Below are 57671 nucleotides of genomic sequence, written 5' to 3'. Positions count from 1 at the left end.
CTTGTTCGTCACCTAAACGCATTGCCATAATAATTACCTTGCTTTGCTATTTGCCAGATCAAGATCACGCCCCAGTAACAATGCGGACTGAGCAGCGACATCTCCTACTTGACCACGATAGTTGTTGATCATACGAGCAAAAATATTATAAATCACAACCGCAGGGATAGCGGCAATAAGACCGATTGCTGTTGCTAATAATGCTTCTGCAATACCTGGCGCAACAACAGCAAGGTTAGTCGTTTGTGAGTGGGCAATCCCGATAAAGCTATTCATGATCCCCCAGACAGTTCCAAATAAACCGACGAATGGAGAAATCGCACCAATAGTAGCCAAATAACCATTGCCACGCCCCATATAACGGCTAATAGCAGCAACAGCCCTTTCTAGGCGGAATGATGTGCGCTCTTTTGTACCTGATAAATCAGAGCTATTCGCTGATAAAGCTCGCTCAGTAACAGCTTCATTTAATAACATACGAGTAATGCTATTTGCTTTGAAGCCTTCTGCAATACTGACCGCCTCATCAAGTGATTTTACCTCAGCAATCGCTTTCGCTTCTGCTTTTAAGCGACGGCGAGCAACTAAAATCTCCAAACCTTTTGAGAAAAATAGCGCCCATGTAATAACAGAAGCAATCACCAAACCAATCATAACGGTTTTAACCACGTTATCTGCATTTTGGTACATTCCCCAAACAGATAAGTCTTGATCAAAACCTCCTGTTGGTGCTTCTGTTGCAATTTCAATGTTTTCATTAACAACTGTTGTGTTCACAGCTTCGCCTTGTACAGGCTCAGCGGGTACTGATGCAACTTCAGCACTTGGTGTTGTTGGTGGTGCAGCCGGGTTTACTGCCGGTTGTGTTGATGGTGTATTTTGAGACGCAGCTGGTGTTGTTGCAGGTGTGGTTTCAGCGACTGCCGTACCCATCAAGCCGAACGCCAATAGAATAGAAGCTGTTAGTTTACGCATCAGTTGGCCTTTACTCTCTTTTTAGTGTTGTATAATAAAATTCATATCGATGATTGTGCCATTCATCGACTAACCTTTAAAAGCGAAATTTGACTCGCGCTGTCCGTCTCTTTTCAAAAAGACGGTGCTGATGATATCAAACACAGCGCGAATTGATAGTAATTATCATTAGTATTCGCGATTTTTTTTATATTTTTTTGCGTTTAGACAAACATGCCCTTCTCTATTATGCGGTTATTTTCCTTAATAATTCATAGCTCAATTAAGTGTTCATACGCAACCTGAGAAAATGAGACTTACCTATGAATTGAAAGTTGAAGAATACTCAGGTTACATTTCTATCAGAATCATTTAACGTCTTAGTATAAATCACCTTTGAGTTTAACTAGTTCACATCCTGTGTAGGGAAAAATCATGGCAGACATAAAACCTGAAACACAATTAGTTCATATTGGGCGAAACCCTAAATACACACAAAAAGGAGTAAACCCCGTTATTCAACGAGCTTCTTCTATTATTTTTGATACGCTTGAAGAAAAACGACATGCAACTCGCCATCGTGCAAATAACGTACTATTTTATGGACGCCGTGGTACGCAAACACATTTTGCTTTCCAAGAAGCCATGACAGAATTAGAAGCAGGTGCAGGTTGTGTCCTTTACCCTTCAGGTGCTGCCGCAATTACCAATGCCATTTTGTCCTTTATCTCTGCAGGCGAACATATCCTTGTTACCGGTTCAGCTTATGACCCAACCCAAAATTTTTGCGACAATATTCTCACTAAGTTAAATGTTCAAACCACGTATTTTGATCCCTTAATCGGAACGGGGATTGCTGATTTAATACAATCCAATACACGTATTGTATTCTTAGAATCCCCCGGCTCTATCACCATGGAAGTTCATGACTTACCTGCAATCGTAAAAGCTATACGTGCTAAATCGCCTGAAATTGTCATTATGATTGATAACACTTGGGCTGCGGGCGTCTTACTTAAACCATTATTATTTGATGTTGACGTTTCAATCCAATCAGCAACTAAATATATCAATGGCCATTCCGACGGAATGCTCGGCCTTGCTGTGGCAAACCAACGCTGTATTGAAACATTACGTGAAAATTCTTATCTCTTAGGTCAAACAGCTGACCCAGACACTGTTTATATGGCTAATCGTGGCCTGCATACATTACCGACTCGATTAAAACAGCATCAAATTAATAGCTTACAAGTTGCTAATTGGTTACAGCAACGTCCTGAAGTTGAACAGGTTTTTCACCCGGCACTTGAGAATTCTCCGGGTCATGAATTCTTTATTCGTGATTTTACAGGCTCTAATGGTCTGTTCTCTTTCCAACTAAAATCACGCTTAACCACGGAGCAATTTACCGCTTTTCTTGATAATTTTAATCATTTTAAAATGGGTTATTCATGGGGGGGTTTTGAATCGCTGATTTTGGGATACCAAAAAGAAGATTTGCTCAGTATGCGGCAGTATGATTTTTCACCAAAAGAAGGCACCTTCTTCCGAGTGCATATCGGTTTAGAGCATACCGATGATTTAATTCACGACTTACAATTAGCTTTTGAGCGAATTTAATTTGTAGCTTAAATCAAGATGTTAATTGCAGGATAATCATTAAATATTTCCTGCAATTTATCCACTCAATGATTAATTCATCAAACAAATCAAACTTGAACCCTTTTTTTCCTGTAATATAGATGATAAAGAAATTCGCTTTTACGCAGATACAGGAATGATTATGGAAGTCCTACGCGAAATCGTACTGGCACTTTGGCACCACGATTTCCTTAAACTCTCCAACCCTGAAGTGCTTTGGGTTATTTATACCGTACTTTTTGTTGTCATTGTTTTAGAAAATGGCGTTCTTCCCGCCGCTTTCCTACCCGGTGATACCTTGTTGATCCTTTCAGGTGCATTAATTGCCAAAGGGGTCTTACACTTTATTCCCACAATACTATTGCTAACAACAGCAGCCAGTTTAGGTTGCTGGTTAGGTTTTCTACAAGGCCGATGGTTAAGTGAAACCAAGGTTGTGAAACGCTGGTTAGCGCAAATTCCTGAGGAATATCACACCAAAGCAAATAATATGTTTAATAAGCAAGGATTATACGCCCTACTTATCGGCCGCTTCCTTGCATTTGTCAGAACAATATTACCTTTGCTCGCTGGGTTATCTGAATTAAGTCACCGCCGTTTCCAATTTTTTAACTGGCTAAGTGGCTTGTTATGGGTTGGCTTGATTGTCACCTTGGGGTATGCCTTAAACCAAATTCCTTTTGTGAAAGAACATGAGCAAATTGTTATTAGTGCGCTAATGATTATCCCTGTCATCCTACTAATTAGTGGGCTAATTGGTTCAATTGTAATGTATTGGAAACACCGAAAGGCACTCTCTGGTAGCAAAGAAAAATCATAGTATAACCGAGTAATGGCCGCTAATTAGCGGCCATTTGGTTTTATTGATCCATCAAACTTATTGATCCATCAAACTAATAGCAGAAAATAAGTACTGGCCAATTTCTGCTGTCATCCATGTTCCTTGCGAAGTCTTGGGTTCCTCACGATAAATTACCCGAATTCTCTCTTGTAGCTCAGGATCTCCCCCCGTAAACTGGTTGAACATCGCTAACCATGTTTTCGCTAATTGTTGTACTTCGGGTGAGTCTGGGGATTTATGTGCTTTTAATGCATTATATAAACCTGCGATTAATTCGGGCCACGCCTCACCTGAGGAAAAATAATGCTGCTGAACAAAAGCAAATTGCTCCGCGGTTAAATGAGGTTTAAACAGTGATAATTGGTACTCACTAAAACCCTCTGCTACATATTGGATCATTGCAACAGAAATACCTGATGAATAGGCTAACGTGTTATCCGATAAATGAATTCGATTCAATCGTGCAAAGAAATCCGGGTTGCCTCCGGTATCTCTTTCTAATGCCGTCATCCATTCATGTGCAATTTGTTGCACCTCGATAGATTGAGGTGTTGCACCTTGTTCCATCAGCTTGTTTACCGTTGCTACACGCTGTTGCCACTCTTGGTTTTTCAGCGTGTGCGCCGTATAGAGTGGCAATTGTTCCAATTCTTGAGGGGTAAAATATTTATCAAACATCGACATCATCTCCAATACAGAAAACCAATCAGCCTGAGTTAAAGTATTCCCCGTTTGCATTTGCCTGTGTAATTGCTCTAATCGATAACGTAATGTCGCCATTTGCTCCATTTGTTCCGTTAATAATGCAATTCGCTCTTGCAGCAAACTCGTCATATCTCCACTCTGGCCATCCAGTAATTCACCGATGTTTTTCAGTTTGACTCCAACCTGCCGTAGCAATTGAATTTGCGTTAAACGCTCTATGCATTGCATGTTGTAAAGCCGATAACCCGCATCGGTTCTTGCAGTTGGTACCAATAAGCCAATTTCTTCATAATGATGCAGTGTACGGATGGTTAATCCTGTTTTTTCCGCAATCTCACCAACTTGAAATAGCATAGGTTCCTCCTGTAATTGCGACCAAGGTTAGTGCCTCACGTTACGTGAGAGTCAATCTCAATTTTGCATTTTTTATTGGAATTATATTTTACCCACAATATCACCAGACAATTATTTTCTCGCTAGCGATAGTTTAAAAGTAGCCATAAAAAAGCCCCAGTAAATTGAATACTGAGGCTTACATAGGTGACTTATTAAATAATTACTTAATTAATGCATGCATTTCTTGTACAGAGATTACTGTATCTGTTGGATCTGCACTGAGCGACATCGTGGTGGCAAAGCCGCCATTTAACGTCGTGTCATAGTGAACTTTGTAACGCAATGCACTGCGACGAATTAATTTTGAGTCTTCAATAGCTTGACGACCTGCAGTGGTATTCACAATGTAATCATATTCACCATTCTTAATTCTATCTTGAATATGTGGACGACCTTCATGAACTTTGTTAACGAGGCGCGGATTAATCCCAGCCTCTCCTAACACAATCGCCGTACCGTGAGTAGCATCTAACTCAAAGCCGTGTTTTAACAGCTTAGCGGCTAAATCAACCACACGTGTTTTATCCCCTTCACGAACGGATAACAGTGCACGGCCTGATTTTTTCATCGTCGAGCTACTGCCTAACATCGCTTTAGCAAATGCTTCTGCAAATGTCCGGCCGACACCCATTACTTCACCTGTTGAGCGCATTTCAGGCCCAAGAATTGGGTCAACCCCAGGGAATTTATTAAATGGCAATACGACCTCTTTTACAGAGTAGTATGGTGGAATAACTTCTTCCGTTACTCCTTGCTGTGCCAAGGTTTGCCCTACCATCACTCGCGCTGCAACTTTCGCTAATGGCACACCTGTTGCTTTAGAGACAAAAGGCACAGTTCTTGCGGCACGTGGATTGACTTCAATTAAATAAACTTCGTTATTTTTGACGGCAAACTGCACGTTCATCAAGCCACGTACACGTAATTCGAAGGCAAGATTGCGGACTTGCTCGCGCATCACATCTTGAATTTCTTGGCTAAGTGTATATGCAGGTAGTGAACATGCAGAGTCACCAGAGTGCACACCAGCTTGCTCAATGTGCTCCATGATACCGCCAATCAGCACCATCTCACCGTCACAAATCGCATCTACGTCAACTTCAACTGCGTCGTCTAAGAAGCGATCAAGTAGCACTGGCGCATCGTTAGAAACGCTCACCGCCGTTTGGAAATAGCGACGTAAATCGATTTCATCATATACGATTTCCATTGCACGGCCACCTAACACATAGGATGGGCGAACAACCAGTGGATAACCAATAACAGCTGCTTTTTCAACTGCTTGCTCAATAGCAGTGACAGTTGCATTCTGTGGCTGCTTTAAGTTCAAGCGATTAACGGCCTGCTGGAAACGTTCACGGTCTTCTGCGCGGTCAATGGCATCTGGGCTCGTACCAATAACAGGAACACCCGCAGCTTCCAACGCTCTAGCTAATTTTAATGGTGTTTGACCACCATACTGCACAATCACACCTTTTGGCTGCTCGATGCGTACAATTTCCAGCACATCTTCAAGAGTGACAGGTTCGAAATAGAGACGGTCTGACGTGTCGTAATCGGTTGAAACAGTTTCTGGGTTACAATTCACCATAATGGTTTCATAGCCGTCTTCACGTAACGCTAGAGATGCATGTACACAGCAATAGTCAAATTCAATCCCTTGCCCAATTCGGTTTGGCCCACCGCCTAATACCATCACCTTCGGTTTAGCATTATTTGGGTTTGACTCACACTCATCTTCGTATGTGGAATACATATAAGCCGTGTCTGTTGCAAACTCTGCCGCACAGGTATCAACACGTTTATAAACGGGATGTAAATCATAGCCTTGACGTAGTTTGCGTAGTTCTGCTTCAGAAACACCGACTAAACTTGCCAGACGTGCATCTGCAAATCCTTTACGCTTAAGTACACGTAAGAAGTCCTTAGTTAGGCCATTGATGCCTAATTCAGCCACTTCTTCTTCTAAACGCACCAATTCTTCGATTTGCACTAAGAACCAGCGGTCAATATTGGTTAAATTGAAAACACCATCAACAGAAAGACCGGCACGGAACGCATCCGCGATAAACCAGATACGTTCTCCACCTGCATCTTTTAACTCACGACGGATGCGAGTTAGTGCTTCAGGGTCTTCTTGAGCCACTTTCGGGTCGAAGCCTGTTGCGCCTACTTCTAAGCCACGTAATGCTTTTTGCATTGATTCTTGGAATGTGCGACCAATAGCCATTACTTCGCCGACAGATTTCATTTGCGTTGTTAGTCGATCATTCGTGCCCGCAAATTTTTCAAAGTTAAAACGTGGAATTTTTGTCACAACATAGTCAATGGAAGGCTCAAATGATGCCGGAGTACGGCCACCAGTGATGTCATTCATTAACTCATCAAGGGTATAACCCACTGCTAATTTTGCCGCAATTTTTGCAATTGGGAAGCCCGTCGCTTTAGAAGCAAGCGCAGATGAACGCGAAACCCGTGGGTTCATTTCAATAACAATTAAGCGCCCATCTTTAGGGTTTACCGCAAATTGAACGTTAGAGCCGCCCGTTTCAACGCCGATTTCACGCAATACTGCCATCGATGCATCACGCATGATTTGGTATTCTTTATCGGTCAATGTCTGAGCCGGAGCTACGGTGATAGAATCCCCTGTGTGGATCCCCATGGCATCGAAGTTTTCAATGGAACAAACGATAATACAGTTGTCTTTTTTATCGCGGACAACTTCCATTTCGTATTCTTTCCAGCCAATTAACGATTCATCAATCAATAATTCGTTAGTAGGGGACAAATCTAAACCGCGAGTACAGATTTCTTCAAACTCTTCACGGTTATAGGCAATACCGCCACCGGTGCCTCCCATCGTAAATGATGGGCGAATAATACAGGGAAAGCCGACCGCATCTGCAACGGCATATGCCTCTTCCATATTATGTGCAATACCTGAGCGTGCAGTGCCCAAGCCGATTTTTTTCATTGCTTTATCAAAACGTTGGCGATCTTCAGCTTTATCGATTGCATCTGCCGTTGCCCCAATCATAGTGACGCCGAACTCGGCTAAAACGCCTTTACGCTCTAATTCAAGCGCACAGTTCAGTGCGGTTTGGCCACCCATGGTTGGTAATACTGCATCTGGGCGCTCTTTTTCGATGATTTTACGCACAACTTCCCAGTGAATCGGCTCGATGTAAGTTGCATCTGCCATTTCTGGGTCAGTCATTATTGTCGCAGGGTTCGAGTTAACTAAGATTACGCGGTAGCCTTCTTCACGCAGTGCTTTACATGCTTGAGCACCTGAGTAGTCAAATTCACATGCTTGGCCAATCACAATCGGGCCGGCACCTAAAATCAGAATGCTTTTTATATCAGTACGTTTTGCCATTTCTTTTGCTCCCGATTATTGTGCGTTTTGACGAGGTGTGTTCTGACGGTATTCATTAATTAATTCAATGAAATGGTCGAATAAATTTGCCGCATCATGTGGCCCTGAACTTGCTTCTGGGTGGCCTTGAAAACTGAATGCTGGTTTATCCGTACGGTGAATACCTTGCAATGTTCCATCAAACAGCGACTTGTGAGTCACTCGCAGTGTGTCGGGAAGTGTCGATTCATCCACAGCAAAACCATGGTTTTGCGCCGTGATCATCACCACATCTTTATCTAAATCTTTAACTGGATGGTTAGCACCATGATGGCCAAACTTCATTTTCATGGTATTAGCGCCACTCGCCAGGGCAAGTAACTGGTGCCCTAAACAGATACCAAATACTGGAATTTCTGTGGTTAAAAATGTTTCAATGGCCTTGATGGCGTAATCGCATGGGGCTGGGTCACCAGGGCCATTCGATAAGAAAATACCATCGGGGTTCATCGCTAATACAGTTTCTGCGGGTGTTGTTGCTGGTACCACCGTTAAACGGCAGCCACGGTCAACTAACATACGTAAAATATTGCGCTTCGCACCGAAGTCATAAGCGACAACATGTAAAGGGAGTTCATCCGCAGTTTTTGCGCCTTGCTGGCCATTTTCCAGCGTCCATGAACCTTGGGACCAGTTATAAATCTCTTTAGTGCAGACTTCTTTTGCTAAATCCAACCCATTCAAACCTGAAAAACTACGCGCTTTTTCCAATGCCAGTGCAACATCTGGGTTATCACCCGCAATGATACAACCGTTTTGAGCGCCTTTTTCTCTCAGTAAACGTGTCAATTTACGTGTATCGATATCTGCAATCGCCACCACATTATGGCGTTTTAGATATTCAGATAACCCTTCTTGCCCGCGGAAGTTACTGTATACCAATGGTAAGTCACGAATGATTAAGCCTTGAGCATGAACATTTGGAGATTCTTCGTCATCAGCATTAGTGCCGACATTACCAATATGGGGATAAGTGAGAGTAACAATTTGGCGGGAATAGGAAGGGTCTGTAATTATTTCTTGATATCCGGTCATCGACGTGTTGAAAACGACTTCTCCAACAGCAGCGCCTTCTACACCGATAGCACGCCCGTGGAATTGGGTTCCGTCTTCCAGAACCAATATAGCTGACTTAATCAAAACACCCTCCGGAGAATAATAAATCACGTTTTTTGCATATTAATTCAGATTTTGCGATCTAAATCAATGCCAAAATGAGTTTTTAAGCAAATTTTTGGCAAATTGCGCGCATTCTAATGATGAGATAGGGTCTTGTCTAGAAAAAAATGCATTTTTTTCACTTTTATCTTACTTTTTTACTCAACTACCTCACTTTTAGTTGGATGAGTAGTATAAATCATAGTAAAAATGAATTAGTAAACGGTTGCAAAGTAAGATAACTAGTTTATTGATAATAACTCAGCTAAAAGAAGGAGGGAAGGATAATTAACGAGCAAAACCGAAGATAAAAACAATGAAAAGATAAGATTATGTTGATTTGAATGCAAATAATTCAAATCAACATAAAATAAACACTTATTAATTATAATTAACTGATATATAAACAAAAAAATAAATAATAAATACTATAAATTATCAAGATTTAACACATCTTTCATATCATATAACCCACTATTTCTAGCGCAAACCCAACCTGATGCCTTAATTGCACCATTTGCAAAGGTCATGCGGCTAGAGGCTTTGTGAGTAATTTCAATTCGTTCCCCGATATCTGCAAACATGGCGGTATGTTCACCCACAATATCCCCAGCTCGGATAGTTGCAAAACCAATGGTTCCAGGTTCTCGCTCTCCGGTGTAGCCTTCACGGGTGTATACGGCACACTCTTTTAAATTTTTACCCAGCGCGCTAGCAATAGATTCCCCCATGGCTAAAGCAGTACCTGATGGCGCATCCACTTTATGGCGGTGATGAGCTTCAACAATTTCAATATCCGTGTAATTTCCCATTACTTTTGCTGCTTTTCCCAGTAATTTCAGTACCACATTGACGCCAACACTGAAATTTGCTGCAAAGACAATAGGAATAGATTTCGCAGCTTCGGCAATGGCTTGCTTCCCTTGCTCATCAAACCCTGTCGTACCAATGACCATGGCTTTTTGGTTGGCTTTACAAAATGCTAAGTAATGCAATGTGCCTTCTGGACGCGTAAAATCAATAACCACATCAAAATCATTAACAACCTGGTCAAGTGAATCAACAATGGAAATACCTAACTTACCGATACCTGCGAGTTCACCTGCATCAGTTCCGATAAATGATGATCCTTCACGCTCAATCGCTGCCCCCAATTGAATTCCATCTTGTTGTTGTGCGGCTTGGATTAGCTGGCGTCCCATACGTCCACCTGCACCAACTATTGCGACACGTACCACTGAATTTGCCATGGTTTATCCTTTTTTAATTAATGCAAATATATAAATTTGAACTGTTGTTTAGGATAAAAAGGCTATTTTTACCCACAGTTTAGAAATGATTGTGATACAGATTAACTATCCTGACTGTATTCTGCTAGCAAAAATGCAGAGTTATTAACAAAAGCGTAGAAAGCATAGAGATTATCAGTAAAAGTTTTAATTGAGAGAAAACGCGAAGGGAACAACTTGAATAAAAAGGTTAAAACAGCCGCAAAGATAGGAATGGTAAAGCGGCTGTTCCTGTAATTAAAACCAAATGATTAATTAATCTCTTTAACCTCAACTCTTAATTCTTTAGGGACTTCAAAGACGATATTTTCTTCACGCCCTTGCAACTCAACAACCGAGTCGGCTCCTAACTCTTTAAGTCGATCAATGACTTGCCTAACCAAGATGTCTGGTGCTGATGCCCCCGCAGTTAAGCCGATAATATTTTTATCTGCTAACCATTCCGTTTTAATATCTTCTGCACCATCAATTAAAAATGCAGGTTTTTGCATGCGCGAAGCTAATTCCGCTAGACGATTTGAGTTTGATGAGTTTTTAGAACCGACGACTAAAACAATATCAGCGCGTTCTGCAAGTTCTCTCGCTGCCTCTTGGCGGTTAGTCGTTGCATAGCAAATATCGTCTTTACGAGGTCCTACAATGCTTGGAAAGCGAGAAGTCAGTGCATCAATAACATCAGAGGTATCATCAACAGAAAGTGTTGTTTGTGTCATGAAAGAGAGATTATTTTCATCTTTCACTTTTAATTTCCAAACATCTTCTGGGCTCTCAACAAGATACATCCCGCCTTCAGGGTTACTATATTGGCCCATCGTGCCTTCGACTTCTGGATGCCCGGCATGCCCAATTAAAATGGCTTCTTTGCCTTTACGACTCGCTCGTGCAACTTCCATATGGACTTTCGTCACCAAAGGACAAGTGGCATCAAATAACATCGTTAGATCGCGAGAACGCGCTTCTTGGCGAATGGCTTGAGAAACGCCATGCGCAGAAAAAATCAAGATTGACCCATCCGGTACTTCTGAGATTTCTTCAATAAAGATAGCACCACGTTGACGTAAATCATCAACAACATAACGGTTATGAACCACTTCGTGACGAACGTAAATCGGAGCACCATATATTTCTAATGCCCTTTCTACGATGCTAATTGCGCGGTCTACGCCAGCACAAAATCCACGAGGGTTAGCCATTAATATTTGCATTGTGATTCTCCAATTGCGGGTCTACTTCAAGCACTTCGATATCAAAACTAATCTGCTGCTCAGCGAGAGGGTGGTTAAAATCAATAGTAATCGACTCACCTTCAATTGATTTTACTACACCTGGCATTTCACTGCCATTCATCGCGGTAAATAGCATTATCGTACCAATTTCAGGAATGCCTGTTTCTATAAAGTCACGCAATGAAAAATATTGAACTAAATCAGGATTATGTTTCCCAAAAACAGTGTCTCCGGGCAGCGAAAAACTTTTCTTTTCACCTTCATTAAGGCCAATCAATTGAGCTTCAAGTTCTGGCGATAAGGAGTCATTCCCTAAAACAAACAACGCAGGCTTTCCTTGTGCATGCGAGGAATCAGCCGTAGAGCCATCTTCCAATTTCAGTGTGAAATGCAGTAAAACAGAGCTCTGCGCCTGTATTTGAGTAGACATAAACCAAACCTATTTATCATAAAATTCAGCCCAGAAAATCTGGGCTGTGAGTTATTACATTCTAACCTAGTGCACTACCATTTTATTTGGCTTTTTCTTGCTTTGATTTATCTGGTAGGAAACCTTCTAAAATCACAAGAGCTGCACCAATACATATGGCCATATCCGCTAGGTTAAATGTCGGCCAATGCCAATTACCGACGTAAAAATCAAGGTAATCGATAACGAAGCCATGGACTAAACGGTCGCTTAAATTACCGATAGCACCACCAATAATCAATGCATATGCAATGTTAGATAGGCGTTTTTGTGCACTTTGGCGATACATCATAACCATTAAGATAACGGAGATCCCAATTGCAATACCTGCAAAGAACCAACGTTGCCATCCGCCTTCATCAGCCAAGAAACTAAATGCCGCGCCAAAATTTTGTGCATACATTATGTTAAAAAATGGCATTATCGGATGCGGTTCGTACAAATTTAGGTCACTAAGCACTAATTGCTTAATGCCTAAATCCGCAACGATGATCACAATGGTTAACCATAACCAACGCAAACCGGTAGAACAAACTGGCGTCTTCATTAAGCAAACTTACGTGTTTCGCCGTTACCGGCTACGTTAGTGACACAGCGACCACAGATTTCTGGTTGCTCGCTTGAAGAACCGATATCACTTGCATAATGCCAGCAACGTGGGCATTTTTCACCCGCTGCTTTACTGAAAGCAATTTTCAGGCCTTTCAATTCACTTTCTTGTGCATCTGCTGGAGCTGTTGCGATATCAGCGACATGGGCTTGTGATGTCAGTAAAACAAAGCGTAATTCATCACCCAAGCTTTGCAGTTTTTCGGCCAGAGCTTTATCCGCATACAATGTCACCGCAGCTTCTAATGAGCCCCCGATAAGCTTATCAGTACGCGCTTGTTCTAAGACCTTATTCACTTCACCACGAACAGCCAATAGCTCGGTCCAGAAGCTGTTGTTCATTTCATTTGATTCATCTAAACCAAACAAACCGTCATACCACTCTTCGGTAAGAACAAATTGAGCGCGTTTTCCTGGTAACTCATTCCAAATTTCATCGGAAGTGAAGGACAGAACTGGGGCCATCCAACGCACTAATGCTTCAACAATATGGAATAACGCAGTTTGGCAGCTACGACGCGCTAAACTATCACTTTTCGCCGTATACTGACGGTCTTTGATGATATCCAGATAGAATGACCCCATTTCAATGGAGCAGAAATGCATTAATCTCTGGATAACAGACAAGAAGTCATATTCATCATAGGCTTTAGCAATTTCTTGCTGAGCTTCTAACGCACGGCTCACCGCCCAACGATCTAAAACCACCATATCTTCTGGTTTCACCATGTCGGTTTCAGGATTGAAGCCACTCAGGTTAGCCAGTAAGAAACGTGCAGTATTACGAATACGGCGATATGAATCAGCAGCACGTTTTAAAATTTCATCTGAAACCGCGATTTCGCCAGTATAATCCGTTGATGCAACCCATAAACGTAAAATATCTGCACCCAGTTTATTCATTACATCTTGTGGGCTTACTGTGTTGCCTAAAGATTTAGACATTTTGCGGCCTTGGCCATCAACAGTAAAACCATGTGTCAACACTTGGCGATAAGGTGCTTTCCCTTTCATTGCTGTTGATAACATCAATGATGACATAAACCAGCCACGGTGTTGATCCGACCCTTCAAGGTACATATCCGCTGAATTACCATGGAATTCAGGACGTGCATCAACAACCGCAAAATGTGTTGAGCCTGAATCAAACCACACGTCTAAGGTATCAGGTACTTTACGATATATTTCAGCTTCATCACCCAGAAGCTCGGCAGGGTCAAGATCCCACCATGCTTGGATGCCATCCACTTCAACACGCTTAGCCACTTCTTCCATTAATTCTAATGTGCGAGGATGTAGCTCTTCAGTGTCTTTATGAACAAACAACGACATTGGGGTACCCCAAGTACGCTGACGAGAAATACACCAGTCAGGGCGGTTTTCAACCATAGACTCAATTCGTGCACGTCCCCAACCCGGGATCCATTGAACAATATCAATTTCTTTCAGAGATTGTTCACGTAAACCGTTTTTATCCATGCCGATAAACCACTGTGGCGTAGCACGGAAGATAACTGGAGTCTTATGGCGCCAGCAACATGGGTAGCTGTGTTGAATCGCTTGTTTGTACAGTAACGCACCTTTTTCGTTCAATAATTCAACGATAAGGTCATTAGCTTTAAAAATAAATACACCATCTAATGTTGGGTAAGTATTTGGTAAGAAGCAGCCATCTGGGCCCACAGGATTAGCCGTTTCTAAGCCATATTTCTGCCCGACAACATAGTCTTCAGGGCCGTGGCCTGGTGCGGTATGAACAGCCCCCGTACCTGCGTCTAATGTCACGTGATCGCCCAAAATAGCAGGAACATCAAAGCCCATAAATGGGTGCTGGAAGCGCAACAATTCTAATGCTGAACCTTCGCATTCACCAAGAACTTCCCATGCGGTGATACCCGCAGTTTTCATCACGTCTTCAACAAGGTCAGCAGCTAAAATGACTAACTCGCCATTTGCATCGACCAAGTTATATTTGAATTCAGGATTTAATGAAATTGCGCGGTTTGCTGGCAATGTCCAAGGTGTCGTTGTCCAAATAACCAGCGACGGAGTTTTGTCACTTGCCACACCAAATTTTTCGCACACGGTTTTGCCATCTGCCGCAGGGAATCGAACATAGATAGATGGCGAGGTTTTATCATAATATTCGACTTCAGCTTCCGCTAATGAAGAACCGCAAGCTGTACACCAGTGAACAGGTTTTGCCCCTTTCACTAAATGGCCGTTTGCAATAGTTTTCGCCAATGCTCGAATAATGTGAGCCTCGGTTTTAAAATCCATTGTTAGATAAGGTTTATCCCACTCACCTAAAACACCAAGACGCATGAAATCAGCTTTTTGGCCTTCAATTTGCTCTTTAGCGTATTGACGGCATTGTGCACGAAATTCAGCGGCAGAAACTTTTTCCCCTGGCTTACCGACGATTTGTTCAACTTTATGTTCAATCGGTAATCCATGGCAGTCCCAACCTGGGATGTATGGGGAATCATAACCCGCCAACCCTTTGGACTTAATAATAATATCTTTGAGAATTTTGTTAACTGAGTGACCAATATGAATACTGCCGTTAGCATACGGAGGACCATCGTGCAGAATAAAGGTTTTCTTGCCCGATTTTGCTTTACGGATTGCCTGATACAAACCTTCTTTGTACCAGCGCTCTAACATCTGTGGTTCGCGTTTAGCGAGATCGCCACGCATTGGGAACCCTGTTTCTGGTAGATTCAGGGTATTTTTATAGTCACTCATCGATTCTCAGTTCCAATTTTCCGCTAAATTATCTGATTCCTATTGCAGTAAGATACTCTCTCGCTGCAATTACATCATTAGCAATTTGCTCCTTAAGCGCTTCCAACGAAGCAAACCGCTGCTCATCACGTAATTTCTTACGTAACACTACATCGATATGACGCCCATATAAATCCATATTTGCATCAATCAGATGAACTTCTAACTGTGTTCCTTTTCCAGATACAGTCGGACGTGTGCCAATATTTGCCACACCAGGTAGAGGCTTATCACCTAAACCGTAAACTTCTACAGCATACACACCAGTAACTGGTGTGACTAAACGTTTTAACGGTAGGTTTGCTGTTGGAAAACCTATTGTTCTGCCAAGTTGATTGCCATGAACCACTCGCCCGCTAATACGATAAGAATGCCCTAATAGGCTTTCAGCTAATTCAAGATTGTTTTCTTGAATCGCTTTTCGTATCGCTGTACTGCTAATACGAAGCCCTGAATCACAGAAGCTTTCTGTATCTGCAACTTCAAAACCAAATTTATCGCCCGCTTGTTGTAAAAAAGTAAAGTCCCCCATGCGATTTTTCCCAAAGCGGAAATCATCACCTATAGCGAGATACTTTACCCCAAGCTTACTGACAAGTAAGTCAGCAACAAACTCAGCGGGTGTTAATGATGCAAAGTGCTGGTTAAATTCAACACATAAGAGGTAATCAATACCACTGTCTGCAAGATATTTAACTTTGTCTCGCAAGCGTGTCAAACGCGCAGGCGCTTTGTCACCAATAAAAAATTCAAGGGGCTGTGGCTCAAATATCATCACGACAGTTGGTAACCCTAACTGCGCTCCCTTAAGTTTCAAATTTTGAAGCAAAACCTGATGCCCACGATGGACACCATCAAAATTACCGATAGTCAGCACGCAACCATGATGGCACGCCCGGATATTCTGTATACCGCGAATTAGCTCCATAACAGGCTCAATACCGAGGAAATTGCAGGATTATACCTTGTACGACGCATAAGGTTAACCTTAGTTCGCAAAAGGTTTCATTAAACCCTATTTTTTTGATCTCTACACGATTTATTAACCACTATTTTTATGCAATTAGTGGGTTATTACGCTCCTCAAACAGAGCAATTAGATTCGAACATCAAAAACTTTGGGGTAACCAATGGATTATCAATACAACAAATTTGTTCCAAGGTCTCTAAAAATATTATATTTTTATGTTTTATACTTCAATGGTTATAACCTCGTGGTCAAAAAGAACAGAAAACAACCAGAACATGCTTGATTTTCATACTACCTACTGATTGATAAACTAAAAAATATTTTTCGCCTTAATTCTTTTTAAATTTCTGCCATCAATTACGCATTTTTTCACGCTAAGATCTGTATTCTTCTTATATTTGCTGATAGAATCTTGCACCATTCACAGCGCATGAGCATCGAAGTACACGATGTTTATTTGCACAAATCCATTGACAAATGAAGGGCGAAAGGGCATATTCCTCGACCTTTGAATTGTCCTCAATAGAATACATTTGGGAGTTGGACCTTGGCTAATATCAAATCAGCTAAGAAACGTGCCGTTCAGTCAGAGAAACGTCGCCAGCATAATGCTAGCCGTCGCTCTATGGTACGTACTTTTATCAAGAAAGTTTACCTTGCTATCGCTGCAGGCGATAAAGAAGCTGCTCAGAAAGCATTCAATGACATGCAACCTATTGTTGATCGCCATGCTACTAAAGGCCTGATCCACAAAAATAAAGCAGCACGTCATAAAGCTAACTTAGTTGCTCAAATCAAAGCAATGTAATTTTGCTTCTTGATTAGCTTAAAAAACCGGCTTATGCCGGTTTTTTATTTATCGCTATTTTTTATCTAAGCTATCAAGCGGAACTGAAAATAAATCTGAAAAATCTTTATTACACACTCGCTGTACTGCTGGGTGCTGGATCATTCTCTCTGCAAAAATAACGTAGTATTCTTCTTTTACGCTCTCTAAACGGCCTAACTCTACAATGTCTTCACCACCTAGAAGATCAGGTGTATACTGCGATGGAGCAACAAAAATCGCATTATAATGCATACCAAATGCTTTCATAAGCGCTGCATCATCAAACTCACCTAACACTTCAACTTGCAGATTTTTATTTCGTATCCAAGCTAAGATATGCCTACCTAACAAATATCGCCGCCCAGGAATTAATAAACGACGTTCCTCTAAACATTCAGGGAATGGTTTTTTAGGGATTGGCTGACGACAAAAGAAACTCATATTACACTCGCCCAATTTCACCGAAAACAAGCCTTCTTGCTGCGATGAGTCAACTGGGCAGTCAGACAAAATCATGTCCAATTTATGTTGGCTGAGCTGCTCTAATAGCAATTCATGTGTTGATTCAAAACAACGCAAATGAATTTGTTCATGCTCTACAACTGTAGTTTCTAATATTTTACTAACTAACTGTTTTGATAGCGTATCCGCAACCCCGACGTCAAACAGTAAATTAGATTCGCGGCTGTAATTAACGATATCTAGCATTTCTTGGCTAAGCATAAACATTTTATCTGCATAGCGAAAAATTAATTGCCCAAGCTCAGATGGCACCAAACCTCGCCCCTGCCTTTTGAATAATTTTCCACCTAATCGTTCTTCCAATGCTTTTATTTGCCCTGTAATTGTCTGAGGAGTCAGGTAAAGCGCTTCTGCTGCTCCGACGACAGAGCCTTCTTTACATACATGCCAGAAGTAGTAAAGATGGTTAAAATTAAGATGTGAAACCCGCATATCGATTCCTTTTGTACCGTCACTAGCTAGAAAAACCACTATTGACCATACACATTTACCCGCAGCTCATATTTCTCAGAGCCTTTAAAATGAATACCGTAGTGTATTTATAAACACACTACGGTATATCATAGATTATTAGTTCGGAAATTCTTACTAATAATTTGCAAAATTAAATATTGAGCTGGTACTAAGTTAGTCTTTTTGTTTCGGTAACACGACTCTTAACATAAAGTAACCTAAAAATGCAGCTAACGTAGAACCAAGCAAAATACCTAGACGTGAATAGGTACTATACACCTCATCAAGCCCATCAAATGCGAGGCCGGTTATAAAAATAGACATAGTAAAACCGATCCCACACAATACAGAAACGGCAAAAACCTGTTTTAAGTTAATCGACTCAGGCAACTTTGCAAACCCAAGTTTTACCGAAACCCAACTAAATAGAAAAATTCCGATAGGCTTACCAAAAATTAGCCCTGCAGCGACACCTAATGGCAGTGGGCTTAATAAACCTTCTAATGTTACACCTTGAAACTGTACACCCGAATTAGCAAACGCAAAAATAGGTAGAATTAAGTAAACAACCCATGGGTGTAAGACGTGTTCCAATTCTTCTGAAGGCTTGGTCTGGTTAGTACCATGTAAAGGAATCAAGAAGCCAACAATGACCCCTGCTAGTGTGGCATGAACCCCAGATTTCAAAATACACACCCATAATATTAACCCAATAACTAAGTAAGCCGCTGTATTCTCTACTCTACGCCAATTCATCATACAGAGAATGGCGATGCACAGTGCTGAAAGCCCCAATGCAACCAAAGAAACAGAACTTGTGTAGAAAAAAGCAATAATTACGATAACACCAAGGTCATCAATAATAGCCAATGCTAATAAGAATACCTTAAGTTCTGTTGGAACCCGCTTACCTAATAGAGCCATCACCCCCAAAGCAAACGCAATATCTGTCGCTGCAGGTATCGCCCAACCTTGCTGAGTAACTGCATCTCCCCCATTAAATAACAGGTAAATTAGTGCAGGGGCAATCATTCCCCCTAATGCTGCAATTGCTGGAAATATCGCTTTATCACGCCCGGCAAGAGATCCTTCTAATAATTCACGTTTTACTTCAAGGCCGACCACCAAAAAGAAAATCGCCATTAAGAAGTCATTAATCCATAATATCAGAGGTTTATCTAAACCAAACTCTGATATTTTAATTGATACAGGAATATCTAAAAATTGCTGATAAGCCCCTTGTAATGGCGAATTAGCCATCATTAAAGCGACTATGGCAGCAATAATCAGGAGTAAGCCCCCTGCTGCTTCTAACCTTAGAAATTTACGAATAATTGCTGTCATATAGTTAACCCCAATATATTTTTGAATGTTAATACTATGCTAATCATTAATTCGTAAAAAGTCGTTTATTCATCACCAACAAATCGAAATTACCGATCAATTTAAGTTAAGCATCACAGTGAATGATAAAGAAACGTTAATTTCACTATAGACAACTTTTATAAAAACAAATAACAAATTTTGTTAAAAATGGGCTTTATAATTTCAATTTTTTATTACAATACCCAAGCTATATTTTTCAACTATCACAAAATAATTTTTTAACTTCTGCTTTCGATATCTTTCGTGAAGATTTTAAATGTGGGAGACTACTTGCAAGATATTTGCAAAGCGCTTCGCAAATAAAATGCGATTAGATTGCCAATAAAAAACTCAAGATTACAATTTACTAATGACAACTCACGTACTATGTGCCGTGCTTTTTGCTGCTTTTTGCCATGCAAGCTGGAACGCCATTGTTAAATTTGGCAATGACCGCTTTTTCGGTCTAGTCATGATTTCTGTTTTTTCTGGCATCTTAACGCTACCAGCAATATTCTGGTTAGGCCTACCATCACCAGAAGCTATCCATTGGCTAGCTTTATCGGTATTATTTCATATTGGCTATACCTTTTTTTTAAGTCAGGCTTATACACATGGCGATTTAAGCCAGATATACCCCATATCACGTGGGTCTGCACCATTAATGACTGCACTACTCGGCGCTTTGCTATTTAGTGAGCTAATTCCATTAATGGGCCTTATTGGTGTTTTATTTATCATTAGTGGCGTAGTGCTCATTGCCTTTGCAGGAAAAAAATTCACCTTAAATATCAAAGGAAAAGCACTGGCTTTTGCCATATCAACTGCCTTTTTTACTGCCTGTTATACCTTATCTGATGGCTATGGTGCTAGAGCAAGTGAAGACCCCGTAGTTTATACACTTTGGTTATTTCTATTGAATGGGATTGTGTTAGCTGTACCTGGCTTTATCAAATATCGTGGTACCCTAATTGTTGGAATTCAACAATACTGGCGCTCTGGGTTACTAGGTGGGTTAATGCAACTCATTAGCTATGGTATTGCTATATGGGCGATGAGCCAAGCCCCCATTGTCATGGTCGCTGCAATTAGAGAAACTAGTGTACTATTCGCTATGTTCCTATCCATTGCTTTTCTTAAAGAAAAATTCAACGTCATGCGAGTCGTTGCCTGTGTTGTTATTGTTTTTGGTGTTTTATTAGCAAAATTAAGTCATTAATAAAATTATTATTATTTGAATGTTCGGTTACCAAGCAATAAATTTAGTTTTATTAAAAACAGTATTATTTCTTTTTATTTACCTATAGTTTTTATATTTTCTCACCAGATATGAGGCCAAAATGTCACTTTTAAAATCTTTACTGGCTATTTCCATTATTAGTACTTCTTTTTCTAGCTTTGCTGCTACACCTGCTGACATCATAATTGTAGATGGCACTATCTTAACAATGGATTCTCAAAAGCAGGTTATTGACCATGGTACGGTTGTCATCAAAGGCAATAAAATTATTGCTGTTGGTGGTCCTGAGCTTGCTCAACGTTATCAAGCACCTAATGTACTAAATGTTGATGGTGATATTGTCATGCCAGGGCTAATTAACACGCATACACATGCATCTATGACCGTATTTCGTTCCTTAGCCGATGATGTTCCAGACCGTTTACATCGTTATATCTTCCCATTAGAAAATAAAATGGTCTCCCGTGAAATGGTACGAGTTGGGGCAAACCTTGCTAATGTTGAAATGATTAAAGGGGGTGTCACAACTTACGTTGATATGTATTATTTTGAAGATGAAGTGGCTAAAACCGTTGATAAGATTGGGTTAAGGGCAGTTCTTGGCGAATCTGTGATTCAATTTCCTGTCGCTGATGCGAAAAATGCGGATGAAGGCATCAATTATGCTGTAAACTTTATCAATCAATACAAAGATCATCCACGTATTACCCCCGCTTTTGCTCCTCATGCACCTTACACTAATACAACAGAACATTTGCAGAAAATAGCAAAATTATCTCAAGAACTTGATGTTCCCGTGATGATCCATCTTGCAGAAACAGATCGTGAGCAAGAAGAAATCGCCAAACGCACTGGTGGCAAAAGCCCGGTACAATATATGGCAGACATAGGTGCACTGAACAATAAAGTAATAGCTGCCCATGCCATTATGGTTGATGAAAAAGATATAGATTTGCTCAAACAATATGATGTCGGTGTTGCACATAATATCAGTGCGAATACTAAGTCCGCTAAGGGTGTTGCCCCTGTGACAACCATGCTTGAAAAAGGGATCCGTGTTGGCTTGGGAACTGATGGACCAATGTCGAGTAATACGTTGACGACGTTAAATGAGTTGAATTTAGTGGGTAAGATTCACAAACTAGCAAATAAAGATAGAGCAGCGATGCCACCAATCACTGTTGTTGATATGGCAACAATGGGCTCTGCTCGTGTATTACACATGGAAGATAAACTGGGCTCTCTCGAACCAGGGAAATTAGCTGATATTATTGTTATTGATACTAAATCACCTAATATGGTTCCTATGTATAGCCCATATGCTGCGCTGGTATATGGGGCTAATGGAGCCAATGTTCGTCATACCATAGTTGATGGCAACGTATTGATGAAAGACCGTAAAATACTGACTGCGGATGAAAATTCAATCATCAAAGAAGCTCAAGATTTTGCCAATAAAGTCCGAGAAACTGTGGTTGCTAGCGGTGAAGTTGTAAAATAAGATAAAAAAATGGCTGACTTGGCAATATGCTCAGTCAGCCATTCTAACTTTACCAACTATTAACTAATTATTTATTAGTTAAATCATCAAAGAATTTCTTCACACCATCTAAAAAGCTTTTAGAGCGCGGGCTGTTCTTCTCACCGCTCTTTCCACCTAATGATTCACCAAATTCTTTGAGTAACTCTTTTTGTTTCTCATTGAGTTTAACAGGGGTTTCAACAACGATGTGGCACATTAAATCACCTTGCAGGCCACCACGTACCGATTTCACACCTTTTCCTTTCATACGGAAAATTTTACCGGTTTGAGTTTCTGCTGGGATTTTCAGTTTTACACGCCCATCAAGGGTTGGCACTTCAATTTCGCCACCCAGTGCTGCATCAGCAAAGTTAATCGGCACCTCACAGTGCAGGTTATTACCATCACGCTCAAAAATATTATGAGGCAATACATGAACCTGAACAAATAAGTCTCCTGCTGGTGCTCCGTTTTCTCCGGCTTCACCTTCCCCTGACAAACGAACACGGTCACCCGTATCGACACCCGCTGGAATTTTAACTGACAGTGTTTTATATCTTTCAACACGGCCATGACCATGACATTTGTTGCATGGATCTTTGATAACTTTACCGCGACCATGGCAAGTTGGACAAGGTTGCTGTACAGAGAAAAAGCCTTGGCGCATATGGACTTGGCCCATACCGTGACAGGTTGAGCACGTATCCGCACTGGTTCCCGGTTTCGCACCATTACCATGACAAACGTCACAGGTTTCTAAGGTCGGAATACGGATTTCTTTGGTCACTCCACGGACAGCCTCTTCAAGAGTCAGTTCCATGTTGTACTGTAGGTCAGAACCACGGCTTGGGCGCTGCTGTCTGCGGCCACCTCCAAAAATATCACCGAAGACGTCACCAAAGATATCACTAAAGTCAGCGCCACCACCAAAGCCGCCGCCTCCGCCCATTCCGCCTTGCTCAAACGCTGCATGACCATATTGGTCATAAGCGGCGCGTTTTTGCTCGTCAGAAAGAACTTCGTAAGCTTCTTTAATTTCTTTAAATTTACCTTCTGATTCTTTATCCCCCTGATTACGGTCGGGGTGATGCTTCATCGCTAAGCGCTTATAAGCTCGCTTAATATCTTTATCTGAAGCATTTCTTTCGAGGCCTAGCACCTCATAAAAATCTCTTTTCGCCATTCTATTTACCCTTAACATGCGGAACGGGCGTAGAGTTCCCTCGACGCCCGTATCCGGTATCAGTAACCATTAACTAGCATTTGCTACAGCTACTGCGCCCGCTAAGGGCATTATTTTTTATCTTTGTCGTTAACTTCTTCGAATTCAGCATCAACAACGTCATCATCTTTCTTCGCTTCTGCGCCAGCAGCACCACCCGCTTGCGCTTGAGCTTGTTGCTGTGCGATTTCCAAAAGTTTTGCAGATGCAGTGACTAAAGCTTGGATTTTCGCTTCAATATCCGCTTTATCTTCACCTTTTGCTGCCGCTTCTAATTCAGAAGTTGCTTTTTCAATATTCGCTTTATCTTCAGCTGGTAATTTATCACCGGCTTCTTCAATTTGTTTACGAGTACCGTGAACTAATTGGTCAGCTTGGTTACGAACCTGAACTAACTCTTCAAATTTACGGTCAGCTTCAGCGTTTGCTTCTGCGTCACGTACCATTTTTTCGATTTCCTCGTCATTCAGACCTGAAGAAGCCTTAATGGTGATGTTTTGCTCACGTCCGCTATTTTTATCTTTCGCAGAAACATGCAAGATACCATCAGCATCGATATCAAAAGTCACTTCAATTTGTGGCATACCGCGTGGGGCAGGTTGAATACCATCTAAGTTAAACTGACCCAGTGATTTGTTATCACTTGCACGTTTACGCTCACCTTGCAGAACATGGATAGTTACCGCTGCTTGGTTATCTTCCGCTGTTGAGAATACTTGGCTATGTTTCGTTGGGATAGTGGTGTTCTTCGAGATTAACGAAGTCATCACACCACCCATGGTTTCGATACCTAAAGACAGAGGCGTTACGTCAAGTAACAGAACGTCTTTAACATCACCCGCTAAAACACCACCTTGTACTGCCGCACCCATTGCAACTGCTTCGTCAGGGTTCACGTCTTTACGTGGTTCTTTACCAAAGAAATCAGCAACAACTTTTTGAACCATTGGCATACGTGTTTGGCCACCAACTAAAATAACGTCGTTGATTTCGCTCACGCTTAAGCCCGCGTCTTGCAGAGCAACTTTAACTGGCTCCATAGAACGCTTAACTAAATCTTCTACCAGTGACTCTAATTTCGCACGAGTCACTTTAATATTCATATGTTTAGGACCTGTTGCATCCGCTGTAATGTACGGCAGGTTAACGTCTGTTTGTTGTGCAGAAGACAGCTCAATTTTTGCTTTTTCTGCAGCTTCTTTCAGACGTTGCATCGCTAACGGGTCGTTACGTAGGTCAACACCTTGTTCTTTCTTAAACTCTTCAACTAAGTAGTTGATTAAACGAGTATCGAAGTCTTCACCACCTAAGTGAGTATCACCATTGGTTGCCAAAACTTCATAGGTTTTTTCGCCATCAACTTCATCAATTTCGATGATTGATAAGTCAAATGTACCACCACCTAAGTCATAAACCGCAATAGTACGGTTACCCACTTCTCTATCTAAACCATATGCTAATGCCGCAGCTGTTGGTTCGTTAATGATACGTTTTACTTCTAAACCAGCGATACGACCAGCATCTTTAGTCGCTTGACGCTGAGCATCGTTAAAGTAAGCAGGTACAGTAATAACTGCTTCTGTTACAGGCTCACCTAAATAGTCTTCAGCTGTTTTCTTCATTTTTTTCAGAACTTCAGCTGAAACTTGTGGCGGAGCCATTTTTTGGCCTTTCACATCTAACCAAGCATCGCCGTTATCAGCCGCAATGATTTTATATGGCATGATAGAAACGTCGCGCTGAACTTCTTCGTCTTGGAAACGACGACCAATTAAACGCTTGATTGCAAATAAAGTATTTTCTGGGTTAGTCACAGCCTGACGTTTTGCTGGCTGACCAACTAAAATTTCACCATCTTGAGTGTACGCAATGATGGAAGGAGTCGTTCTATCACCTTCGCTGTTCTCCAGAACACGAGCTGTAGTACCATCCATAATTGCAACGCATGAGTTAGTTGTACCCAAGTCGATACCAATGATTTTACCCATCTAAAACGCCTCCAAAGGAATTCTTTTCACTATGATTTGATATCAATCTATATGAGGCTCAATATTTCATTTTCAAGGGAGTTTTCACTCTGAGCCTAAATTATTTTTCAATACGCAATAATTTGGATTGATATCAGTTGATGCTTTTAAGATGGGGTCACAAATTCATTCATCAAGGGGGAGAATCAAAAAAATTTGCATTTATTGCAAAAAAACCTGTCTTGTGATCATGGTTTAAACAATTAAAACTGCGTATGATGCGCCGCCGCTGTCACTTTGGCAAAACTTTTTGTTTTTTTATCTATTTGAATTTTTTATATTTTACCAGAGGTTATATGCAGTCTAGCTCTCTTGCAAATCCAGGCCCACTTGGTTTACTAGGCTTTGGTATGACAACCATCCTGCTAAACATTCATAACGCAGGTTTTTTCCCTCTTTCATCCGTTATTTTAAGTATGGGCATTTTTTATGGTGGTATTGCTCAATTTATTGCGGGCCTGATTGAATACAAAAAAGGCAATACATTCGGTGCAACCGCATTTACTTCTTACGGGATGTTTTGGATTGCATTAGTTGGTCTATTATTTTTACCTTCAATGGGATTAGCTGAAGCAACTTCACCTGAGTTTTTAGGTGTTTTCCTCGCTATTTGGGGAATTTTTACCTTTTTCATGTTCTTGGGAACATTCAAAGCTAATTTTGTTTTGCAATTTGTCTTTGGTAGCTTAACTGTATTATTCGCTTTATTAGCGATTGGTAATATTACGGGAAATTCGGCATTACTAAAATTTGCAGGTTTTGAAGGAATTATCTGCGGTGCTAGCGCATTTTATTTAGCGGTTGCGGAAATATTAAATGAGCAATATGGCAAAACGGTATTACCGATTGGTCAACGCAGTTAAGTTTGACTAACGTATGTGATTTTATGCATTAAATATTATTAATCAGGTGAGTCAATGCTCACCTGATGATATTGAAATACTACTCAGAACGAATTGCTGATTTAGGTCTAAATGCCTTCACAACCGTAGAGTCTGTTTCCACATATGGGCCATCAAGCAATTGAATACAATAAGGAACACTGGCGAAAATACCAGAAACGACTACATTCCCTTCTTTGTCCTTTAAGCCTTCCAAAGTTTCCGCAATTGCTTTAGGCTGCCCTGGTAAATTTAAAATCAGAGCCTGATTGCGTATTACTCCAACTTGGCGTGATAATATCGCAGTAGGCACGAACTTTAGGCTAATTTGCCGCATTTGTTCGCCAAACCCTGGCATCTCACGGTCTGCAATCGCGAGAGTTGCGTCAGGAGTGACATCGCGACGAGCGGGTCCTGTGCCCCCGGTAGTTAGGACTAAATGGCAAGCAAATTCATCCACCAGCTCACATAATGTTTGCTCTATCATGATTTGCTCATCAGGGATCAGACGAGTTTCGATGCGAAAAGGTGTTGTCAGCGTTTTCGCTAACCACTCCTCTAATGCAGGAATGCCTTTATCTTCATAAATACCGCTCGAAGCACGATCAGAAACAGAAACCAGACCTATGCGCAATTCATCCATACAAACCTCAAAGAAATTATTCAACCAAAAACTGTTCACTTAAGAATAAACAGGAGCGATATCATACCATGATGAACGACTGCATACAGTTCCAAGGTATTTTTATCTTCAAATTGAGAACTAACTCAATGAAAAATGGATATAAAAAAACCCAACCAACCGGCTGGGTTTTAAAGAAAAAACGAAATAAATTACAGTAAATCTGCAATCATTTTTTCCAGTTTCTCTTGGTCTACTGCAAACTTACGAATACCGTCAGACAGTTTATCAACCGCCATTGGGTCTTGATTGTGCTGCCAGTAGAACTCTGCTTCCGTCAATTTAGCGCCTGGCTCTTGAGTTTTACCTGAATCTGTCAGTTTACGTACTAATTCACCTTGTGATTCTGACAGCTCTTTCAATAATCCTGGAGAGATAGTTAAGCGGTCACAACCGGCTAATTCAATGATTTCACCCACATTACGGAAGCTTGCGCCCATTACCACAGTTTTATAACCGTGAGCTTTGTAGTAGTTGTAGATTTCAGTAACAGAAACCACACCTGGATCTTCATGTGGCGCGAATTCTTTCTTATCTGTATTCGCTTTGTACCAGTCAAGAATACGACCCACAAATGGAGAGATCAGGTATACACCCGCTTCCGCACAAGCACGTGCTTGAGCAAAAGAGAATAATAAAGTCAGGTTACAGTTAATGCCTTCTTTTTCCAGTTTCTCTGCAGCACGGATACCCTGCCAAGTCGAAGCCAGTTTAATCAGAATACGGTCATTACTGATGCCTGCATCGTTGTACATTTTGATTAAGTGACGCGCTTTAGCAATACAAGCTTCTTCATCATAAGAAAGGCGCGCATCAACTTCAGTAGAAATACGACCCGGAACTAATTTCAGAATTTCCAGACCGATATTAACAGCCAGCTTGTCACAAGCATCAACAATTTGTTGCTCGCGATTATTGCTTTGCTTACGTGCCCATTCTACCGCTTCATCAATTAATTTACGGTACTCAGGAATTTGTGCAGCATTTAAGATCAGCGATGGATTTGTGGTCGCGTCTTGTGGCTTGTAAAGCTTCATTGCTTCGATGTCGCCAGTATCAGCAACAACAGTTGTCAGACTACGTAATGAGGTTAGTTTATCGGTCATTTCTTTAATCTCGTTGTTATACCCGTCATATTCCAAGTTGTAGCAGTGTTGGCTACCTACAATTCTTGCGACTCTTGTGGTGTAGGCTAACAAACTGCAACTTGAATTACTTTGCGTATTATAAAGGAATTGTGGCTATCGCCGCACCGTCTACAGATAATATCATGCATCCATATTGCTGCAAGCAAGTAAATCTAGTCAAAAGCAACTATTTGATTGGCAATCGATTTCGCTAGCCAATTAGAAACTGAATCCTTTTAGCAAGTTATATTGTGCTCTTATCGTAATAAAGAATAATATTGGTTTGGCTTATCGTATCAATTAGCCAATTAGGCAGAATTTTTGCTAAAGTAAGCAGTATCATTCTTTATTAAGGGTCAAGTCATGCTTATTACAATTTCACCTGCAAAAACATTAGACTACGAAAGCCCACTTGCAACACAGCAATTTACTCAACCTGAGTTACTCTCTGAGTCTCAAAAATTAATTAATGTCTGTCGTAAGTTAACCCCCGCGGATATCGCCAGTTTAATGAAAATTAGTGACAAACTTGCGGGGCTCAATGCCGCTCGTTTTGCAGAATGGCACACAGACTTTACTCCAGAAAATGCACGCCAAGCGATCCTCGCCTTCAAAGGGGATGTATATACGGGCATTCAAGCAGAAACGTTTTCTCAAAACGATTTTGAGTTTGCTCAATCCCATTTACGTATATTATCAGGCCTTTATGGTGTTTTAAGACCGCTAGATTTAATGCAGCCTTATCGCTTAGAAATGGGAATTTCACTGAAAAATACCCGCGGTAAAAACCTATATGAATTCTGGGGCGATATTATTACAAAACAATTGAATCAAGCGCTTGCTCAGCAAAAAGACCAAATATTAGTCAATCTTGCCTCAGATGAATATTTCAAATCAGTGAATACAAAAAAACTGGATGGCCAAATTATCAAGCCTATTTTCTTGGATGAAAAAAATGGTAAATATAAAGTTATCAGTTTTTATGCAAAAAAAGCTCGAGGTTTAATGAGCCGTTTTATTATCCAAAATAAATTAACGAAAACAGACCAACTGGCTGATTTTAATTTAGAAGGCTATCAGTTCGATGAAAGCCAATCTAAAGGTAACGAGTTGATATTTACTCGCCCAGAGCAAGCTTAATGCACAAAACGTGGGGACTGGCGCACAGCAGATACCCACGTATTTCAAAATACTTCATTCTTTTTTCGGGCTCAATCACAATTTACTCATAAACCTTCTTGCTAAGCACGAATTAGCATTGATTCCTCAGCCTACTTTTTAGCTTTATGACAGTATAAATTGAGTTTTACCCACTATTTTGGAGGTGAAGTATGCCTTATGTCGCATCATCAAAACGCTATACTGAAATGGAATATCGTTTATGTGGCCGTAGCGGATTACGCTTACCACTGATTTCATTAGGGTTATGGCACAACTTTGGCGATAACAAACCCTTTGATAATTGCCAAGCCATGCTTCGCCACGCTTTTGACCTTGGGATCACCCATTTCGATCTTGCGAATAATTATGGGCCACCGCCAGGATCTGCCGAAAGTACATTTGGCAGGATCATGCAACAGGATTTTCTGCCTTATCGTGATGAAATGATCATTTCATCGAAAGCCGGTTTCACTATGTGGGATGGCCCTTATGGCGACTGGGGAAGTAAAAAATATTTGGTTGCAAGCCTAAATCAAAGTTTGAAACGCATGGGTTTAGATTATGTAGATATCTTTTATCATCATCGACCTGACCCCAATACTCCATTAGAAGAAACTATGGGAGCACTAGATCTCATTGTTCGCCAAGGAAAAGCTCTGTATGTGGGAATTTCTAATTACCCAACAAATTTAGCTAAAGAAGCCATTAATATTCTCAATGAATTAGGAACCCCTTGCCTGATTCACCAACCTAGATATTCCATGCTAGAACGTACTCCTGAAGAAGATTTACTCGATTTACTGGAAGAAGAAGGTATCGGCTCTATCGCATATTCCCCGTTAGCAGGTGGGATTTTAACCGATCGCTATCTTAATGGTATTCCTGCAGATTCACGCGCTGCGGGTAACCTTTCTTTACCGCCAGAAAGACTCACTTCCAGCATTTTATCAAAGGTAAAACAACTGAACGAACTAGCGATAAAACGAGGACAAAAACTAAACCAAATGGCGCTAGCATGGTTACTGAGACATGATAGGATCACTTCCGTTCTCATCGGTGCAAGCCGTATCAGTCAAATTGATGATGCAATGGGGATCCTAAAAAATCGTAATTTTACACAAGAAGAGCTCAAAGCTATCGAATTAATATTAGAAAGCTAATTTAATACATAAGTTGCAGGAAATCCTGCAACTTACTGAAATACTTCTCAATTACCGGTATTCCCCATTTGCTTTAAACTGCACCACAGAATAAGGCTGAGTACGGCCATCTGGCTGTTCCATACCTAGGCTACCAATTGGCATGCCCGGAACAGAAATTCCCACCACATCTGCCGGTAAAGCATCAATCGCATCAAGGCTACTCACAGGAACATGCCCAACAATCACTTTGCCTTTGTATTTCGCTATGTGGCAGCTGCGTAAGTTATAAGGGACCTTCAATTCATCATTGAGTTGATTTAATTCATCATAACTGATTTCGTTCACTTCAACGTTATATCCCGCTTTTTTAACCCCTTCTCCCCACAATTCACAGCAACCGCAATTTGCATCTTTATACAATTGCACGCTCTGGCTTTGAGAAAATGCAGAAAATGACAGTAATAACATTCCACTCAACATTAATTTTTTCATTTTTAATTTACCTTCAAAATAGTCATGGTGAATATTCATCATTATTTATTATGACGTAACTGGCAGATTAATTTATAAGCTGCAGGAATAATAAATAGGGATAATAACGGTGCGGTGATCATGCCGCCAATCATCGGCGCCGCAATACGGCTCATCACTTCCGAACCAACGCCTGTTCCAAGTAATATGGGTAATAAACCTGCTAAAATTACAGCAACCGTCATGGCTTTAGGACGAACACGTAAAACAGCCCCTTCATATAATGCACAGTCTAAATCTTTATCTGATAAGCTGCTTATTCCTTGCTGTTTTTCTTTATCTTCGATTGCATGGCGTAAATAAATCAACATAACCACACCAAATTCAGCGGCTACACCTGCTAATGCAATAAATCCAGTTCCTGTCGCAACCGATAAATTAAAGTTCATCCAGTAAAGGAACCAAATAGCCCCAACCAAAGCAAAAGGTAAGCTTAATAAAATCAGCAAAGCTTCACTAAATCGTCTGAATGCTAAATAAAGCAAGACAAAAATAATCATGATGGTAGCGGGAACCATTAACATTAACTTTTGATTAGCCCTTTCAAGTAATTCGAATTGCCCCGTAAAGGAATAGCTAAGACCCGGCTTCATTTGGATGTTATCTTTTATTGCTGCATCAATATCTTTAATAACAGAGACCATATCGCGATCGCGCGCATCAATATAAATCCAACTAGTCGGTCTTGCATTCTCAGTTTTCAACATTGGAGCGCCCATATTCACGAATACATCCGCAACATCACTAAGCACAATTTGCTGTTTACTCGGCGTTAAAATTGGCAACAATTTCATCGCAGATACACTATTTCGGTAATCTTGAGGATATCTTATGCTAATTGGATAACGCTCAATCCCTTCAACCGTTTCCCCAACCATTTCCCCGCCAGTCGCCATTGAAATATAAACTTGTACGTCACTGATGCTCATACCAAAACGAGCTGCTTTTTCTCTATCAATTTTGACATCAATATAGCGCCCACCAACCAATCGCTCGGCTAAAACAGAAACAACTCCAGGCACCGATTTGGTGACTTTTTCAATTTCTTGGGCTAATGCATCAATTTCTTCGAGATCTCTGCCGGATACTTTGATACCTATAGGGCTTTTGACTCCCGTAGATAACATATCGATACGATTACGAATAGGAGGAACCCATAAGTTCGCAACTCCAGGTAAACGCACCGTTTCATCCAGCTCATCAATAATTTTTTCGAGAGTCATGCCGTCTCGCCACTGTGCTTGCGGCTTCAAACGTATCGTTGTTTCAATCATTTCCATCGGGGCTGAATCCGTAGCTGTTTCAGCTTTACCGACTTTTCCAAATACTGTATCCACCTCAGGAATAGTTTTGATTAACTTATCTGTATTTTGTAGTAAAAATGCTGCTTGTGCAGGAGAAACCCCCGGTAACGTTGAGGGCATATAAAGTAAGTCACCTTCATTAATCGCAGGAAGAAATTCACCACCTAAATGTTTTAATGGCCATACCACGGTAAATAAAGATAAGAAACCAATTAACAAAGTTGTTTTTGGCCATGCCAATACCTTAGTCAAAATAGGGCTGTAGAGTGAAATCAACCAACGATTCAGTGGGTTTTTATTTTCATTTGGAATATTACCTCGGATCCAATACCCCATTAGAATTGGAATAACAATTAATGCTAACGCTGCAGCCCCCGCCATGGCATAGGTTTTTGTAAATGCGAGTGGACCGAATAAACGGCCTTCTTGCCCTTCTAACGTAAAGATAGGAATAAAAGACAATGTGATAATTAATAAGCTGATAAATAATGCGGGTCCAACCTCAACAGCCGAGTCCGTAATAACTTTCCAACGCTGGGCATTATCAATGACTTTACCTTCATTTTCATGCTGCCACTTTTCTAATTTTTTATGCGCATTTTCTATCATAACAATGGCAGCATCCACCATGGCTCCGATCGCAATTGCAATACCCCCTAATGACATAATATTTGCATTTATTCCTTGGTAGCGCATGACGATAAAGGCAATAAATAATCCAAGAGGCAAGGAAATAATAGCCACTAACGCAGAACGGAAATGCCATAAAAAAACAGCACACACTAATGCGACAACAATAAATTCTTCCAGTAACTTATAACTTAAATTATCAATCGCGTTATCAATAAGAATACTTCTATCATAAGTCGTGATAATTTCGATGCCTTCCGGCAAGCTAGCGCTTAAATCTTCAAGCTTCTGTTTTACATCATGAATCACATTACGTGCATTTTCACCTGAACGAAGCAAGATAATACCACCCACGACCTCGCCTTCTCCATTTAGCTCAGCAACTCCACGGCGCATTTCGGGCCCTTCCTGTATTCGAGCCACATCTTGTAAGTAAATGGGGACGTCATTTTCCGGGGTTTTTAGGTAGATTTTATTAAAGTCATCAATAGATTGAAGGTAGCCACTTGCTCTAACCATATATTCAGCTTCAGCAATTTCAATCGATGACCCACCCGCTTCTTGGTTAGCCATTTCAACTGCCTGTTTTATTTCAGGTAATGTCACTGAAAATTGGCTAAGTTTGAGTGGGTCAACTAAGATTTGGTAAGATTTAACCACACCGCCAACGGTTGCAACTTCTGAAACATTTGGCAACGCCTTCAATTCATATTTCAAAAACCAATCTTGTAATGAACGCAGTTCCGCTAAATTATGCTTTCCCGTTTTATCCACTAAAGCATATTCAAAAACCCAACCAACACCTGTCGCATCAGGTCCAATGGATGCCACTGCACCTTTAGGTAATTGGTTTTGGACTTGGTTTAAATATTCTAAAACTCGTGAACGAGCCCAGTATAAATCTGTATTATCTTCAAAAATAACATAAACATATGAGTCACCAAAGGCAGAAAAACCACGCACCGTTTTTGCTCCCGGCACAGATAACATTGTGGTTGTTATCGGGTATGTGACTTGGTTTTCGACCAATTGTGGCGCTTGCCCTGGGTAAGTGGTTTTGATGATCACTTGTACATCAGATAAGTCAGGTAATGCATCAACAGGTGTACTGCGAATGCTCCAAATACCCGCAATAACTAAAAATACGACTCCCATTAGCACTAAAAACCGATTAGCAACTGAGCGTCTTATAATCCATTCCAACATACCCTACTCCTGAGATTTATGTGATGAATGATTAGATGACACCGATGGTTCGGGAAGCGCTTCCATCTTGGCTAATGCCCCGGCAATATTCGCTTCAGAATCAATTAGGAAAATGCCCTGAGTCACTATATGCTCGCCCACTTGTAAGCCTTCAGATATTGCTGTCATTTGTTGGGATTCACTCAGCACTCGCACCCTTTTCGGAATAAATTCACCATTCTCACCAACAGCAATAACATGCTGTTCTTTCCCTGAGTCAACAATGGCTTGCGATGGGATCAACAAACTTTCCTTACCTTCTGCAACTAGATTTAAATATGCAGTCATACCCGGTTTTAATAAATGGTTAGGATCAGCAATTTCTGTACGAATATTAATGGTACGACTTGCTTGATCTGCACTGGGTAATATCAACCAGTTTTTTACAGTAAATAACTGCGAAGGGTAGGCAGGAATAGAAACTGTAAATTGTGTTTGTTGATTAAGTAATTCAGCAACTGACTGAGGAACAGATGCATTAATCCATAATGGATCTGTTCCTTGTATTTGTGCGATAACGACTTCTTTGGATATGTTCATCCCTAAGCGCAGATTAAGTGCAGTAATTACCCCAGAAATAGGGGCTTGAACGGTAAAACGTGTTTGCACTTTTCCTGTTTTAATAAACTGGGAAAGCGCACCTTCTGGCATGCCATTTAAACGTAAACGCTCAATGACGCTATTAAGATCTTGTTGGCTCGCATTCATTTGCTTAAGTGCGAGATATTCGCTTTGTGCTTCAACCCATGCTGGGATCGTTAGCTCCGCAATAGGAACGCCTTTTTGGATCCTCTCACCGACTGTGAATGGATAAACTTTTTCAACAAAACCATTTTCTCGTGCTTGTACGATAGCAAATTGGTGATCATTAAACACAATTTCAGCTGGAAATGTTAAGTCATAGTTTAGTTTTCCCCACTTTACATCCACCGTTTTAAGCCCTAAATTTTGTGTCTGTGTTGGGTTAATTGTTATCCCTTTGCTATCCGCTGAAGCCAAGTTTTCATCCGCATATTTAGGAACAAGGTCCATGTCCATAAATGGGGATTTTCCTGGTTGATCAAACTTAGTATTGGGATACATTGGGTCATACCAATACAATACGGTGCGTTCTTGTTTTTCAACTGATTGGCTATTATTTTCAACAACGAAAAAATAACGATAAAATAAAATTGAAATAACACTCGATAAAATAATTACCAATAGCAATTTGGTCAGGTTAACTAATGACATAACATCTCTCTACCTATTTAGTTTATCTTTTCGATAGATTTCAACATTGAAAGATTACCTTGTTGTACAAATGAAAATTTTAATTCATCATTTTCTTGTAAACCGTTAATCATATTTTCATTTTCATAAGTAAAACGCATAGTCATTGGTGGCCAGCCAATACTTTCAATTTCTTTATGGTTAATCGTTAATTTCTTGTTCTCTTTATCAATCGAAATGAGCTTTCCTTCCGTATTGATTGTCGGTTCTGCGACTTTTTCTGGATAAATAGAGTGGTTATGTTCAGCGCCGTTTGCATAGCCAGTTGCTGCTAACATCGCCATTGAAATTGCAAAAAATACCGTATTTAATTTTTTCATTGTTACCCTCATGATTTTATTAATCCGCCACCTAGTGCAGAGAATAAATTTATTTCATTCTTCTGCTGTTCTATTTTTAACATCAATAAATTTTGCTGTTCGGTAAATAAGCTACGCTGTGCTTCAAGAACATCGAGATAGCTCAAGCCACCATATCGATAACTAGCTTGTTTCTGTATTAAGACGTTTTGCAGCGTGTTGACATATTGCTCTTGGGATATAAGTTGTTTTTCTAAACTCGATTTGATCACTAGGGCATCTTTCACTTCACGAAACGCCACCTGAATGCTTTTTTCATAATTAGCAATCGCTTTATTTTTTCTAATATTTGCCAACTCTAAATTTCGGCTATTTGATCCTCCAGTAAAAATAGGCAACGTGATTTTAGGAATAAAATTCCAGATACCATTTGAAGAATCAAATAGCCCAGTTAAAGACTCGTTATTACTTGCGATACCCGTATTAAAGGAAATTGAAGGAAAAAAAGCGGCTCTCGCTACACCAATATTGGCATTCTCAGAAACAATATTTTGTTCTGCTGCCATAATATCTGGGCGTTTTAATAATATTTCAGAAGGAATATTTGAAGGTGTTATAATCAAGGGATAATTCGGTTCGTAGTGCCCTAACTCTGAGTTTATCTTTGTTACATAATCATTCGTCAAAAAATTCAGTAAATTTTCATTTTTTGCAATTTCACTTTCAATTTTTTCGATATTAATAGAAATAGACTGAACTTGTCCTTTAGCTTGTTCTAAGTCTGATAGCCCCGCTTTTCCTGCCGCCACTTTTTGTATTACTATCGATTGACTATTGAGGTAGCTTTGTTTCGTCTCTTGTGCAATTAATAATAGTTTTTGGTTATACACCACATCTAAATACGCTTCTGCTACCGTTTTGATTGTTATAATTTGTGTCGCACGGTTCATCTCTTGAGAAGCGATAAATTTTGCTTTATCTGCATCAGATAAATTTTTAATACGTCCAAAAAAATCCAGTTCATAGCTGATATCAATACCCGCACTATATTTCTTATTGAACGATGTGCCAGACTCTAATGATTGGCTGTAGTCAGCACTCATTGATGAATTAACTTGAGGATATTTTTCAGCTTCCGCTAACCCAAAACGCACACGAGCTTCTTCTACATCTAACGCAGCAAGATATAAATCACTGTTTTTGTTAAGCGCAATTTCTATCGCTCTTTTCATTTGTGGATCTTGAATAAATTGGTCCCAACTAGGAATCGATAATTCTATTTGAGACTGCTTTACTGCATCAGGAATATTGCTACTGAATTGATGAGGTACATTAAGATTAGGACGTTGATATTCAGGGGCTAGCGAAACACAACCCGTCAAAATTAAGGCATAAGCTATAATTAATATTTTTGGGGAATACATGGTATAGCCATGCCTCTAGTGATTAAAATTGAGGCTATAGTAAAAAAGAACAACTGTTAGATTCATGACATGAAAATGACAAATTTGTCATTTTACATTTCGTTACTGTAGTGCTTAGAATGGCAGTATTGTTTACCTGTCTGCTAGGTCTAAGATGAAATTACTTATTGTTGAAGATGAACATAAAACGAGAGAATACTTATCTAAAGGCTTAAGTGAGTCCGGGTTTATTGTTGATGCAATCGAAAATGGCATTACAGGCCTGCATATGGCCACAACTGAAGACTATGATTTAATTATTCTTGATGTGATGTTGCCGGATATTAACGGCTGGGAGATTGCAAAAAAATTACGCAGTGTAGGAAAAAATACACCAATACTCATGCTTACTGCTTTAGGTAATGTTGAACATCGAGTCAAAGGGTTAGAGTTAGGTGCTGACGATTATCTCGTTAAACCATTTGATTTTTCTGAGCTACTTGCCCGAGTGAGAACTTTATTGCGCAGAGGCAATAACAGCATCCAAAAAACACAATTTACCATCGCTAATTTGCATGTTGATCTGATCAAACGGCGCGTTACCCGTGAAAATGATAAAATTATACTCACCAGTAAAGAGTTTTCTTTATTGGAATTTTTTATTCTTCACCAAGGTGAAGTTCTTTCTCGTTCTCTAATAGCCTCAAAAGTTTGGGATATGAATTTTGATAGTGATACCAATGTCATTGATGTTGCAGTTAAAAGACTGAGAGCTAAAATAGATCAAGGCTATGAACCTAAATTGATTCATACCATCAGAGGAATGGGCTATTTACTTGAGATCGCTGAAAATGATTAAGTTATTTCGATCTCCTGTCTCTATTTCAATTCGTCTTATTGTTTTAATCAGTATTACCCTCTCCCTCGCTTTATTATTATTTAGCTCGATCATGATCAATTCAGTTATGTTACATTTCAAACAGCAAGATGAATATACATTGAGCCAAATAAATCTCACTATTCGCAGTTTATTAAGTGAAAAAACTAACTCACAAGATGAACAATTTTCACGTATCAGAACTATTTTGAATGAACACCAAGATTTGGTTGTCTACCTCATAGATCAAAATGGGAATGTCCTGACTTCCTCAAATGCAACTGTAGACCTCATTTCTCGCCTAAAAAATTATGACTCGACTAAAGATAATGCGGATCAATATCTTGAAAGTTATCGATTAGCCGAAAGTAAAATTAAGGTATATCGCACCAATGATATACAGCAATACCGCCTAGTAACGGCTCTTTCTCTTAATTTTCATCATAATTATCTTAGCTCTCTCATATATAACCTGATAATCAGTGCGATTTTACTGTGTTTATTTACTATTGCAGTTGTTTATTTTTTAGTTATCAAAGGCCTCAAGCCACTTAAAGAAGTTAGCGATGAAATAAAGAATGTAACCTCTGAAAATTTAAGTGTTCGTTTAGACCCTGACTCTGTGCCTAATGAATTAAAGCAATTAACTAAATCATTTAATCAGATGTTAGTAAAGATTGAAGATGTTTTTGTAAGGCAAACGAATTTCTCTGCAGATATTGCCCATGAAATGCGTACGCCAATTACTAATTTAATGACTGAAACTCAAATATCTCTGAGTAAAAACCGCAGTAAAGAAGAGCTAGTTGAGGTGTTATATTCTAATTTGGAAGAATATAACCGTCTATCACGAATGATATCTGACATGCTTTTTCTTGCTCAAGCAGATGATAATAGGCTTATTCCAGAGAAAAAAATGATTAATATTAAAACTGAAATAGAGCTTATATTTGATTATTTTGAATATCTCGCAGAAGAGAATGAAATAAAACTCAAGCTGATTGGTGAAACAACCTCTATTATGGCCGATAAAGACATGTTAAGGAGAGCGATTACTAACTTAATCTCAAATGCTATCCGCTATACCCCAAAAGGCGATTCTATCAGTATTAATATTTCAAATGTAAAAGAGGGAATTGAATTAATCATCAGCAACCCTGGTATAAAAATACCAGAAGAACATTTAGCTAAACTTTTTGATAGGTTTTATCGCGTGGATAAATCAAGACAACGAAAAAATGAAGGAAGCGGTATCGGATTAGCTATCGTCAAATCGATTGTATCAGCACATAAAGGCAGGATCACTGTAACATCAGATGATTTTTCAACACGTTTCACTGTATTTTTACCTATAAAATAAAATTAAAAATTTCATTATAAATGGCAATTTTGTCATTTTGTTGTCAGTATTCAGACAGAAATAAAGCCTTATTATAGTTATAAGATAAATTATTTAACTTAATAAGGATTCACAATGAAAAAAATTATTTTTGCTTTAGCGATTTCTGCTGTAACAACACATGTAACAGCAGCTCAAACAGAAAAAGAAATTCATTATAATGCAGCAACTGCTCTCAGTTTCACTGAAAATAATACCTCTTATTCCAATCTAAAATCGATTAATAACCATTTGAAGCAAGCGGGTATTTCTGGCAAGAATATAATTAACTCACCTCAGTCATTTCTTCAATTAGATGAACATACTCAAGCTGCTACTGCATTGAATTTTACTCAAAATAACACATCTCCAGTAATACTAAAAATGATCAGCCGCCATCAAAAACAATCACCTAACTATAAAAAGCCGATAGTAAAAACGGCTAAATTATTTTCCGATATGAATGAAAGTGAGAAGGCTATTACTATGCTAAGTTTCAATAAAAATAGCTCTTCGGCACCAATTCAAAATGAAATTATGAAAATATCAAAAGATAACAAATAATTAATTTTAAATAAAATTATTTAGTTCAATGAAATAAGACAAAAGTCTATTTTAATCAGAAAATCATTATAGTAAGTTTAAAGCCTATTATAATGATTTACCCTATTACATTTTTTATTACCTAAATAAATAAATCCTTTATTGATTATTCGAATCTGTGAATTACAATTCACTTGCAGTACACATTCATTTAAACTTTTCAATGAGGATTTATTATGTACAAAGCATCTATTATTATCGCATCATTATTATTTTCAACACTAGCATCTGCAACTTCCTTAGAGTCTCAATTATCATCAAAAAATATAATGACTTTTTCTGCCGAATATTCACTACATAATGGTGGAAACGGTGGTAATGGTGGTAATGGTGGCAACGGTGGTCATGGTGGCAATGGTGGTAACGGCGGCAATGGCGGACATGGTCATTAATTTATCTCAATATTAAATTTCTCCCCCTTCTTTTTGAAGGGGGAAAGGAGAAATACATGAATCATAAGGTTTGCATTTCATTAAGTCTGTTATTAATTAGTTCTTATTCCATCTCAAGTTATTCTCATTCCTTATTTAGTACTACATCTAATTGTTCATTAAAAAATGAACTTATTATTAATGACGTTAATAATAAAATATGTTCGATATTAAATGGTCAATATTATTATTCTAAGATCCTTAGCTTTGCAAGCCATGGGCAAAACGGAAATCATGGCCAAAATGGAAGTCATGGTCAAGGTGGATTAGGTGGTCAGGCCGGGCAAGGTGGTGATGGTCAAAATGGTGGAAATGGCGGAACAGGTTCAAATAACGGCAACGGTAGTAACGGTGGAAATGCAGAAGCTGGCAGTAATGGTAACGGTGGAAATGGTGGCCATGGTAGTGTTACCGGTGGTGACGGTGGCCATGGGGGAAATGGTGATGGAACCGGCAATGGTACAATGAATGGGAATGGAGGAAACGGGGGGAATGGAGGAAACGGGGGGAATGGGGGAAGTAATGGGGGGAATGGCGGCAATGGTGGAAATGGTTCTGGTGGTGGAAATGGCGGCAATGGTGGCAATGGCAGCCAAGGCGGTAAAGGGGGACGCGGTGGTTCAGATGGTGGTAGAGATGGCCTCGACGGCATTAGTACACTCTAATAGGCAAATTCATTAGCTGTGAATAAGTGATGTGGCAATATGAAACCATATAATTACCTTAACAATAAATGGTCTTATCATTAAAAACGGAAGCTTCTGCTTCCGTTTTTCGTATCCACGTATTCTTTATTGCTTAGGTGCTAATTTCATTAAAAATGTGCGTAATTGGGTAAAGTCAGATGGTAAAAAGTGTGAAAGTAGCGGTAGCTCAGCACGCTCAGCTAACTCTTTTGGTAAAGGTATGGCCTTATTAAGGATCTCTTCAACACTTTCCTTAAACTTAGCTGGATGTGCCGTACCTAAAAACAGCCCGTATTCGCCTTCTTGCAACTGGTCACGCAGCACACGATAAGCAACCGCAGCATGTGGCTCAGATAAATATCCTTTTTTATCTAATTCACGTACTGTTTCTTTAGTCACTTCATCACTCACAACCCCATGGCCTAATTCATCAAGGGACCAACCTTTACGGCGGAATAACTCCTCAATACGAGGCCAGTTGTTCGGCTGACTAACATCCATGGCATTCGATAATGTAGCCACAGTTTGCTTTGGTTTCCATTGTCCATCAACAAGGTAACGCGGCACAGTATCATTTACGTTAGTCGCTGCAATAAAGCGTTTGACAGGTAAGCCCATTGCTTTGGCTAATAAACCTGCCGTAAGATCCCCAAAGTTCCCACTCGGAACCGAGATCACTAGTTGATCGCGTTTTTCTGCTGGGATCTGCGCGACCGCTTCAAAGTAATAGCAGATCTGAGCAAGTAAACGACTGATATTGATCGAGTTCGCTGAATTTAAGTACAGCGCCTTTTTCAACTCTTCGTCATCAAATGACTGTTTTACTAATGCCTGACACGCATCGAAGTCATCTTTAATCGCAACCGTATGAATATTTTCACCCAGTGTACAAAAGAGTTTTTCTTGCAGCGGGCTGATTTTCCCTTCTGGATAGAGAATAACAACTTGCACGTTATTAAGACGATAGAATGCGTGAGCGACTGCCGCTCCGGTATCCCCTGAAGTTGCCGTCAAAATGGTCACAGGTTGCTCACCAGCGACTTGACCTAACGCCTGAGCCATAAAGCGGCCACCGAAGTCTTTAAATGCGAGCGTTGGCCCATGATATAGCTCCAACGTTGCAACATCATCTTCAACTTTAGAAACTGGCGCAGAAAAAGCAAATGCGGCTTTAACTCTCGCTGCTAGCTCTTCTGATGGAATTTCATCACCAATAAAAGCACTTAAAATACGGCTGCTACGTGTGACAAAATCTAATTTTAATAATTCGTCGATTTCAGCCGCACTAAATTCAGGCAGATCTTGGGGAAAGAATAAGCCTTGTTGCTTCCCTAACCCTTGCTTAACCGCTTGTGCAAAACTTACTTGTTCATTGTTATCTTTTAAATTATACAGTTTCATTATTTACCCTATTGTCCTTGCCCCGGCCAGATCCAAACGGCAGATATGCACAAAGCCTTCATCATTCTGAATATAATGTTGTTGCAAGTAGCTCGCCATATTTTCAGCGATATGTTTCTCATCGCAAATAGCAAATAGTGTTGGCCCAGAGCCAGAGATACCACACGCCAATGCACCTATTTCTTTTGCGTTCTGACGCGCTGCCGCGAAACCCGGTAATAGTTGTGTACGATAAGGCTCAGCAACAACATCTTGGATCATCGTTGCTGCAAGTAACGGCTGGTTTGTATGACATGCATGAATGAACCCTGATAAGTATCGACCATGGTTTACAATGTCGTGACGTGGGTAGCTATCAGGCAGGATCGCACGTGCTTCCGCTGTTGATACTTTAATTCCTGGATAGGCCATAACCCAATACCAATTTTCAAATGCAGGTACAGGCTGTGAAATAATACCATTTTGCTCGATAATCAGTTGTAAACCACCTAAAAAACACGGTGCAACGTTATCGTAATGCACACTACCAGAAATACGCCCTTCCAGTTCCCCCATCATGCCAAGCAGTTGGGTATCATCAAATGGTTTCTCTGCAAATTCGTTTAGCGCCATCAATGCGGCGACAACAGAACAGGCACTAGAACCGAGCCCTGAACCAATTGGCATATTTTTTTCAAGCGTCATCGCAACATTTAATGGCTGACCAAGACGCTCACAAAACAGCTGCCAACATTGGTAAACAATATTGTGCTCATTCTTTTTCGGAAGTTTAGCAACGAATTTGCCTTTATTCGTCAACGAAAAGGTGTCTGCCGCTTCAACTGTTACACAATCACCTAATAGTGAACCGTCTGCAGGCGAAACTGCTGCCCCTAGGACATCAAACCCGACGCTCACATTACCAATTGAAGCCGGTGCATAAACTTTAATCACTTATTAAACTCCCAATTTCCATGAAAGGGTACGCAGCATATCCGCAAATACACCCGCCGCAGTAACATCATTACCTGCGCCATAACCTCTTAATACTAAAGGAATTGGTTGGTAATAGCGTGTATAGAAAGCTAGTGCGTTTTCGCCATTTTTAACTTTGAAGAGAGGGTCATTACCATCTACGGCAACAATCTTAACCTGACAGCGTCCTTCTTCAATCAATCCAACATAGCGTAACACTTTTTGTTCTGCTTCTGCGGCTTTTATACGTTGCGCAAATTGTCCATCCAATTGTGGTAGGCGTGCCATAAATTCAGGCACTGCGCCACTACTGTCAAAATCCGTTGGTAAAACAGGTTCAATTTCAATATCTTGTAACTCTAAGTCATAACCTGCTTCACGGGCTAAAATTAACAATTTACGCGCCACATCCATACCCGATAAATCATCACGAGGGTCTGGCTCCGTAAAACCTTTTTCTTTAGCGAGTGTTGTGGCTTCGGATAAAGACATGCCTTCGTCTAACTTACCAAAGATGAATGATAAAGAACCGGATAAAATTCCGCTGAAATGAACCAGTTCATCCCCTGCATTCAATAAATTTTGCAGGTTCTCAATAACCGGCAAGCCCGCGCCTACGTTAGTGTCATAGAGGAATTTACGTTTCGATGTTTCACTTGCCGCACGTAACTGATGGTAGTAATCCATCGACAAAGTATTGGCTTTTTTATTTGGTGTGACCACATTAAAACCATCTTTCAAGAAATTGACATACTGCTCTGCAATTTCCTGATTTGATGTGCAGTCAATAATGACAGGGTTCAAGAAATGGTATTCACGCTCTAAGCGAATTAAACGGCTTAAACTAAATGGCTCTTTCGCTTCCGCTAGCTCCGCTTTCCAGTTATCTAAATCAATCCCTTGCATATCCGTTAACATTGCCCGTGAATTAGCAATACCACATACACGCAAATCAATATGCTTTTGTTTTAACCATTGTTGCTGGCGGTGAATTTGCTCAATTAATGCATTACCAACGCCACCAACACCAATGATAAAGGCCTCGATAACTTGTTCCGCATTAAATAGCATTTGGTGACATAAGCGTACCGCTGTTGTGGCTGACTCATTGGCAATAACGGCGGAAATAGAGCGTTCGGAAGACCCCTGTGCGATAGCGACAATGTTTATGTTACCGCGAGTTAAAGCGGAGAAGAAACGCGCGGAAATGCCTTTCAACGTGCGCATGCCGTCACCCACAACTGAAATAATCGCCAATTGTTCCATTACATCCAGAGGATCAAGTACGCCATCTTTCAGCTCTAAGTAAAACTCTTCTTCCAGTGCGGCACGTGCTCTCACTAATTCATTTTGCGGGACACAAAAGCTAATACTGTATTCTGATGAAGACTGCGTGATCAGGACGACCGAGATCCCTTTACGAGACATGACTGAGAAAATGCGTGCAGCCATACCCACCATTCCTTTCATACCGGGGCCAGATACGTTAATCATCGCCATGTTATTCAGGTTGGTGATCCCTTTCACTGGTGTGCTATCGTCAGTTTGGCCATCACCAATTAAAGTACCCGGAGCGCTTAAGTTAGTGGTATTTTTTATCAGGCAAGGGATTTGGAATTGAGCTATTGGGGCGATGGTGCGGGGGTGGAGAACTTTGGCACCAAAGTAGGATAACTCCATGGCCTCCTGATATGACATGCCTTTCAACAAACGTGCATCGGGTACTAAACGCGGGTCACAAGTATAAACCCCATCGACATCAGTCCAGATTTCACAACAATCAGCCCGTAAGCATGCCGCTAAAACTGCAGCTGAATAATCAGACCCATTACGACCTAATACCACTAATTCACCTTTGTCATTACCTGCAGTGAAGCCCGCCATTAAGACAAAATGATCTTTCGGTATATTTAAATCAGCAATGCGTTTTGTTGACTCATTTATATCAACGGTAGACTCAAGGTAATGACCTTTCGCGAGTAAGCTCTCTACTGGGTTAATTACAGTCACATTATGGCCGCGTGCTTTCAGCACCGACTCCATAATGGCGATAGAGAGTTTCTCGCCACGGCAGATAATGGCTGCGTTAATGCTGTCAGGACATTGTCCGAGAAGAGTAATACCATGCAGTACTTGTTTGATTTGTGCGAATTCTTGCTCTGTCAATTTTTTTAACCGGTCATATTCAAAACCGGGTTGTTTTTCTTTTAATCCTTTTAAAAGGTTAGCAAAAATCATTTCAGCATCATTAACATGCGTGATGACATCTTGTCCTGCAACCGTTTTTTCAATCATAGCAACCAGATGATTAGTGATTTTTGCTGGTGCGGATAACACCAAAGCCACTTGTCCATCTGCTAGTTTACTTTCAGCGATGTCAGCAACATTCAGTACTCGTTCGTCATTTGCAACCGAAGTACCGCCAAATTTAAGCACACGCATGGTATTTCTCTCCTGAATTAACACCAAAAAAAAGCCCGCATCGGTTAAGTATGCGGGCTTTTTCATTTTTATTTTTTGGATGCGTCAGCCCGCCCCGTTTCCTGTGGTTACGGTGGTGGTGGTAATAATAATAGTCAGGCTGATATTACGCATAGATTCTGTCTGTCTCTTAGATTCTTTTAAGTTTCTCCCTATACGGTTAAAGCAATTGGTATATTTTGTCAAATTTATTTGCAAAACATCCCTTTTAAAACTCTTTTTTTATTTGATAAATTATCTATCAGCGCGAAAAACACATTCACAAAAAGATACCTATCACTGCAATAATGGTGTTAAAAACCAAAAAAACTTAAATTTTAAGTTAAATAATTTTTTACCTAGCCAGAAATGAAATTGCCTATTAAATAGGCAAAATAGATAGCCTTTAGCGATTTCTTGTGAAGAGAATCAAGATGAAAAAATGAGTAAAAATGACCAACTGAATCGACGTATTTCGTGTATTTATTTCTTACTATTTACCATCCATGCTCTCAAATCCACAAACATCAATGACAACAGATTACACAAGTAAGTATGAGTACTTAATTTCATAATTTCTTCATTCGTTTAAATTACAAACAAATGCTATGAAATTGTTAAAACACAGCTACATCAAAATAAAATAAGTATTTTTCCTAATTAAATGAAACAAAAAATCAAAAACTAAATATTTACACCCCGTTATCTCTAGCAAGATAAATTTTTCACCTTTTTCTGTAGCAAAATAACATTTCGAAATTGGAGGTAAGTCACAAATTAAACATTATTTATAATGGTATATTTAACTCATTGAAGACTATATTCATTGATACCAAGCCGAAGCATACCCTATGCATCAACTACTCCCCTTTTTTAGACGCTATCTGATTCCTAAACACCGCATTAATTTATATAATTATCTGCCTAACAATTTTTGTTAACGTGCTACAATTGATTTTGATATGTATCAACAAAAGTTAGTTTTTTAGGTGGTAAATGCAGTATTAGCTGTTATATTGCTGTTAACAGTACAATATTGGGAAAGTGCTTATATTTTGACTTGCAGTTAAAGTCTTTTGCCTAAAATGGCAACATAATGTCACTGCTGAATTTCATAACAAATTTATACTCATAAACGTTTTTCTAGAGAACAATATCAATAACCACCTAACTGGAAACGGCTTGTGAGTTCAGTATTTTTATTTTAATACTTTAGGTAGCAACTATGCAGACCCCACACATTTTGATTGTTGAAGATGAAATAGTCACACGCAATACGCTTAAAAGCATCTTTGAAGCGGAAGGCTATGTGGTTCATGAGGCAACTGATGGCGAAGAGATGAATAACGTTCTCTCTGAGCACGACATCAATTTAGTCATCATGGATATTAATTTACCAGGAAAAAACGGTTTATTACTTGCTCGTGAGCTTCGTGAACAAGAAAGCATTGCGTTAATGTTCCTAACAGGACGTGATAACGAAGTCGATAAAATCCTTGGCCTTGAAATTGGTGCTGATGACTATATCACTAAACCATTTAACCCACGCGAACTGACTATTCGTGCGCGCAATTTACTGTCCCGTACAATGAATTTAGCGGGTGGTACGGAAGAGCGTCGTTTAGTGGAAAGCTATAAGTTTAATGGTTGGGAATTAGACATCAACAGCCGTTCATTAGTCAGCCCTGCCGGTGAGCACTACAAATTACCCCGTAGTGAATTCCGTGCGATGCTGCATTTCTGTGAAAACCCAGGAAAAATTCAGACTCGTGCAGACCTGCTGAAGAAAATGACTGGCCGTGAATTAAAACCACACGACAGAACTGTTGACGTAACGATCCGTCGTATTCGTAAACATTTTGAATCGACACCTGACACACCAGAAATTATCGCTACTATCCACGGTGAAGGCTATCGTTTCTGTGGTGATTTAGACGAATAATTAGAAAGCTAATTATTTACTGGTTATCGAAATCCGTTGTCTTTCAGGCAACGGATTTTTTATTTGCGAGTGATTTTTATTGCGAGTATAGCGGCTCAACTATTTTGTAATCACCAAGGCATAATCGGTACTGCGCTCAGCGCATTCTTTGGTGAACCGTCGATCATTTTATCTGAATAAGTCAGATAAATTAATGCATTACGCTTGGGATCATAAAAGCGTACAACTTGTAATTTTTTGAAAACTAAAGACGTTCGTTTTTGAAAGACAACCTGCCCTTTCGTTGGTTTGCGTTTAACACGGTCATTTAACTCAATCGGTCCAACTTGCTGGCATGAAATTGCAGCATCAGAGGTATCTTCTGCTAAACCTAAGCCCCCTTTGATTCCACCTGTTTTTGAACGACTTAAATAACAAGTCACATTCTCAACATCAGGGTCATCAAATGCTTCAACGACAATTTTATGGTCAGGGCCGAAAATTTTAAAAACAGTATCGACTGAACCGATTTCTTCAGCAAATGTGATGCCCGGCAACGCTGATAATAATGCTGCAAGTACGATATTTTTTAATCTGGAACGACGCATACTGAATTTCCTATTCAACTAAAAATCGGTAAAACTTCGTAGTAAAACGAGACTTATTATTCACTTTCTTAACTAATTATCAAATACAACTCATTTACTATAAACGAAAAAGATAACTTGATATAGAATAGCAATTCATTGATAGATTATATCTGTTCTATAAGTCGCATTGGCTGGGGATATACATGGATCAAACTAATATTATTCGCGACTTGCTTCGCTGGATAGATGACAACCTAGACAAACCACTCTCACTGGATAATGTTGCAGCAAAAGCTGGCTACTCAAAGTGGCATTTACAACGAATGTTCAAAGAGGTGACTGACCAAGCGATTGGTGCTTATATTCGAGCCAGAAGGCTTTCTCGTGCGGCTGTGGCATTGCGGCTAACAAGCCGACCAATTCTTGATATTGCGTTACAGTATCGTTTTGATTCGCAACAAACTTTTACTCGAGCCTTTAAAAAGCAATTTAACCTAACCCCTGCTTTTTACCGCCGAAGTGAAGAATGGTGTGCGGCAGGAATTTGCCCACCGATTATTTTAGATAATCACACGAATATTGAACATGAATTCCTACAAATGCCAGCGCAAGAGCTGGTTGGCTTGGAACAAAGTTGTTCTTATGCGTTAGAAGAGTGGTCAACGGCCTGTTCCCAAATGCGCCAAACATTTTGGCACTACTATTTGGATAATACGACGACTATTGCGTCAGAAGTTTTTGGCTTGCACCATGCCATTCATAATCCAGAAAAAGAAGATGAACAAACAGTGTTTTATACCACTGCGGTAAGACCCGAAGATGCAAGTTTTAACACTGACCAATACACAAGTTTAACGTTGCCAAGTGGTCATTATGTTAAATTTTCGTTCAATGGCACACCAACTCGAGATGCATTACAAGAGTTTTTATATCAAATTTATGGTGTATATCTGCCTAAGCTGAATTTAACGCGTCGTCCTGGTTATGACATCGAACATTATCGATTAAAAAATATCGATTTACGTCATATCACCCCAGAAAATGATGACCCAAAAACACATATCGATACCTTTGATTATTATGTCCCAATCAAAACAGGTTCGACCGCAACACCTTAAAGTAGAGGAGTTTCAGTTTGTTGAAACTCCTTTTTCTGAATCGTTAACCTTGCTGTTCATCGAGAGCAGGCTGCGACAAGTGTGTCACCTCACCAGCTGTTTCAACTATCCAGCCATTCGCTAGCCATGGGCTGTTTTGGTAATCAACACGAGATAGTGAACAATTACGTAAACGCAAGCGGCGTTCTGAATAGGCAGGAACCCCCATAATACGGCTAATTAACGTACTTAACGCAATGCCATGACTAACAATCAGTGGGCGACTCCCTTCAGGCAAATCTAAACAACTATTTAGTGCTGCAAACATGCGTGTATACAGCTCCTCCATCGATTCCCCCTCTGGAATTCGTCCTCCACGCGTGCCATCAATTAAGCTTTTACGCCACTGTTCTTCCTCTGGCGTTAACGACTCTATTGCTCTTTGTTCAAGAACGCCCATATTTAGTTCACGTAGACGCGGTTCTGTGGTAATTTCACACCCGCATACACTTGCAATTATTTGTGCAGTTTCCAGTGTGCGTCCCATATCACTAGTGATAATATGGGTAATGCCTTCTGACTTTATCCTCTCAGCCACCTGCCTTGCTTGCAGTCGTCCAGTGGCGGTCAGAGGGCTATCGGATTGTCCCTGGATGCGACGAGCTAAATTCCATTCAGTTTCGCCATGGCGAACAAGATAAACCTGTAACATAGATGTGTTCCGTTATTACTTTTCGAAGTATGTGTTCAAAGGAAAATAATTAATGTACCAAGTTATAGCTGCAACGACTAATCCTGCCAAAATTAAAGCGATCCATCTTGCTTTCGATGCTGTTTTTGGGGCTGGCAGTTATCAAATTGAAGATATTAATGTCGATAGCAGCGTTCCACAGCAACCTATCGGTAATAATGAAACCCGTACTGGGGCTAGACAGCGCGTCATGGCCTCTCGGCAAGTTCGCCCTGAAGCGGATTTTTGGGTTGGTATTGAAGCGGGTATCGAAGACGATATGACATTTGCTTGGATAGTGATTGAGCATAAGCAAATACGCGGTGAGTCTCGCTCTGCCAGTATTATGATCCCAGAAAAAATTCTGGCGGGTATTCGTGAAGGCCGTGAACTCGGTGATGAAATGGCCTTTTTAACAGGCATCGATAATATCAAACAACAAGGTGGTGCCATTGGTTTTTTCACTGACGGGGTATTAACTCGCACCAGTGTTTACCAACAAGCCTTGATATTGGCCTTGGTTCCCATTAAGCATGAAATTTATAAAGAGCTAAACCAAGTAGAAGATTAATTATACTTAAAATAATTAAAATTGCATGTGCGATTAAACACCACTCTTTTCACACTAAAGTATGGGAAACCATACTTTTTTTGTGCCTATTTATTTGAAATATGACGAATACCAATACGCTAAATAGTTCGAATTGTAGGTAGGCGGCAAGTGGCGCTAAGCCCTAGGAGCATACACAAGTATGTGACTAGGGTTAGCAAACGCAGCCAACACCCCTACAATTTGAAATATGACGCGTATTTATATTCTAAATAATTCGTGCTGTGACTAGGCGACCAACGAGGATAGCTCGGGGAGCATACATAAGTATGTGACCCGAGTAGCCGAGAGCAGTCAACAACGTCACAGTACGAAGTATGACGAATATTTTAGAGGAGTTGTTGCTCCAACCACTCCTTCACAGGAATAGGCGCTGATTTCAAACTATTCGAACCTCGAGTGATAGTCGCAATTCCCACGCCGAGCTCATTTTTCAGTTCTCTTTGGCTCATTTCGCCGCGCATCAGTTCTTGCACAATTTTAACGCGAGTCGCTAACGCTGTACGCTCATCTGGCGTGAGTAATAACTGAAGAACTGGCAGATGAATATCTTGTTCAAATGCCAATTGTAATAAATTCACAAAGCGCAGCCAGTCAGCGTTCTCATCGGCTGTTAGAGCCGGATCTTGGTGTTGATTTGCTGTCATCGTTTATCCACCCATACTATTTAACTAGTACAAATAATAACACACTCTTATTAGAAATCATCAACCAAACGCTTTTCAAGCTTCAATAATACAAAAAATAACCAAATTTCATTTAGTTAGCTAATAACGCTTTAGATAGTTTGAATAATATCTAATCGACCGATGTGGAAAGTTAGAAATAAACATTTCCCATACCCACCAACACGCTAAAGCATTCGTGCTGTAGCAAGGCGGCAAAAGAGCTAGGCCCTAGGAGCATACATAAGTATGTGACTAGGGCTAGCGAGTGCAGCCAACACCGCTACAGTGCGAAGGATGACGCGAATTAGTATTTCATATTCCACTCATTAGAAAGCAACACCTTACTATTTTTCTGCCCCATAAAGTGCCGATAGAATAAGTCATATGACAACACGTTTTTCACATAGCCGCGAGTTTCTGAGAACGGGATACTTTCCACAAATGCGACCGCATCAATACGCCCACCACTATTGCCTAACCAACGAGTCACACGGGATGGGCCTGCATTATAAGCTGCACTGGCTAAAATGCGGTTATTACCAAACTGCTGATAAACATCTTCCAGATATGCTGTTCCCAGCTCAATATTGGTCGTAGGATTAGTTAATTGACTAGCATTTACGTAGTTAATACCTTGTTTTTGCGCGGTATGTTTTGCTGTTGCTGGCATCAATTGCATCAAACCTGTCGCTCCGACAGGTGAGCGAGCTTGTGGATTCCATGCACTTTCTTGGCGAGCGATTGCCATTGCATAGCTCTTTTGAATATCTTTCGATTTGGTATATAAATTGAATTCTTTATCCCACGCTAATGGGAAACGTTCTTCTAGGTGATCCCAAAGTTTAGCAGTGATAGTCGCCTGCACGCTGAGATCAGCCCACTTATTATCAAACGCATAACGTGCTAATTGCTCTTGCTGGTTGGTAGGTAGCGATGCCACTAAACTCACCCATTCAGAACGAGCAAGGTTATCTAGCTCCCAATACATTAATTCTCTAACACGCTGAACTTCTGGGAGTTGACTGACGCTTGAGTCTGGTTTAACAGCCGTTTTAACGTATACAGGGTAATCTACTTCTAAGACTTGTGCTGCAACCATTGGGTAGAAACCGCGTTTTTCAGTTAATTGGCGAAGTAACGTCTCACCTTCTGCTTTTTTACCTGCATCAATTAACGTGATGGCCTGCCAATATTGCCACTCTTCTTTATTTTTCACTTCCGCTGGCAAGCGATTTAACCATGAAGCGACACCTTTCTTATCGCCAGCCCCTAATGCCAAACGAACACGACGCTCTCTCAATGAAGATGAATTGCTTTCTTGAATGGTCTCATCACGCCATTGAGCCTGTTCAGGGGGCACATCTCCCATATATTGCCAAGCAATACTGTCTTTAAGTAATTGCTTTTCTGCCATGTTCATTTTTTGTGCAGAACTTATGCTATTAAGTACCGTACGAGCCGCATCAGGGGATTGACGTGCATAACGACTAAAAGCCGCGATGGTAGCTTGGCGAGTAAAATCCGTTGGCGTCATCGTGTTGGCGAATGTCACGACTGAGGCTGGGTCATTTTGTAATTTCACTAACGCATCACCAATCGTTTTATAACTTGGTGGTAAGCGTTTAGCTAAATAACTCGCAATCGAAGTATTGCCCTCTTTTATGGCTAAATTAATGCGCTCAAGAGTCATTTCAGGGGTTAAATAACCCGCTTTTTCCCATTCATTAAATAGCTTATCACAAGCACTCGGCATTGAACGGCCATTTAACCAGGCTTTTTCTGCCCCTTGCCATGCAACTTGTTTATTTCCCACAGCCCAATTAGCAAAATAAAAATTACATTGTGCCTCTGCGGGTTTTGGGGCTTCAGGGCTAAACTCCAGCAATGATTTCCACTCTTGACGACGGGCTAACTCATTCACAAATCGAGTTTTTAAGTTTTTAGCAACGGGTAGCGTCGGGTAAGTATTAATAAACTCCTGAACTTGGCGAGGTGATACAATATCTAAGTCTTGAGTTAGCTCACGATAAGCGAGATAAGGGTAAAGTGGATAATCATGCAAGGTCGGCAGCAAGCGCTCGACTTCATCCATTTTATTGGCATCCCATGCAACCTTAATTGCTTGATAACGCTCCCGCTGTGCCTGTAAGGAATCCGCCCATACTGTGCTGGAAACCAGCAACATTGTTACAGGTACTGCCGATAACCAACCTTTCATATTCACTCGCTCCATCGCTAAACTAAAGTCAAAATACAGGAAAACCTTAACCTATATATACCCCCAAATAATTCGAGTTGCAGGTAGGCGACAAGCGAAGATAGACGGGGGAGCATAGATAAACTATGTAACTCGGCTAGCCTAGTGCTGTCACTTACACCTCAACGAAAAGCGCTACAACTTGAAGGATTACGGGTATATTAAACATATATCAATACTATGAATGCTACCGAAAGTTTTTATTTAGTAACAGCGGAGAGTTCTTGAATTTTTCGACTTTACAGTCTTTTACTTTATATTTATTAGGTTTTTACTCTCGAGTTAACGCAGATAGCCTAGACCATCACATACGCAATCAGGTATAGTTCATACCAAAATATTTATTGTTGTTTATCCAATCGCAGTAGGTCATGTATTCCTACTACATAGAAACAGAAAATTAAAATTCCCTTTATAAATCAAAAGGTAAATAAATTGGCTCAATACGTTTATAGTATGTATCGGGTTGGAAAAATTGTTCCACCGAAACGTCATATTTTAAAAAATATCTCTCTGAGCTTCTTTCCGGGGGCTAAGATCGGTGTTTTAGGTCTTAATGGTGCAGGTAAATCAACATTACTGCGTATTATGGCAGGTATTGATACCGATATCGAAGGCGAAGCACGTCCACAACCTGGTTTGAAAATCGGCTATCTTCCGCAAGAACCTAAGTTAAACCTTGAGCATACTGTCCGTGAAGCCGTTGAAGAAGCGGTTAGCGAAGTCAAAAATGCATTAACTCGTTTAGACGAAGTTTATGCAGCTTACGCGGAAGAAGGTGCAGATTTCGATAAACTCGCGAAAGAGCAAGGCGAGTTAGAAGCGATTATTTCCGCACAAGATGGTCATAATTTAGATAACCAATTAGAGCGTGCGGCGGATGCACTGCGCCTACCCGCTTGGGATGCTAAAATCGAAAACCTCTCTGGGGGTGAACGCCGTCGTGTGGCAATTTGCCGCTTACTACTCGAAAAGCCTGATATGCTACTGCTCGATGAGCCAACCAACCACTTGGATGCCGAGTCTGTTGCCTGGTTAGAGCGTTTCTTACACGACTACGAAGGGACTGTTGTGGCTATCACGCATGACCGTTACTTCTTAGATAACGTCGCGGGTTGGATCCTCGAACTTGACCGTGGTGAGGGTATTCCTTGGGAAGGTAACTACTCTTCTTGGCTTGAGCAAAAAGATGAGCGTTTGGCGCAAGAAGCCTCTACAGAAGCTGCTCGCCGTAAGTCTATCGAGAAAGAACTTGAGTGGATCCGCCAAAATCCAAAAGGCCGTCAAGCTAAAGGTAAAGCGCGTTTGGCTCGCTTTGAAGAACTCAATAGCGTTGAATATCAAAAACGTAACGAAACTAGCGAACTGTTTATTCCACCTGGACCGCGTTTAGGGGATAAAGTTATCGAGGTTGAAAACCTAAGTAAATCTTATGGTGACCGAGTTCTGATTGATAACCTGAATTTCTCAATCCCGAAAGGGGCAATAGTCGGGATTATCGGCCCTAACGGTGCGGGTAAATCCACCCTGTTCCGTATGATTTCAGGCCAAGAGCAACCGGATTCCGGCTCAATCACGTTAGGTGATACCGTAAAAATTGCTTCTGTTGACCAGTTCCGTGATGCGATGGATGACAGCAAAACTGTCTGGGAAGAAATTTCTAACGGCCAAGATATCATGCGTATTGGTAACTTTGAAATTCCAAGCCGTGCCTATGTGGGTCGCTTTAACTTTAAAGGCGTAGACCAAGGTAAACGTGTTGGTGAGTTATCAGGTGGTGAACGCGGCCGTTTACACTTAGCTAAACTACTGCAAGTGGGCGGTAACGTACTGTTACTCGATGAACCAACCAACGACCTCGACGTTGAAACTTTACGTGCGCTGGAAAACGCCCTGTTAGAGTTCCCGGGCTGTGCCATGGTTATTTCCCATGACCGTTGGTTCCTTGACCGTATTGCAACCCATATTATTGATTACCAAGACGAAGGTAATATTACGTTCTTCGAAGGTAACTTCTCTGAATATGAAGATTACAAAAAACGGACGTTAGGCGCGGAAGCGTTGCAGCCACATCGTATGAAGTATAAGCGTATGACCAAATAATCCCTGTCATAATTTAGAATTATAGCGGTGTTGGCTGCGCTCGTGAGCCCTAGTCACATACTGGTGTATGCTCCTAGGGACTCACTCTCTTGTCGCCTACCTATAATTCAAATTATTTAAGGGATCGATATCATATAGATAGAATCAAAACGGCATCATTCGATGCCGTTTTTTATTGGGTGACTTTATTTATAAGTCATCCAACATCAGTAACTGCTGAACAAGGGTGACACACTCTAAGAAGCGTGTGTCATAATCTGAGGATTCTACACGCACAAATTCAATATTGTTTTTCTTGAGCATTTCAATGAGTAAGCCTTGGAACGCTTTCCGGTCTTTATCACTCCCCAAGCTTCTTAAACCATCAGCCACCCAAGGAGTGTTATTCTCTAAAACTATGACTAAATCGAATCGGTATTCGTCTATCAATGCCTGAACAAATGGGTGCTCTTTGCCTTCATAGCGCAAACAAAAGGCTTGAGTCGTGACAAAGTCGGTATCAATAAATGCGACTTTATTAGCATATTTCACTGCAAAATCAATATATTGAGCGTGTCCCAAGGCGATTTTGTCGTAGTCAGAATATTGCAATGCCATCTCATCACCACCTAAGTGGCTAAACACATAGTCACGGCCATATTCCCATGCGCTGGATGTATTGAAAATATTCGCTAACTTATTGACTAACGTAGACTTACCACTCGATTCACCGCCTAAAATCGCCACTTTACGCACAAAGAAGGGTTTAACTTCCGTTGGGATATATTCCCAATAACGAAACGGCGCTTGGCGAATTTGGTTACCGCTAATATTCATAAAAGTACGTTCAGGGTCAATCAAAATGGTTTCGATACCTAGATATTTTTTATAGCGCGGAGCGTCATTCGCTTCCCCTGAATAAATAAAACTTGGGTTAATATTATGCTTTTTCAAAAAGCCTTTCATTCCATCACTCCACACTTCCCAACCGTGTGGATACGGCTCTATGCCATTTTCATCAAATGAGTGAATATGAATATTTTTTTGATATTTAAAGGTTTGTAATAACCACCGTAAACGGTCGCTTACTGTGGGCTGTTGAGACATAGAACTGTTAATAAACAAGTCCTTATCACGGGGTTCATCGTGGCAGAGAATGACATGAAGCTCATCCACTTGGCTGCACGCCCGTTGAATCAAATAAATATGCCCAGTATGTAATGGATAAAATTTGCCGAACACTACCCCAATCGTTTTTTGCTGGTTGGGGTATTCAAGACCTAAAAAGCGATGAAGAGCCGCAATTTTTTGTGCGCTAGGGCTTTTAATTTTGTCGTTAATCAACTGGCTGAGATAGCCTTTGGTCATATCTGTCGCATCCGCAACTTGCTGGAGCGTGTAACCCGCCCGTTTAATTGCGTTTTTAAGATAGTCAAATTCAGCCATGTATTTTCCTTTTTACCCTAAATTAAAAGCTTATAACTCATCCAAAATACTTAATGCGTCTGCTAATTTCTTCACGCCATACACTTTCATGTCCGGAGGTGATTTTTTGGGCATATTCGCATGAGGGACAATAGCGCGTTTAAAACCATGTTTTGCT

General features: G+C 40.4%; 49 protein-coding genes and 1 other annotated feature (2 of these 50 cut by a window edge). Of the genes, 17 read left to right on the top strand and 32 right to left on the bottom strand.

Translation table 11 applies throughout. The features are described 5' to 3' along the window. On the bottom strand, window positions 1-28 hold the start of the coding sequence (exbD, locus tag PSE72_RS17980; RefSeq protein WP_004905603.1) for a TonB system transport protein ExbD. It extends 398 nt beyond the left edge of the window; only the first 28 of its 426 coding nucleotides appear in the window; it begins with the start codon at window positions 26-28; its stop codon lies off the left edge, out of view. 5 nt (window positions 29-33) lie between these two features. Then, a complete protein-coding gene (gene exbB / locus PSE72_RS17975) occupies window positions 34-975 on the bottom strand; it encodes a tonB-system energizer ExbB (RefSeq protein WP_115166620.1) in 942 nt (313 codons plus the stop codon). A 414-nt stretch (window positions 976-1389) separates the two neighbouring features. Between exbB and metC the strand changes: the two genes are divergently transcribed. Further along, window positions 1390-2574, top strand: a complete 1185-nt coding sequence (metC, locus tag PSE72_RS17970) for a cystathionine beta-lyase (protein WP_110731399.1) — start codon at window positions 1390-1392, stop codon at window positions 2572-2574. A gap of 163 nt (window positions 2575-2737) precedes the next feature. Then, window positions 2738-3415, top strand: a complete 678-nt coding sequence (locus tag PSE72_RS17965; RefSeq protein WP_004914669.1) for a DedA family protein — start codon at window positions 2738-2740, stop codon at window positions 3413-3415. 57 nt (window positions 3416-3472) lie between these two features. Here the strand turns inward: PSE72_RS17965 and PSE72_RS17960 are convergent, their stop codons facing one another. The 9 genes from PSE72_RS17960 to ribF all read right to left on the bottom strand — a co-directional run bounded on the left by PSE72_RS17960 (window position 3473) and on the right by ribF (window position 16424). After that, entirely contained in the window at window positions 3473-4495 is a 1023-nt protein-coding gene (locus PSE72_RS17960; RefSeq protein WP_196723293.1) for a MerR family transcriptional regulator, read from the bottom strand. Between the two features lie 202 nt (window positions 4496-4697). Next, window positions 4698-7919 (bottom strand): carbamoyl-phosphate synthase large subunit, encoded by a 3222-nt coding sequence (gene carB, locus PSE72_RS17955; RefSeq protein ID WP_109911863.1) that lies wholly within the window; start codon window positions 7917-7919, stop codon window positions 4698-4700. Window positions 7920-7934: 15 nt separating this feature from the next. Further along, window positions 7935-9098, bottom strand: coding sequence for a glutamine-hydrolyzing carbamoyl-phosphate synthase small subunit (gene carA / locus PSE72_RS17950; RefSeq protein WP_217007891.1), 1164 nt, complete (start codon window positions 9096-9098; stop codon window positions 7935-7937). Window positions 9099-9544: 446 nt separating this feature from the next. Beyond that, window positions 9545-10366, bottom strand: a complete 822-nt coding sequence (gene dapB, locus PSE72_RS17945; protein ID WP_272691044.1) for a 4-hydroxy-tetrahydrodipicolinate reductase — start codon at window positions 10364-10366, stop codon at window positions 9545-9547. A gap of 290 nt (window positions 10367-10656) precedes the next feature. Then, window positions 10657-11610 carry a 4-hydroxy-3-methylbut-2-enyl diphosphate reductase gene (ispH, locus tag PSE72_RS17940; protein WP_004914678.1) on the bottom strand — a complete coding sequence of 318 codons (954 nt, stop codon included), beginning with the start codon at window positions 11608-11610 and terminating at the stop codon, window positions 10657-10659. After that, window positions 11591-12061, bottom strand: a complete 471-nt coding sequence (gene fkpB, locus PSE72_RS17935) for an FKBP-type peptidyl-prolyl cis-trans isomerase (protein ID WP_004905629.1) — start codon at window positions 12059-12061, stop codon at window positions 11591-11593. Before fkpB ends, ispH begins: the two co-directional genes overlap by 20 nt. 82 nt (window positions 12062-12143) lie before the next feature. After that, complete coding sequence (gene lspA / locus PSE72_RS17930) at window positions 12144-12647, bottom strand: signal peptidase II (RefSeq protein ID WP_109911860.1); 504 nt, start codon at window positions 12645-12647, stop codon at window positions 12144-12146. Further along, window positions 12647-15457, bottom strand: coding sequence for an isoleucine--tRNA ligase (gene ileS, locus PSE72_RS17925; protein WP_115166617.1), 2811 nt, complete (start codon window positions 15455-15457; stop codon window positions 12647-12649). The genes lspA and ileS overlap by 1 nt, the downstream gene beginning before the upstream one ends. 28 nt (window positions 15458-15485) lie before the next feature. Beyond that, entirely contained in the window at window positions 15486-16424 is a 939-nt protein-coding gene (gene ribF, locus PSE72_RS17920) for a bifunctional riboflavin kinase/FAD synthetase (protein WP_004914685.1), read from the bottom strand. 589 nt (window positions 16425-17013) lie between these two features. Between ribF and rpsT the strand changes: the two genes are divergently transcribed. Then, the gene (gene rpsT / locus PSE72_RS17915) at window positions 17014-17274 is read left to right on the top strand and encodes a 30S ribosomal protein S20 (protein ID WP_004914688.1); all 261 of its coding nucleotides are present in this window, start codon (window positions 17014-17016) and stop codon (window positions 17272-17274) included. Window positions 17275-17328: 54 nt separating this feature from the next. Here the strand turns inward: rpsT and nhaR are convergent, their stop codons facing one another. Then, the gene (nhaR, locus tag PSE72_RS17910) at window positions 17329-18249 is read right to left on the bottom strand and encodes a transcriptional activator NhaR (protein ID WP_004914690.1); all 921 of its coding nucleotides are present in this window, start codon (window positions 18247-18249) and stop codon (window positions 17329-17331) included. Between the two features lie 195 nt (window positions 18250-18444). Beyond that, entirely contained in the window at window positions 18445-19614 is a 1170-nt protein-coding gene (gene nhaA / locus PSE72_RS17905; protein WP_115166616.1) for a Na+/H+ antiporter NhaA, read from the bottom strand. A 391-nt stretch (window positions 19615-20005) separates the two neighbouring features. Here nhaA and PSE72_RS17900 point away from each other — a divergent pair, with 391 nt between their 5' ends. Both PSE72_RS17900 and PSE72_RS17895 read left to right on the top strand, forming a co-directional pair. After that, on the top strand, window positions 20006-20854 hold the full coding sequence (locus PSE72_RS17900; protein ID WP_115166615.1) for an EamA family transporter: 849 nt from the start codon (window positions 20006-20008) through the stop codon (window positions 20852-20854). A 121-nt stretch (window positions 20855-20975) separates the two neighbouring features. After that, the gene (locus PSE72_RS17895) at window positions 20976-22376 is read left to right on the top strand and encodes an amidohydrolase (protein ID WP_115166614.1); all 1401 of its coding nucleotides are present in this window, start codon (window positions 20976-20978) and stop codon (window positions 22374-22376) included. A gap of 67 nt (window positions 22377-22443) precedes the next feature. Here PSE72_RS17895 and dnaJ read toward each other — a convergent pair whose 3' ends face one another. Further along, a complete protein-coding gene (dnaJ, locus tag PSE72_RS17890; protein WP_109911858.1) occupies window positions 22444-23580 on the bottom strand; it encodes a molecular chaperone DnaJ in 1137 nt (378 codons plus the stop codon). Between the two features lie 110 nt (window positions 23581-23690). Next, complete coding sequence (dnaK, locus tag PSE72_RS17885) at window positions 23691-25607, bottom strand: molecular chaperone DnaK (RefSeq protein WP_004914699.1); 1917 nt, start codon at window positions 25605-25607, stop codon at window positions 23691-23693. 335 nt (window positions 25608-25942) lie between these two features. Here dnaK and satP point away from each other — a divergent pair, with 335 nt between their 5' ends. Further along, window positions 25943-26509 (top strand): acetate uptake transporter, encoded by a 567-nt coding sequence (satP, locus tag PSE72_RS17880; protein WP_115168251.1) that lies wholly within the window; start codon window positions 25943-25945, stop codon window positions 26507-26509. Between the two features lie 79 nt (window positions 26510-26588). Here satP and mog read toward each other — a convergent pair whose 3' ends face one another. Further along, a complete protein-coding gene (gene mog / locus PSE72_RS17875; RefSeq protein ID WP_115166613.1) occupies window positions 26589-27170 on the bottom strand; it encodes a molybdopterin adenylyltransferase in 582 nt (193 codons plus the stop codon). A 191-nt stretch (window positions 27171-27361) separates the two neighbouring features. Next, window positions 27362-28315, bottom strand: a complete 954-nt coding sequence (gene tal / locus PSE72_RS17870; protein WP_004914703.1) for a transaldolase — start codon at window positions 28313-28315, stop codon at window positions 27362-27364. A gap of 384 nt (window positions 28316-28699) precedes the next feature. Between tal and yaaA the strand changes: the two genes are divergently transcribed. Together yaaA and PSE72_RS17860 are read left to right on the top strand one after the other, a co-directional pair. Further along, window positions 28700-29476: a peroxide stress protein YaaA gene (yaaA, locus tag PSE72_RS17865; protein WP_272691043.1), complete on the top strand. Its 777-nt coding sequence runs from the start codon at window positions 28700-28702 to the stop codon at window positions 29474-29476. 191 nt (window positions 29477-29667) lie between these two features. Further along, window positions 29668-30657, top strand: coding sequence for an aldo/keto reductase (locus tag PSE72_RS17860; protein ID WP_115166611.1), 990 nt, complete (start codon window positions 29668-29670; stop codon window positions 30655-30657). Between the two features lie 51 nt (window positions 30658-30708). On the opposite strand, the gene PSE72_RS17855 is transcribed toward PSE72_RS17860, so the two are convergent. Genes PSE72_RS17855 through PSE72_RS17835 form a run of 5 tightly spaced genes read right to left on the bottom strand, consistent with a single transcriptional unit; the run spans window position 30709 to window position 37344 of the window. Continuing rightward, complete coding sequence (locus PSE72_RS17855) at window positions 30709-31131, bottom strand: DUF411 domain-containing protein (RefSeq protein ID WP_042851912.1); 423 nt, start codon at window positions 31129-31131, stop codon at window positions 30709-30711. 41 nt (window positions 31132-31172) lie between these two features. Next, entirely contained in the window at window positions 31173-34310 is a 3138-nt protein-coding gene (locus PSE72_RS17850) for an efflux RND transporter permease subunit (protein WP_217007890.1), read from the bottom strand. Between the two features lie 3 nt (window positions 34311-34313). Then, complete coding sequence (locus PSE72_RS17845) at window positions 34314-35582, bottom strand: efflux RND transporter periplasmic adaptor subunit (RefSeq protein ID WP_115166610.1); 1269 nt, start codon at window positions 35580-35582, stop codon at window positions 34314-34316. 17 nt (window positions 35583-35599) lie between these two features. After that, window positions 35600-35941 (bottom strand): copper-binding protein, encoded by a 342-nt coding sequence (locus PSE72_RS17840; protein ID WP_226537944.1) that lies wholly within the window; start codon window positions 35939-35941, stop codon window positions 35600-35602. An 8-nt stretch (window positions 35942-35949) separates the two neighbouring features. Further along, window positions 35950-37344, bottom strand: coding sequence for an efflux transporter outer membrane subunit (locus PSE72_RS17835; RefSeq protein WP_115166609.1), 1395 nt, complete (start codon window positions 37342-37344; stop codon window positions 35950-35952). A gap of 154 nt (window positions 37345-37498) precedes the next feature. Between PSE72_RS17835 and PSE72_RS17830 the strand changes: the two genes are divergently transcribed. The 5 genes from PSE72_RS17830 (at window position 37499) to PSE72_RS17810 (ending at window position 41277) form a co-directional block, all read left to right on the top strand. Continuing rightward, window positions 37499-38182 carry a heavy metal response regulator transcription factor gene (locus PSE72_RS17830; protein ID WP_115166608.1) on the top strand — a complete coding sequence of 228 codons (684 nt, stop codon included), beginning with the start codon at window positions 37499-37501 and terminating at the stop codon, window positions 38180-38182. Further along, a complete protein-coding gene (locus PSE72_RS17825) occupies window positions 38175-39560 on the top strand; it encodes a Cu(+)/Ag(+) sensor histidine kinase (RefSeq protein WP_115166607.1) in 1386 nt (461 codons plus the stop codon). The genes PSE72_RS17830 and PSE72_RS17825 overlap by 8 nt, the downstream gene beginning before the upstream one ends. A 114-nt stretch (window positions 39561-39674) precedes the next feature. After that, window positions 39675-40142 (top strand): hypothetical protein, encoded by a 468-nt coding sequence (locus PSE72_RS17820; protein WP_115166606.1) that lies wholly within the window; start codon window positions 39675-39677, stop codon window positions 40140-40142. A gap of 215 nt (window positions 40143-40357) precedes the next feature. Next, entirely contained in the window at window positions 40358-40573 is a 216-nt protein-coding gene (locus tag PSE72_RS17815) for a hypothetical protein (protein WP_004914725.1), read from the top strand. A gap of 56 nt (window positions 40574-40629) precedes the next feature. After that, window positions 40630-41277 carry a hypothetical protein gene (locus PSE72_RS17810; RefSeq protein ID WP_272691042.1) on the top strand — a complete coding sequence of 216 codons (648 nt, stop codon included), beginning with the start codon at window positions 40630-40632 and terminating at the stop codon, window positions 41275-41277. Between the two features lie 126 nt (window positions 41278-41403). Here the strand turns inward: PSE72_RS17810 and thrC are convergent, their stop codons facing one another. From thrC to thrL, 4 genes are all read right to left on the bottom strand, one after another. Next, the gene (gene thrC, locus PSE72_RS17805) at window positions 41404-42699 is read right to left on the bottom strand and encodes a threonine synthase (RefSeq protein WP_115166604.1); all 1296 of its coding nucleotides are present in this window, start codon (window positions 42697-42699) and stop codon (window positions 41404-41406) included. A gap of 3 nt (window positions 42700-42702) precedes the next feature. Further along, a complete protein-coding gene (thrB, locus tag PSE72_RS17800) occupies window positions 42703-43632 on the bottom strand; it encodes a homoserine kinase (protein ID WP_109911848.1) in 930 nt (309 codons plus the stop codon). A gap of 3 nt (window positions 43633-43635) precedes the next feature. Then, complete coding sequence (thrA, locus tag PSE72_RS17795; RefSeq protein ID WP_115168250.1) at window positions 43636-46095, bottom strand: bifunctional aspartate kinase/homoserine dehydrogenase I; 2460 nt, start codon at window positions 46093-46095, stop codon at window positions 43636-43638. A 24-nt stretch (window positions 46096-46119) separates the two neighbouring features. After that, window positions 46120-46241 (bottom strand) — a sequence feature (Thr leader region). Further along, window positions 46180-46248 carry a thr operon leader peptide gene (gene thrL / locus PSE72_RS19975; RefSeq protein WP_071548816.1) on the bottom strand — a complete coding sequence of 23 codons (69 nt, stop codon included), beginning with the start codon at window positions 46246-46248 and terminating at the stop codon, window positions 46180-46182. Its footprint overlaps the feature before it by 62 nt. A gap of 1090 nt (window positions 46249-47338) precedes the next feature. Between thrL and arcA the strand changes: the two genes are divergently transcribed. Next, window positions 47339-48055, top strand: a complete 717-nt coding sequence (gene arcA / locus PSE72_RS17790; RefSeq protein ID WP_004905684.1) for a two-component system response regulator ArcA — start codon at window positions 47339-47341, stop codon at window positions 48053-48055. Window positions 48056-48165: 110 nt separating this feature from the next. Here arcA and creA read toward each other — a convergent pair whose 3' ends face one another. Next, entirely contained in the window at window positions 48166-48642 is a 477-nt protein-coding gene (creA, locus tag PSE72_RS17785; RefSeq protein WP_115166603.1) for a protein CreA, read from the bottom strand. A 185-nt stretch (window positions 48643-48827) separates the two neighbouring features. On the opposite strand from creA, the gene robA reads away from it, so the two are divergent. After that, the gene (robA, locus tag PSE72_RS17780) at window positions 48828-49742 is read left to right on the top strand and encodes an MDR efflux pump AcrAB transcriptional activator RobA (protein ID WP_004914738.1); all 915 of its coding nucleotides are present in this window, start codon (window positions 48828-48830) and stop codon (window positions 49740-49742) included. Window positions 49743-49785: 43 nt separating this feature from the next. Here the strand turns inward: robA and gpmB are convergent, their stop codons facing one another. After that, window positions 49786-50433, bottom strand: a complete 648-nt coding sequence (gpmB, locus tag PSE72_RS17775) for a 2,3-diphosphoglycerate-dependent phosphoglycerate mutase GpmB (RefSeq protein ID WP_102138956.1) — start codon at window positions 50431-50433, stop codon at window positions 49786-49788. Between the two features lie 52 nt (window positions 50434-50485). On the opposite strand from gpmB, the gene yjjX reads away from it, so the two are divergent. Beyond that, window positions 50486-51022 carry an inosine/xanthosine triphosphatase gene (yjjX, locus tag PSE72_RS17770; RefSeq protein WP_004914743.1) on the top strand — a complete coding sequence of 179 codons (537 nt, stop codon included), beginning with the start codon at window positions 50486-50488 and terminating at the stop codon, window positions 51020-51022. Window positions 51023-51390: 368 nt separating this feature from the next. On the opposite strand, the gene trpR is transcribed toward yjjX, so the two are convergent. Continuing rightward, complete coding sequence (gene trpR, locus PSE72_RS17765; RefSeq protein WP_004914745.1) at window positions 51391-51708, bottom strand: trp operon repressor; 318 nt, start codon at window positions 51706-51708, stop codon at window positions 51391-51393. A 325-nt stretch (window positions 51709-52033) separates the two neighbouring features. Beyond that, window positions 52034-53947, bottom strand: a complete 1914-nt coding sequence (gene sltY, locus PSE72_RS17760) for a murein transglycosylase (protein WP_217007889.1) — start codon at window positions 53945-53947, stop codon at window positions 52034-52036. A gap of 474 nt (window positions 53948-54421) precedes the next feature. Here sltY and ettA point away from each other — a divergent pair, with 474 nt between their 5' ends. Continuing rightward, on the top strand, window positions 54422-56089 hold the full coding sequence (gene ettA, locus PSE72_RS17755; protein ID WP_004914750.1) for an energy-dependent translational throttle protein EttA: 1668 nt from the start codon (window positions 54422-54424) through the stop codon (window positions 56087-56089). Between the two features lie 189 nt (window positions 56090-56278). Here ettA and nadR read toward each other — a convergent pair whose 3' ends face one another. Further along, window positions 56279-57514 (bottom strand): multifunctional transcriptional regulator/nicotinamide-nucleotide adenylyltransferase/ribosylnicotinamide kinase NadR, encoded by a 1236-nt coding sequence (gene nadR / locus PSE72_RS17750; protein ID WP_109911846.1) that lies wholly within the window; start codon window positions 57512-57514, stop codon window positions 56279-56281. A gap of 30 nt (window positions 57515-57544) precedes the next feature. After that, window positions 57545-57671, bottom strand: the final stretch of a protein-coding gene (gene radA, locus PSE72_RS17745; protein ID WP_004914753.1) for a DNA repair protein RadA. The gene runs 1259 nt beyond the window's last position; only the last 127 of its 1386 coding nucleotides appear in the window; the start codon falls outside the window, past its right edge; its stop codon occupies window positions 57545-57547.

It is taken from the genome of Providencia sp. PROV116 (assembly GCF_028482485.1).
Taxonomy (GTDB): Bacteria; Pseudomonadota; Gammaproteobacteria; order Enterobacterales; family Enterobacteriaceae; genus Providencia; species Providencia rettgeri.
Note: the sequence above shows the minus strand (reverse complement) of the source record. Positions and strands in the feature narration are given on the sequence as shown.

Bases quoted from the DNA above. Each gene is read 5' to 3' on its own strand.
- exbB (WP_115166620.1), bottom strand. From the start codon at position 975: ATGCGTAAACTAACAGCTTCTATTCTATTGGCGTTCGGCTTGATGGGT.
- metC (WP_110731399.1), top strand. From the start codon at position 1,390: ATGGCAGACATAAAACCTGAAACACAATTAGTTCATATTGGGCGAAAC.
- PSE72_RS17965 (WP_004914669.1), top strand. From the start codon at position 2,738: ATGGAAGTCCTACGCGAAATCGTACTGGCACTTTGGCACCACGATTTC.
- PSE72_RS17960 (WP_196723293.1), bottom strand. From the start codon at position 4,495: ATGCTATTTCAAGTTGGTGAGATTGCGGAAAAAACAGGATTAACCATC.
- carB (WP_109911863.1), bottom strand. From the start codon at position 7,919: ATGGCAAAACGTACTGATATAAAAAGCATTCTGATTTTAGGTGCCGGC.
- dapB (WP_272691044.1), bottom strand. From the start codon at position 10,366: ATGGCAAATTCAGTGGTACGTGTCGCAATAGTTGGTGCAGGTGGACGT.
- ispH (WP_004914678.1), bottom strand. From the start codon at position 11,610: ATGCAAATATTAATGGCTAACCCTCGTGGATTTTGTGCTGGCGTAGAC.
- fkpB (WP_004905629.1), bottom strand. From the start codon at position 12,061: ATGTCTACTCAAATACAGGCGCAGAGCTCTGTTTTACTGCATTTCACA.
- lspA (WP_109911860.1), bottom strand. From the start codon at position 12,647: ATGAAGACGCCAGTTTGTTCTACCGGTTTGCGTTGGTTATGGTTAACC.
- ileS (WP_115166617.1), bottom strand. From the start codon at position 15,457: ATGAGTGACTATAAAAATACCCTGAATCTACCAGAAACAGGGTTCCCA.
- ribF (WP_004914685.1), bottom strand. From the start codon at position 16,424: ATGGAGCTAATTCGCGGTATACAGAATATCCGGGCGTGCCATCATGGT.
- nhaR (WP_004914690.1), bottom strand. From the start codon at position 18,249: ATGCGGGTTTCACATCTTAATTTTAACCATCTTTACTACTTCTGGCAT.
- nhaA (WP_115166616.1), bottom strand. From the start codon at position 19,614: ATGACAGCAATTATTCGTAAATTTCTAAGGTTAGAAGCAGCAGGGGGC.
- PSE72_RS17900 (WP_115166615.1), top strand. From the start codon at position 20,006: ATGACAACTCACGTACTATGTGCCGTGCTTTTTGCTGCTTTTTGCCAT.
- PSE72_RS17895 (WP_115166614.1), top strand. From the start codon at position 20,976: ATGTCACTTTTAAAATCTTTACTGGCTATTTCCATTATTAGTACTTCT.
- dnaJ (WP_109911858.1), bottom strand. From the start codon at position 23,580: ATGGCGAAAAGAGATTTTTATGAGGTGCTAGGCCTCGAAAGAAATGCT.
- dnaK (WP_004914699.1), bottom strand. From the start codon at position 25,607: ATGGGTAAAATCATTGGTATCGACTTGGGTACAACTAACTCATGCGTT.
- satP (WP_115168251.1), top strand. From the start codon at position 25,943: ATGCAGTCTAGCTCTCTTGCAAATCCAGGCCCACTTGGTTTACTAGGC.
- mog (WP_115166613.1), bottom strand. From the start codon at position 27,170: ATGGATGAATTGCGCATAGGTCTGGTTTCTGTTTCTGATCGTGCTTCG.
- tal (WP_004914703.1), bottom strand. From the start codon at position 28,315: ATGACCGATAAACTAACCTCATTACGTAGTCTGACAACTGTTGTTGCT.
- yaaA (WP_272691043.1), top strand. From the start codon at position 28,700: ATGCTTATTACAATTTCACCTGCAAAAACATTAGACTACGAAAGCCCA.
- PSE72_RS17860 (WP_115166611.1), top strand. From the start codon at position 29,668: ATGCCTTATGTCGCATCATCAAAACGCTATACTGAAATGGAATATCGT.
- PSE72_RS17855 (WP_042851912.1), bottom strand. From the start codon at position 31,131: ATGAAAAAATTAATGTTGAGTGGAATGTTATTACTGTCATTTTCTGCA.
- PSE72_RS17850 (WP_217007890.1), bottom strand. From the start codon at position 34,310: ATGTTGGAATGGATTATAAGACGCTCAGTTGCTAATCGGTTTTTAGTG.
- PSE72_RS17845 (WP_115166610.1), bottom strand. From the start codon at position 35,582: ATGTCATTAGTTAACCTGACCAAATTGCTATTGGTAATTATTTTATCG.
- PSE72_RS17840 (WP_226537944.1), bottom strand. From the start codon at position 35,941: ATGAAAAAATTAAATACGGTATTTTTTGCAATTTCAATGGCGATGTTA.
- PSE72_RS17835 (WP_115166609.1), bottom strand. From the start codon at position 37,344: ATGTATTCCCCAAAAATATTAATTATAGCTTATGCCTTAATTTTGACG.
- PSE72_RS17830 (WP_115166608.1), top strand. From the start codon at position 37,499: ATGAAATTACTTATTGTTGAAGATGAACATAAAACGAGAGAATACTTA.
- PSE72_RS17825 (WP_115166607.1), top strand. From the start codon at position 38,175: ATGATTAAGTTATTTCGATCTCCTGTCTCTATTTCAATTCGTCTTATT.
- PSE72_RS17820 (WP_115166606.1), top strand. From the start codon at position 39,675: ATGAAAAAAATTATTTTTGCTTTAGCGATTTCTGCTGTAACAACACAT.
- PSE72_RS17815 (WP_004914725.1), top strand. From the start codon at position 40,358: ATGTACAAAGCATCTATTATTATCGCATCATTATTATTTTCAACACTA.
- PSE72_RS17810 (WP_272691042.1), top strand. From the start codon at position 40,630: ATGAATCATAAGGTTTGCATTTCATTAAGTCTGTTATTAATTAGTTCT.
- thrC (WP_115166604.1), bottom strand. From the start codon at position 42,699: ATGAAACTGTATAATTTAAAAGATAACAATGAACAAGTAAGTTTTGCA.
- thrA (WP_115168250.1), bottom strand. From the start codon at position 46,095: ATGCGTGTGCTTAAATTTGGCGGTACTTCGGTTGCAAATGACGAACGA.
- arcA (WP_004905684.1), top strand. From the start codon at position 47,339: ATGCAGACCCCACACATTTTGATTGTTGAAGATGAAATAGTCACACGC.
- creA (WP_115166603.1), bottom strand. From the start codon at position 48,642: ATGCGTCGTTCCAGATTAAAAAATATCGTACTTGCAGCATTATTATCA.
- robA (WP_004914738.1), top strand. From the start codon at position 48,828: ATGGATCAAACTAATATTATTCGCGACTTGCTTCGCTGGATAGATGAC.
- gpmB (WP_102138956.1), bottom strand. From the start codon at position 50,433: ATGTTACAGGTTTATCTTGTTCGCCATGGCGAAACTGAATGGAATTTA.
- yjjX (WP_004914743.1), top strand. From the start codon at position 50,486: ATGTACCAAGTTATAGCTGCAACGACTAATCCTGCCAAAATTAAAGCG.
- trpR (WP_004914745.1), bottom strand. From the start codon at position 51,708: ATGACAGCAAATCAACACCAAGATCCGGCTCTAACAGCCGATGAGAAC.
- sltY (WP_217007889.1), bottom strand. From the start codon at position 53,947: ATGAAAGGTTGGTTATCGGCAGTACCTGTAACAATGTTGCTGGTTTCC.
- nadR (WP_109911846.1), bottom strand. From the start codon at position 57,514: ATGGCTGAATTTGACTATCTTAAAAACGCAATTAAACGGGCGGGTTAC.